Origin of the sequence: Rhodanobacter lycopersici (genome assembly GCF_040812335.1) — a bacterium.
Lineage (GTDB): Bacteria > Pseudomonadota > Gammaproteobacteria > Xanthomonadales > Rhodanobacteraceae > Rhodanobacter_A > Rhodanobacter_A lycopersici.
In genome coordinates this window covers 55,179-110,943 of record NZ_JBFOHK010000006.1, presented here as the reverse complement: position 1 = coordinate 110,943, position 55,765 = coordinate 55,179, and the positions used below count along the sequence as shown (strand labels likewise).

52 protein-coding genes (2 of these 52 only partly in view) are annotated in these 55,765 nt (G+C 68.6%); 25 read left to right on the top strand and 27 right to left on the bottom strand.

Annotated elements, in window-relative coordinates:
• The 5 genes from ABQJ54_RS18370 to ABQJ54_RS18350 form a co-directional block, all read right to left on the bottom strand.
• Window positions 1-4,827, bottom strand: partial view of an Hpt domain-containing protein gene (locus ABQJ54_RS18370; RefSeq protein ID WP_367855781.1) — the 5' portion only. 1,164 nt of this gene lie to the left of the window's left edge; only the first 4,827 of its 5,991 coding nucleotides appear in the window; it begins with the start codon at window positions 4,825-4,827; its stop codon lies beyond the left edge, outside the window.
• Between the two features lie 91 nt (window positions 4,828-4,918).
• Entirely contained in the window at window positions 4,919-6,949 is a 2,031-nt protein-coding gene (locus ABQJ54_RS18365) for a methyl-accepting chemotaxis protein (RefSeq protein WP_367855780.1), read from the bottom strand.
• A gap of 128 nt (window positions 6,950-7,077) precedes the next feature.
• On the bottom strand, window positions 7,078-7,623 hold the full coding sequence (locus tag ABQJ54_RS18360) for a chemotaxis protein CheW (RefSeq protein ID WP_367855779.1): 546 nt from the start codon (window positions 7,621-7,623) through the stop codon (window positions 7,078-7,080).
• Window positions 7,620-7,991, bottom strand: a complete 372-nt coding sequence (locus ABQJ54_RS18355) for a response regulator (protein WP_367855778.1) — start codon at window positions 7,989-7,991, stop codon at window positions 7,620-7,622. The genes ABQJ54_RS18360 and ABQJ54_RS18355 overlap by 4 nt, the downstream gene beginning before the upstream one ends.
• Before the next feature lie 22 nt (window positions 7,992-8,013).
• Window positions 8,014-8,424: a response regulator gene (locus tag ABQJ54_RS18350; protein ID WP_367855777.1), complete on the bottom strand. Its 411-nt coding sequence runs from the start codon at window positions 8,422-8,424 to the stop codon at window positions 8,014-8,016.
• Between the two features lie 345 nt (window positions 8,425-8,769).
• On the opposite strand from ABQJ54_RS18350, the gene gshB reads away from it, so the two are divergent.
• The 6 genes from gshB (at window position 8,770) to ABQJ54_RS18320 (ending at window position 14,472) form a co-directional block, all read left to right on the top strand.
• The gene (gene gshB, locus ABQJ54_RS18345; RefSeq protein WP_367855776.1) at window positions 8,770-9,747 is read left to right on the top strand and encodes a glutathione synthase; all 978 of its coding nucleotides are present in this window, start codon (window positions 8,770-8,772) and stop codon (window positions 9,745-9,747) included.
• Complete coding sequence (locus ABQJ54_RS18340) at window positions 9,744-10,604, top strand: energy transducer TonB (RefSeq protein ID WP_367855775.1); 861 nt, start codon at window positions 9,744-9,746, stop codon at window positions 10,602-10,604. The genes gshB and ABQJ54_RS18340 overlap by 4 nt, the downstream gene beginning before the upstream one ends.
• A gap of 25 nt (window positions 10,605-10,629) precedes the next feature.
• Entirely contained in the window at window positions 10,630-11,199 is a 570-nt protein-coding gene (locus tag ABQJ54_RS18335) for a YqgE/AlgH family protein (protein WP_367855774.1), read from the top strand.
• Window positions 11,196-11,651, top strand: a complete 456-nt coding sequence (gene ruvX, locus ABQJ54_RS18330; protein ID WP_367855773.1) for a Holliday junction resolvase RuvX — start codon at window positions 11,196-11,198, stop codon at window positions 11,649-11,651. The genes ABQJ54_RS18335 and ruvX overlap by 4 nt, the downstream gene beginning before the upstream one ends.
• Window positions 11,648-12,574: an aspartate carbamoyltransferase catalytic subunit gene (locus ABQJ54_RS18325; RefSeq protein ID WP_367855772.1), complete on the top strand. Its 927-nt coding sequence runs from the start codon at window positions 11,648-11,650 to the stop codon at window positions 12,572-12,574. The genes ruvX and ABQJ54_RS18325 overlap by 4 nt, the downstream gene beginning before the upstream one ends.
• Before the next feature lie 101 nt (window positions 12,575-12,675).
• A complete protein-coding gene (locus ABQJ54_RS18320; protein WP_367855771.1) occupies window positions 12,676-14,472 on the top strand; it encodes a hypothetical protein in 1,797 nt (598 codons plus the stop codon).
• 170 nt (window positions 14,473-14,642) lie between these two features.
• Here the strand turns inward: ABQJ54_RS18320 and ABQJ54_RS18315 are convergent, their stop codons facing one another.
• Both ABQJ54_RS18315 and ABQJ54_RS18310 read right to left on the bottom strand, forming a co-directional pair.
• The gene (locus tag ABQJ54_RS18315) at window positions 14,643-15,809 is read right to left on the bottom strand and encodes a PilT/PilU family type 4a pilus ATPase (RefSeq protein ID WP_367855770.1); all 1,167 of its coding nucleotides are present in this window, start codon (window positions 15,807-15,809) and stop codon (window positions 14,643-14,645) included.
• A 69-nt stretch (window positions 15,810-15,878) separates the two neighbouring features.
• The gene (locus ABQJ54_RS18310) at window positions 15,879-16,916 is read right to left on the bottom strand and encodes a type IV pilus twitching motility protein PilT (RefSeq protein ID WP_367855769.1); all 1,038 of its coding nucleotides are present in this window, start codon (window positions 16,914-16,916) and stop codon (window positions 15,879-15,881) included.
• Window positions 16,917-17,239: 323 nt separating this feature from the next.
• On the opposite strand from ABQJ54_RS18310, the gene proC reads away from it, so the two are divergent.
• From proC to ABQJ54_RS18295, 3 genes are all read left to right on the top strand, one after another.
• Entirely contained in the window at window positions 17,240-18,067 is an 828-nt protein-coding gene (gene proC / locus ABQJ54_RS18305; RefSeq protein WP_367855768.1) for a pyrroline-5-carboxylate reductase, read from the top strand.
• A complete protein-coding gene (locus ABQJ54_RS18300; RefSeq protein WP_367855767.1) occupies window positions 18,064-18,639 on the top strand; it encodes a YggT family protein in 576 nt (191 codons plus the stop codon). Before proC ends, ABQJ54_RS18300 begins: the two co-directional genes overlap by 4 nt.
• A 138-nt stretch (window positions 18,640-18,777) precedes the next feature.
• A complete protein-coding gene (locus tag ABQJ54_RS18295) occupies window positions 18,778-20,907 on the top strand; it encodes a M13 family metallopeptidase (protein ID WP_367855766.1) in 2,130 nt (709 codons plus the stop codon).
• Window positions 20,908-21,083: 176 nt separating this feature from the next.
• Here ABQJ54_RS18295 and ABQJ54_RS18290 read toward each other — a convergent pair whose 3' ends face one another.
• The 4 genes from ABQJ54_RS18290 to pdxH form a co-directional block, all read right to left on the bottom strand.
• Window positions 21,084-22,004: a hypothetical protein gene (locus ABQJ54_RS18290; RefSeq protein ID WP_367855765.1), complete on the bottom strand. Its 921-nt coding sequence runs from the start codon at window positions 22,002-22,004 to the stop codon at window positions 21,084-21,086.
• A gap of 44 nt (window positions 22,005-22,048) precedes the next feature.
• The gene (locus ABQJ54_RS18285; RefSeq protein ID WP_367855764.1) at window positions 22,049-22,852 is read right to left on the bottom strand and encodes an ABC transporter substrate-binding protein; all 804 of its coding nucleotides are present in this window, start codon (window positions 22,850-22,852) and stop codon (window positions 22,049-22,051) included.
• Between the two features lie 316 nt (window positions 22,853-23,168).
• Window positions 23,169-23,609: a secondary thiamine-phosphate synthase enzyme YjbQ gene (locus ABQJ54_RS18280; protein ID WP_367855763.1), complete on the bottom strand. Its 441-nt coding sequence runs from the start codon at window positions 23,607-23,609 to the stop codon at window positions 23,169-23,171.
• Window positions 23,610-23,622: 13 nt separating this feature from the next.
• Window positions 23,623-24,234 carry a pyridoxamine 5'-phosphate oxidase gene (gene pdxH / locus ABQJ54_RS18275; protein ID WP_367855881.1) on the bottom strand — a complete coding sequence of 204 codons (612 nt, stop codon included), beginning with the start codon at window positions 24,232-24,234 and terminating at the stop codon, window positions 23,623-23,625.
• Between the two features lie 112 nt (window positions 24,235-24,346).
• Between pdxH and ABQJ54_RS18270 the strand changes: the two genes are divergently transcribed.
• The gene (locus tag ABQJ54_RS18270) at window positions 24,347-25,186 is read left to right on the top strand and encodes a kinase (protein WP_367855762.1); all 840 of its coding nucleotides are present in this window, start codon (window positions 24,347-24,349) and stop codon (window positions 25,184-25,186) included.
• Between the two features lie 119 nt (window positions 25,187-25,305).
• On the opposite strand, the gene ABQJ54_RS18265 is transcribed toward ABQJ54_RS18270, so the two are convergent.
• The gene (locus ABQJ54_RS18265; RefSeq protein WP_367855761.1) at window positions 25,306-25,650 is read right to left on the bottom strand and encodes a YbjQ family protein; all 345 of its coding nucleotides are present in this window, start codon (window positions 25,648-25,650) and stop codon (window positions 25,306-25,308) included.
• 31 nt (window positions 25,651-25,681) lie between these two features.
• Window positions 25,682-26,515 (bottom strand): NAD-dependent epimerase/dehydratase family protein, encoded by an 834-nt coding sequence (locus ABQJ54_RS18260; protein WP_367855760.1) that lies wholly within the window; start codon window positions 26,513-26,515, stop codon window positions 25,682-25,684.
• 27 nt (window positions 26,516-26,542) lie between these two features.
• Here ABQJ54_RS18260 and ABQJ54_RS18255 point away from each other — a divergent pair, with 27 nt between their 5' ends.
• The 5 genes from ABQJ54_RS18255 (at window position 26,543) to ABQJ54_RS18235 (ending at window position 30,288) form a co-directional block, all read left to right on the top strand.
• Window positions 26,543-27,097: a shikimate kinase gene (locus ABQJ54_RS18255; protein WP_367855759.1), complete on the top strand. Its 555-nt coding sequence runs from the start codon at window positions 26,543-26,545 to the stop codon at window positions 27,095-27,097.
• Entirely contained in the window at window positions 27,094-28,188 is a 1,095-nt protein-coding gene (aroB, locus tag ABQJ54_RS18250; protein ID WP_367855758.1) for a 3-dehydroquinate synthase, read from the top strand. The genes ABQJ54_RS18255 and aroB overlap by 4 nt, the downstream gene beginning before the upstream one ends.
• A gap of 113 nt (window positions 28,189-28,301) precedes the next feature.
• Window positions 28,302-28,562, top strand: coding sequence for a hypothetical protein (locus tag ABQJ54_RS18245; protein ID WP_367855757.1), 261 nt, complete (start codon window positions 28,302-28,304; stop codon window positions 28,560-28,562).
• Entirely contained in the window at window positions 28,562-29,665 is a 1,104-nt protein-coding gene (hemE, locus tag ABQJ54_RS18240) for a uroporphyrinogen decarboxylase (RefSeq protein WP_367855756.1), read from the top strand. The genes ABQJ54_RS18245 and hemE overlap by 1 nt, the downstream gene beginning before the upstream one ends.
• 125 nt (window positions 29,666-29,790) lie before the next feature.
• Window positions 29,791-30,288, top strand: a complete 498-nt coding sequence (locus ABQJ54_RS18235; RefSeq protein ID WP_367855755.1) for a hypothetical protein — start codon at window positions 29,791-29,793, stop codon at window positions 30,286-30,288.
• A gap of 52 nt (window positions 30,289-30,340) precedes the next feature.
• Here ABQJ54_RS18235 and ABQJ54_RS18230 read toward each other — a convergent pair whose 3' ends face one another.
• From ABQJ54_RS18230 to ABQJ54_RS18220, 3 genes are all read right to left on the bottom strand, one after another.
• Window positions 30,341-30,709, bottom strand: coding sequence for a hypothetical protein (locus tag ABQJ54_RS18230; RefSeq protein WP_367855754.1), 369 nt, complete (start codon window positions 30,707-30,709; stop codon window positions 30,341-30,343).
• A 177-nt stretch (window positions 30,710-30,886) separates the two neighbouring features.
• Window positions 30,887-32,113 (bottom strand): acyltransferase family protein, encoded by a 1,227-nt coding sequence (locus tag ABQJ54_RS18225; protein WP_367855753.1) that lies wholly within the window; start codon window positions 32,111-32,113, stop codon window positions 30,887-30,889.
• 79 nt (window positions 32,114-32,192) lie between these two features.
• Entirely contained in the window at window positions 32,193-33,089 is an 897-nt protein-coding gene (locus tag ABQJ54_RS18220; protein ID WP_367855752.1) for a LysR family transcriptional regulator, read from the bottom strand.
• Between the two features lie 108 nt (window positions 33,090-33,197).
• Here ABQJ54_RS18220 and ABQJ54_RS18215 point away from each other — a divergent pair, with 108 nt between their 5' ends.
• Complete coding sequence (locus ABQJ54_RS18215; RefSeq protein ID WP_367855751.1) at window positions 33,198-33,659, top strand: YybH family protein; 462 nt, start codon at window positions 33,198-33,200, stop codon at window positions 33,657-33,659.
• Window positions 33,656-34,888 (top strand): MFS transporter, encoded by a 1,233-nt coding sequence (locus ABQJ54_RS18210; protein WP_367855750.1) that lies wholly within the window; start codon window positions 33,656-33,658, stop codon window positions 34,886-34,888. Before ABQJ54_RS18215 ends, ABQJ54_RS18210 begins: the two co-directional genes overlap by 4 nt.
• 6 nt (window positions 34,889-34,894) lie before the next feature.
• On the opposite strand, the gene def is transcribed toward ABQJ54_RS18210, so the two are convergent.
• Window positions 34,895-35,431, bottom strand: a complete 537-nt coding sequence (gene def, locus ABQJ54_RS18205; protein ID WP_367855749.1) for a peptide deformylase — start codon at window positions 35,429-35,431, stop codon at window positions 34,895-34,897.
• A 291-nt stretch (window positions 35,432-35,722) separates the two neighbouring features.
• Between def and ABQJ54_RS18200 the strand changes: the two genes are divergently transcribed.
• From ABQJ54_RS18200 to ABQJ54_RS18190, 3 genes are all read left to right on the top strand, one after another.
• The gene (locus tag ABQJ54_RS18200; RefSeq protein WP_367855748.1) at window positions 35,723-37,795 is read left to right on the top strand and encodes a carbon starvation CstA family protein; all 2,073 of its coding nucleotides are present in this window, start codon (window positions 35,723-35,725) and stop codon (window positions 37,793-37,795) included.
• 4 nt (window positions 37,796-37,799) lie between these two features.
• On the top strand, window positions 37,800-38,000 hold the full coding sequence (locus ABQJ54_RS18195; protein ID WP_367855747.1) for a YbdD/YjiX family protein: 201 nt from the start codon (window positions 37,800-37,802) through the stop codon (window positions 37,998-38,000).
• Window positions 38,001-38,186: 186 nt separating this feature from the next.
• Window positions 38,187-38,726, top strand: a complete 540-nt coding sequence (locus ABQJ54_RS18190) for a DUF2127 domain-containing protein (protein WP_367855746.1) — start codon at window positions 38,187-38,189, stop codon at window positions 38,724-38,726.
• A gap of 806 nt (window positions 38,727-39,532) precedes the next feature.
• Here the strand turns inward: ABQJ54_RS18190 and ABQJ54_RS18185 are convergent.
• The 6 genes from ABQJ54_RS18185 to xerD form a co-directional block, all read right to left on the bottom strand.
• A complete protein-coding gene (locus tag ABQJ54_RS18185; RefSeq protein WP_367855745.1) occupies window positions 39,533-40,435 on the bottom strand; it encodes a DMT family transporter in 903 nt (300 codons plus the stop codon).
• 190 nt (window positions 40,436-40,625) lie between these two features.
• Window positions 40,626-41,510, bottom strand: coding sequence for a glycosyltransferase family 2 protein (locus ABQJ54_RS18180; protein ID WP_367855744.1), 885 nt, complete (start codon window positions 41,508-41,510; stop codon window positions 40,626-40,628).
• 71 nt (window positions 41,511-41,581) lie between these two features.
• The gene (locus ABQJ54_RS18175; protein WP_367855743.1) at window positions 41,582-42,316 is read right to left on the bottom strand and encodes a hypothetical protein; all 735 of its coding nucleotides are present in this window, start codon (window positions 42,314-42,316) and stop codon (window positions 41,582-41,584) included.
• Between the two features lie 2 nt (window positions 42,317-42,318).
• Window positions 42,319-46,191, bottom strand: a complete 3,873-nt coding sequence (purL, locus tag ABQJ54_RS18170; protein WP_367855742.1) for a phosphoribosylformylglycinamidine synthase — start codon at window positions 46,189-46,191, stop codon at window positions 42,319-42,321.
• A gap of 130 nt (window positions 46,192-46,321) precedes the next feature.
• Window positions 46,322-47,128 (bottom strand): DsbC family protein, encoded by an 807-nt coding sequence (locus ABQJ54_RS18165; RefSeq protein ID WP_367855741.1) that lies wholly within the window; start codon window positions 47,126-47,128, stop codon window positions 46,322-46,324.
• A 78-nt stretch (window positions 47,129-47,206) separates the two neighbouring features.
• Window positions 47,207-48,121 carry a site-specific tyrosine recombinase XerD gene (gene xerD, locus ABQJ54_RS18160; protein ID WP_367855740.1) on the bottom strand — a complete coding sequence of 305 codons (915 nt, stop codon included), beginning with the start codon at window positions 48,119-48,121 and terminating at the stop codon, window positions 47,207-47,209.
• 39 nt (window positions 48,122-48,160) lie between these two features.
• Between xerD and ABQJ54_RS18155 the strand changes: the two genes are divergently transcribed.
• Entirely contained in the window at window positions 48,161-48,655 is a 495-nt protein-coding gene (locus ABQJ54_RS18155; RefSeq protein ID WP_367855739.1) for an RDD family protein, read from the top strand.
• A gap of 15 nt (window positions 48,656-48,670) precedes the next feature.
• On the opposite strand, the gene ABQJ54_RS18150 is transcribed toward ABQJ54_RS18155, so the two are convergent.
• Complete coding sequence (locus ABQJ54_RS18150; RefSeq protein WP_367855738.1) at window positions 48,671-49,690, bottom strand: cupin-like domain-containing protein; 1,020 nt, start codon at window positions 49,688-49,690, stop codon at window positions 48,671-48,673.
• Between the two features lie 287 nt (window positions 49,691-49,977).
• On the opposite strand from ABQJ54_RS18150, the gene ABQJ54_RS18145 reads away from it, so the two are divergent.
• Window positions 49,978-51,228 (top strand): polyhydroxyalkanoate depolymerase, encoded by a 1,251-nt coding sequence (locus ABQJ54_RS18145; RefSeq protein WP_367855737.1) that lies wholly within the window; start codon window positions 49,978-49,980, stop codon window positions 51,226-51,228.
• A 137-nt stretch (window positions 51,229-51,365) separates the two neighbouring features.
• The gene (locus ABQJ54_RS18140) at window positions 51,366-51,944 is read left to right on the top strand and encodes a DUF7010 family protein (RefSeq protein ID WP_367855736.1); all 579 of its coding nucleotides are present in this window, start codon (window positions 51,366-51,368) and stop codon (window positions 51,942-51,944) included.
• 5 nt (window positions 51,945-51,949) lie between these two features.
• Here the strand turns inward: ABQJ54_RS18140 and ABQJ54_RS18135 are convergent, their stop codons facing one another.
• Entirely contained in the window at window positions 51,950-52,285 is a 336-nt protein-coding gene (locus tag ABQJ54_RS18135; protein WP_367855735.1) for an MGMT family protein, read from the bottom strand.
• A gap of 79 nt (window positions 52,286-52,364) precedes the next feature.
• Between ABQJ54_RS18135 and ABQJ54_RS18130 the strand changes: the two genes are divergently transcribed.
• The gene (locus tag ABQJ54_RS18130; protein ID WP_367855734.1) at window positions 52,365-52,769 is read left to right on the top strand and encodes a hypothetical protein; all 405 of its coding nucleotides are present in this window, start codon (window positions 52,365-52,367) and stop codon (window positions 52,767-52,769) included.
• A gap of 19 nt (window positions 52,770-52,788) precedes the next feature.
• On the opposite strand, the gene ABQJ54_RS18125 is transcribed toward ABQJ54_RS18130, so the two are convergent.
• Window positions 52,789-53,913 carry an inorganic phosphate transporter gene (locus ABQJ54_RS18125; RefSeq protein ID WP_367855733.1) on the bottom strand — a complete coding sequence of 375 codons (1,125 nt, stop codon included), beginning with the start codon at window positions 53,911-53,913 and terminating at the stop codon, window positions 52,789-52,791.
• Complete coding sequence (locus tag ABQJ54_RS18120) at window positions 53,910-54,539, bottom strand: DUF47 domain-containing protein (protein WP_367855732.1); 630 nt, start codon at window positions 54,537-54,539, stop codon at window positions 53,910-53,912. The genes ABQJ54_RS18125 and ABQJ54_RS18120 overlap by 4 nt, the downstream gene beginning before the upstream one ends.
• A gap of 251 nt (window positions 54,540-54,790) precedes the next feature.
• Between ABQJ54_RS18120 and ABQJ54_RS18115 the strand changes: the two genes are divergently transcribed.
• A protein-coding gene (locus ABQJ54_RS18115) for a hemolysin family protein (RefSeq protein ID WP_367855731.1) crosses the window boundary here: on the top strand, window positions 54,791-55,765 show its 5' portion. Its footprint extends 357 nt past the window's final position; 975 of the gene's 1,332 nt are visible here — the first part of the coding sequence; its start codon is at window positions 54,791-54,793; its stop codon lies off the right edge, out of view.

Here is a 55,765-nt window from a genome sequence, read left to right as displayed (position 1 = left end):
GCTGACGCGCACCACCACCTCGGTGGCCTCGCGCGTCACGCGGATGCGCACCGCACCCTCGTCCGGCTTGCCGGCCTTGCGGCGTTCCTTCGGCGACTCGATGCCGTGCGCCACCGCGTTGCGCAGCATGTGCTCGAACGGCGCCTTGAGACGGTCGAGCAGGTTGCGGTCCATTTCGCCGTGGGCACCATCCACGTACAGCTGGGCCTGCTTGCCCTGTTCCTGCGCGGCCTGGCGCAGGGTGCGGCGCAGGTTCGGCACCATGGTGTCGAACGGCAGCATGCGCGTGCGCAGCAGGCCGTCCTGCAACTCGGTGCTGACGCGCGACTGCTGGATCAGCAGGGTCTCGGCCTGGCGGGTCAATTCGTCCAGCATGCCCTGGATCGACACCAGGTCGGACACCGACTCGGCCAGCGCACGCGAGTACTGCTGCAACTGCGAGAAGCGATCGAGCTCCAGCGGATCGAACGTGGTGGAGCTGCCCGCCTCGCGATGCTCGCGCTGGAAGCGCGCGATGATCTGCGCCTCGGTTTCGATTTCCAGCATGCGCAGCTGGCTGCGCAGGCGCTGCACGGTCTGGTCCAGCTCGACCAGGTTGAAGCGGTAACCGGACACCTGTTGTTCCAGGCGCGAGCGGTAGATCGCCACCTCGCCGGCATGGTTCACCAGGTTGTCGAGCAGTTCGGCGCGGACGCGGATCTGCTCCTGCGCCGAAGGCGCGTCGGCGCCCTGTTCCACCGGCAGCAGTTCGGGCAACGGCACGGCGGGAGCCGGCTGCGGCGCCGGCGCGGCGCGGGCGGCCAGGGTCGCATCGTCGGCAAATTCCTGCTCGCCGGCCAGCGCCAGCAAGTGGTCGATCGCGGACTGCGGATACGCCGGCACCTGCCCCTGCGACACCTGCTGCACCATGGTGTGCAACTGGTCGAAACCGGTCTCCAGCACGCCGATCAGCGGAATGGCCTGGGCGGCATCGGCCACCGGCTTTTCCAGCAGCGTCTCGATCGCGTGGGCCAGATCGCCCACGGACATCAGGCCCGCGATGCGCGCACCGCCCTTGAGCGTATGCAGGTCGCGCTGCAGCTCGGACAGATGACCGGCAGCGGCCGGCTCGGCATGCCATTGCGCCAGCACGCCGTCGGCATGATCGAGAATCTCGCGCGCCTCCTCGATGAAGATCTCGAGCAGGTCGGCATCGATCGGCAGGCCCGTATCCGTGGTCGCCGCATCGGCGACGGGCGCGGCGTGGGCGGCTTCGGCCGCGGTCTGGCGGGCGGCTTCGGCCTCACGTTCCGCAGCCTGCCTGGCTTGTTCTGCCGCCGCGGCTTCCGCGGCACGCTGTTCGGCGGCCGCCTTTTCCGCCGCTGCGCGCATCTGCGCCTCGGCGGCTTCGCGGGCGGCCCGTTCCTGCGCCAGCCGTGCCTGCTCGGCACGCTCCTGTTCCAGCCGCTCCCGTTCGACCTGTTCCTGCGCCGCCAGCTCGGCTGCGGCACGTTCGGCGGCTTCCTGTTCGGCGACCTCGCGAGCACGACGCTCGGCCTCGGCGCGCTCGGCTTCGATGCGCTCGGCTTCGGCGCGTTCGGCAGCCTCACGCTCGGCCTTGGCCGACGCCCCCGGCTCGAACGCCCCGAGCGCGGCCATCAACTCGTCCGCGTAGTCGTCGCTCGCACCATCCTCCGACAGTGCAGGCGGTACCGCATGCTCCGTGGCACCCGGGACAGCAGTTGCTTCGTGCTCGTCCTCCGTGGCTTCTTCCGGCGCCGCGTCAACGGCCTGCGCCGGTGGCTCGGCCGGCGGCTGCGCAGCTTCCACATGAGTCTCGGCACCAACATGTGCCACCTGCGGTTCCGGATAGCGGTCGCGCAATTCGGTCAGTTGCGTGGTGAGCAGGTCGACGCTGGGCAACTGCGGCACGGCCACATCGAACTGGGCCATGGTGTGGTCCACCACGTCGGCCGAGCGGTCGAGCAGGCGCACACCTTCCACCGGCAACGGTTGCCCGGTGTGGCGCACGCGCTTGAGCAGGCTCTCCAGCGGCGACAGCAGCTGGGTGAGCAGCGGGATCTCCACCATCGCGATCGCGCCATGCAGCGTGTGCACCGCGCGCAGCAGATCCTCGCCCACCGGCATTTCGCCGCTGTTGCGCTGGATTGCCGTGCGGATGGTCTGCAGGTACTGCGCGACCTCGCTGCGCAGGATCTCCAGCAGCACCGGATCGACCGACGGCAGCGGCGAGATGGCCAGTGACATCGGCGGCTCGGCCGGCTCCGGGGCGGCGACGCTGTGCGCATCGGTGATGCCGGCCGCCGGGATCGCGGCGGCCGCGGCGTCGAACCGCGGTACGCGGCGGCGCACGGTGCGACGCACGGTTTCCAGCGCAGCCGGGACGTGATCCTCGACCCGCGCGGCTGCATCGCCGGCGGCAAGCCGGCCAGCGGTCTGCATGATCGCCTCGACCGGCGCATGCGGCGCGCCTTCGCCCTTGAGCGAGGCCAGCAGCTGCGGCAGCGCGTCGATGGCATGGCGCACCAGCGCCTGCACGCCTTCGTGCGGCTCGATCGAGTGATCGAGCACGCGGTTGAGCATGTCCTCCACCCTCCAGGCGAACTCGCCGAGCGCAGGGATACCCACCAGCCGGCCGGAACCCTTGAGGGTATGGAAGGAGCGACGGATCGGGGTCAGCGCGTCGAGATGCGCGGGATCGACCAGCCAGGTGCCTTCGGCCCCTCGCAGGTTGTCGATCTCCTCCTGCATCTCTTCCAGGAAGATCTCGCGGATGTCGTCGTCGATGCCCTCGGCCTGGTGGTCGAAACGGAACGCGCCGGCCAGCGCGCCGCGCGCCGGCACCTGTTCCTCGATCTCCTCCTCGATCTCGATCCAGTCGGCTTCATCACCGGCCGGGGCGGCGGTGGCCGGCGGCGCAGTGGGCTCGGTCTGCGCGTAGCGCAGGCCGTCGACATCGTGGGTCGGCACCTCGCGCGGCGCCTCCGGCGCCACGAACAGGTGGCTGGCATCGCTGCCGGGGTACAGGCTTACCGTCTCGGACAGGGTCTCGTCGCCGCGTCCCCGTGCTTCGTGCACCGGCGCATCGGCCGACGCCGCCGGCAGCGGCCGCTCGGCAGGCGGCGGCCAGTAACCGAGCTGGCCGAGGCTGTGCTCGGCCACGTCGATGATGTGCGCCAGGCCGCCGCGATGCTCGCGCGCCGCCTCCAGGTAGTACTCCAGCGCGGCCAGCGCATCGGCCAGGTGATCCATCTGCGTGCTGCTCGGCACCCGGCGGTCGGCCAGCAGTTCGTTGTGGATGAAGCGGCCGATGCCTTCGGCCAGCTCGGCCGGGCGTTCGGCAGACAGCATGCGCGCCGCGCCGGCGACTTCGCCCATCTGGGCCGGCGCATCGGCCAGCCCGGCGTGGTCCCAGCCGGATTCGACGAAGGCGACGATGGCCTCCTTCACCTTCTCGGTGTTGCGGATCGCCTCCAGCATCACCGTGCTGAGGATGCCCTGTGCCTCGCTGCGCGGCAGGCCCGGTGCCGCCGCCCCCGTCGCCGCCTCGTGCGGTTCCTCGCCTGCGCCGAGACTCTCGATGTGGTCGTCCAGCGATGCTTCCACGTACAACAGCGCGCCAGCCACGTCGAGCAGGACGTCCTCGTCGACGGCGCGCAGCTTGTTGACGATCTCGTCCAGCATGCGCCGCTGTTCCTCGACCACCCGGCGCGGCACGGACAGCGCCAGCATGCCCAGGGTGTCGCCCACGCGTCCCAGCAGCTCGGATTGCGGCGCCAGCGAGGCCGGATCGGCACCTGGCTGGCGCTGGAACAGGTCAAGCGCTTCCTTGACGCGCAGCAAGTCGTCCTTCAGCGCACGCGCCACCGAGTCGAGCAGGGCGCGGTTGTGCCCGGCCATCGAACTGCGGGCATGTTCCAGCTCGTCGGCATCGGGCAGCAGGTTGTCCAGGTTGTAGGTGCGTCGCAGCAGCTCCATGTGCGGGCTGTGCTGGCGCGACTGCGCCACGATGTAGAGCAGGCGGTTGCACAGCTCGTCGGCCTCGCCGCCGCGCAGGCTGTCTTCGCCCTGTTCGATCAGCTGGCGGATGTGGCGATCGGCCTTGCCGATCAACTGACGCAATTCGGTGGCATGTGCGCCGAGCATGCCGCGCTCGAGCCCCTCCACCACGCCGGCGGTGACCCACCACAGGCGTCGCCCATGCACGTGGTAGCAGCGCGCGGCGATCGCCAGCAGCGCCTTGCGCATGCCAGCCAGCGCCTGCGACTGCCCGCGGAACCAGGCGAGCATGTGCTGCTGGAACTGCAGGCGCAGCTCGACCAGCTCGCCGCGGCGTGCCTCGGCCTGCGCCTCGCTCATCGCGGCGGGCGCCTGGGTGGGCAGGAATGCGTCGAGGTTGGGACGGAACAGCACCGATTCGGGCAGTGCCTCCAGGCCGCGGCTGGCACGCAGGTCGTTCAGCAGCGGCAGCAGCACCACGGGCACGTCACGATGGCCGCCGGCGATGCGCTCGAGGTAGTCGGGCAGCTGCATCAAGCCACGCATCAGCGTGGCATAGGCCTCCTCACGTTGCGCGACATGGTCCTCCAGCAGGGCGATGGCGAGCGCTTCCATCTCCGTCGCAACCATCGCCGGGCCGGGCAATTCGACCATCCGCAGCGTACCCTGCACCTGGTGCAGACCATTGGCGCAGGCGCGCATGGCGTCGTCGCGGGCCGGATTGTCGACGTAGGACTCCAGCGACTCGCGGGCGTCCGACAGCGTCTGCTCCAGCTCGGGGCGGACCCACTGCAAGGTGGTGAAATCAATGTGGTCTTGAAGTCTCATGCGCCTCTCTCAGCGGTTGCGCGACGCATCGCCACGCCACCATCGAGACTGCCCCCTGTCATGTGGATCGCCATCAGCCCGTAGGTCACCGTCAGCCCGGCAGCTTGAAGTGCGCCACCGAACGCCGCAGGTCGCTGGCCAGCTGCGCCAGGGTACCGATCGAATCGGCGGTACGGCTGGCACCCTGCGAAGTCTGCGAGGTGATCTCCCGGATCGCGTTCATCGATTGTGAAATATCCGTGGCCGCCGCCGACTGCTGGCGCGCCGCGCTGGAGATGTTCTGAATCAGCGCGGACAGATCGTGCGAGACGCGCTCGATGTCGCCCAGCGCGCTGCCGGCGTCCTCCGCCTTGCGTGCGCCGGCCACCACTTCGGCGGTGGTCTGCTCCATCGAGTTCACCGCTTCGTTGGTATCGGACTGAATCGTCTGCACCAGCGTCTCGATGCGCTTCGTCGCGCTGGTGGAGCGTTCGGCCAGTCGCTGCACTTCGTCCGCCACCACCGCGAAGCCGCGGCCCGCCTCGCCGGCCGAGGCCGCCTGGATCGCCGCGTTCAAGGCCAGGATATTGGTCTGCTCGGCGATGTCGTTGATCAGTTCCACGATGGAGCCGATCTCCTGCGAGGATTCGCCCAGCCGCTTGATGCGCTTGGAGGTTTCCTGGATCTGGTCGCGGATCGAGTCCATGCCGGAGATCGTCTCGCGCACCACCTCGGCGCCGTGCGAGGCGATCTGCACCGAGCGCTCGGCCACGTCGGCCGACTCGGCGGAATTCTTCGACACGTGGTCCATCGAACTGGCGATCTGGTTGATCGCGCTGGTCGCGGTGCTGATCTGCTGCGCCTGCTGCTCGGCCGCGTCGGCCAGGTGGCGGGCGGTGGTCTGGGTTTCCTGCGCCGACGAGGAGACCTGTTCGGAGGTCTCGTTGATCGTGGTCACCAGGGTACGCAGCTCGTCGATGGCGTAGTTCACCGAGTCAGCGATCGCGCCGGTGATCTCCTCGGTCACCGTGGTCTTCACCGTCAGGTCGCCTTCGGCCAGCGCGCCCATCTCGTCCAGCAGGCGCATGATCGCCTCCTGGTTGCGCTGGTTGAGCGAGGTGCTCTCGGCGAAGCGGCGGCGCTGGTCGCGCACCAGGCTGACCACCAGCAAGAGGGCGAAGGCCACCGCGCCGATCGCGGCCAGCAGGCCCCACCACACGTTAGGGAACAGGCGGCGCAGCGGCAGCTTGCCGACCTGCTCGGCGAGATCGTTCGCGCGCAGCAGGACCGACTGCGAATCCAGCGAGGCCTTGTTGCCGGCCTGCTTCACCGCCGCGAGGTTGCCCGAAGCGGCCACCAGCTTGGCCAGCGGGTCGCCCAACTGGTTCCAGCTGTCTTGCATGCCGGTGAGGATCTTGCGCGCGTTTGCGTCACCGATCGGCTTGACACCGCTGCCCGCGTTGCCCTCGTTCAGGCCCTGCAGCACGCTGCCGTACAGCTGGGCGTCGCGCTGCAGGCCGTCGGCGGCGGCCTGGGCGTTGTCGCCGCCCTGCAGCACTTCCTGCACGCGGCGGATGATGCGGTCGGCCGACAGCATCTGGCGCGAGGTGCCCAGCATCTGCTCGGCACTGCCGTTGCGCTGCTGCAGGATGTTGACCACCTGGTCCATGCTGGAATTGAGCAGCGGCATCTGCTGCGACACGGTGGCCGCGCGCTGGGCGGAGTCGAGCACCACCGCCTTGTTCGAGAGGATCTGGCCGATGTCGCCGTCCAGCTGCTTCCAGGCGCCGTCCAGCGCACTGGTCGCGCGGCCGACCGGCGAGGCGTTGTTGTCGGCATAGGCATGCATGCCGGTGGCCGGGTCGCCCTTGTCCAGGCGGCGCACTGCCGAGTCGATCGCGTTGCGGGTGCTTTCCAGCTCCTTGAACGAATCGGCGTTGCCGTCGGACGACTCCAGCGCGAATTTCGCGGTCTGCTGCGACAGCACCTGGATCTGCGTGGTCAGCGCGACGGCCTGGCGGTCCTCGCCGTTCTTCACGTTGAGCTGCCAGAAATCCAGTGCCGCAAAGCCGATCGCGACCAGCAACAGGACAATGAGTGCGGTATTGCCACGCTCCTTGCCGACGCCCCCTGTAGTGCTCATGTTCACCTCATCCGTCTACTTCGCCGGATCAGCCTCGTCACCGTGGACGGGAACGGACCCAAAGACCTGCCACCTTGGAGTTTCCGGCCCCTGATGGCACCGGACCTGCTGCATGCGGCCGCCGCGGATCAGGCCGCGGCCTGGCGGAAATCGGGTGCCCGCACCAACCGGCTCATGCTGAATATCGCCATCTGCTGTTCCCCCTCGCCCACCCGCTGCTCGGCGAAGCGCGCCAGCCGCGGGTCGTCCTCCTGTTCCACCGTACCCCGCTGTTCCTCGTCCATCGTGCGCTGACCGAACACCTCATCCACCAACAGGGCCACGCTACCGCCGCCCTGGCGCACCACCAGCAGGCGCGCGCGATCGGTCAGCGTTGTGCGCTCGTCGAACAGGAAGCGGCCGAAATCCACCACCGGCATCAGGTTGCCGCGCACGTTCGCCACGCCGAGCAGCCACGGCCGGGTGCCGGGTACCGTGGTGAGCGGCGGCATCGCCAGCAATTCGTTGATCTCGCCGATCTCGCTGACCAGGGTGCGCGGCCCCACGCGGTAGCCGATGCCGCGCCACAGGCCCGGCGCGTCCATCCGCTCGCGGGTATCCGAGGCATGCGCCAGTGACAGCCGCTCGTAGCGGGCCAGGGTCTCGAACGGGGTGAGGCCGGACGGTGCGTTCATGCCGCGCTCGACAACAACTGGTTGATGCAGGCGAGCAATTCGCCTTCGTTCACCGGCTTGGTGATGAAGGCGCGTGCACCCTGGCGCAGGCCCCAGACGCGGTCGGTCTCCATCGCCTTGGTGGTGATCATCACGATCGGCACCTCGGACGTGGCCGGATCGCGGGTAAGCGTGCGGGTGGCCTGGAAGCCGTTCATGCCGGGCATGATGACGTCCATGATGACCAGCGCGGGCGGCATGCTGCGCACGCGCTCGATGCCCTCCTCGGCATTGCCGACGGAGGCGACCTGATGACCCGCCCGTTCGAGCAGCGTGGTGAGCACGCGCACGTCGGTCGGCGAGTCGTCGATGATGAGGATGTCGGCCACAGGTTCCCCCGAGAATCTGCGGTCAGCGGCTGGGTACCGTACTGACATGGTGATGGATGGCGCCGAGCAGCTCGTCGCGCGTGAATGGCTTGGTGAGGTACTGCTCCGCGCCCACGACACGGCCGCGCGCCTTGTCGAACAGGCCGTCCTTGGAACTGAGCATGATCACCGGAGTGGCCCGGAACTGCGGGTTGTTCTTGATCAGCGCACAGGTCTGGTAGCCGTCCAGCCGCGGCATCATGATGTCGACGAAGATGATGGCGGGTTTCTGGTCGGCGATCTTGGCCAGCGCCTCGAAACCGTCCACCGCGGTCAATACGTCGCAACCTTCCTTCTTCAGCAGGGTCTCTGCCGTGCGACGGATAGTCTTGGAGTCATCAATCACCATGACCCGCAGGCCGGCCAGACCATTCGCGTTCGCGTTCAGATTCATTACTCCCCCCCTGTCACCCAAAGTTGGGTCCAGGACAGCCACCAAGACAGGCAACAAGCATGCCGCCGGTGCACATGACAAGACAACCCGATACCGGACTCCGCAACACCCGCTCTGCGGCGGGATGTTCAGGCTTCGTTGTTTACTGCCTGCCTGCCATCGCGTCAAGCAACATTCGCGTTACAAAGCGCCCGGTCAGCGCGCAATGTGACCTTCATCGGCAGCGTTGAACCCTGCGCGGCACACGGACGGGGGACGCGCTTGTCGCGACCGGCGGCGTCGGCGAACATCATCATTCCCGTTGTCGGCGCGCTGCGCCGCAAAACCTTGCTGTGGAGAATCACGATGCCCCTTTCGGTCGCGGTGCTGATGGACCCCATCGGCGCGATCAAGCCGGCCAAGGACACCAGCCTGGCCATGTTGCTGGAGGCTCAGCGTCGCGGCCACACCCTGCACTACATGGAGCAGGGTGACCTGGCACTGCGCGACGGCATGCCGTGGGCGCGGCTGCGGTCGCTCGCCGTGCGCGACGACATGCATGACTGGTTCAGCCTGGGCGACCCGCAGTGGCGCGACCTGCGCGAGCTGGACATCGTACTGATGCGCAAGGACCCGCCGGTCGACGCCCAGTTCATCTACGACACCATGGTGCTGGAGGCCGCCCAGCGCGCTGGCGTGACCGTGGTGAACGACCCGCAGTCACTGCGCGACTGCAACGAAAAGCTGTTCGCCCTGCAGTTCCCGCAATGCTGCGCGCCCACCCTGGTCTCGCGCGATCCCGCCGAACTGCGCCGCTTCGTGGCCGAATGCGGCGAGGCGGTGCTGAAGCCGCTGGACGGCATGGGCGGGCGCGGCATCTTCAAGGTCAAGGCCGGCGACAGCAACCTCAACTCCATGCTGGAAACCCTGCTGGCCGGCGGCCCGCACGGCGAGGGGCGGCAGTTCGCCATCGCGCAGAAGTTCATCCCGGCGATCAGCGCGGGCGACAAGCGCATCCTGCTGATCGACGGCGAACCGGTGCCCTACGCGCTGGCGCGTATCCCGCAGGGCGACGAATTCCGCGGCAACCTCGCCGCCGGCGGCCGCGGCGAAGGCGTACCGCTCAGCGAACGCGACCGCTGGATCGCGGCCCAGGTGGCGCCGGAGCTGCGCCGGCGCGGGCTGCGCTTCGTCGGCCTGGACGTGATCGGGGACTGGCTCACCGAGATCAACGTCACATCGCCGACCTGCGCACGCGAGCTGGATGCGCAGTTCGGTCTTAACATCGCGGGTCTGCTGTTCGACGCCATCGAGCAACACCCTGTTGGAAGCCGCGCTCCGTGAGTTCCGCCGCCGCACGCCCTGCCGCCGATCCGATCGGCGCGACCCTGCTGTTCTCGCTGCTGCTGCACGGCGTGCTGCTGCTGGGCATCACCTTCCATTTTGCCAAACCCACGCCCAGCCTGCCCACGCTGGACGTGACCCTGGTCAACGTGGCCAACCGCGAAGCACCGGACCAGGCCGACTTCCTGGCCCAGGCGAACAACCGCGGCGGCGGCCAGAGCAACCATGCGGCGCGGCCCTCGCAGCCGTTCTCCGGCGCCCTGCCCAAGCCCGATCCCGGCACCGCGATGCAGAACGTCGCCGCCGCCACGCCGCAGCCGCGCGAGGCCACGCCGCAGCGCATGGTCACCACCCGCGGCCAGAGCCGCTTCAGCGTGGCCAGCGACACCGCGCAGACCGAGGTGCCGCCGCAGGATGCGCCCAACGCCCAGGACCTGCGCCGCCAGCAGGAGATGGCCCAGCTCGCTGCCGAGCTGCGCGACCAGACCGAGGCCTACGCCAAGCGACCGCGCAAGAAATACATCTCGGCCAACACCCGCGAATACGTCTACGCCGCCTACATGCGCGGCTGGTCCGACCGCGTGCAGCGGGTGGGCAATCTCAACTACCCGGAAGAGGCGCGCCGGCGCGAACTGCACGGCGACCTGCTGCTCACCGTGGGCATCAACCGCGACGGCAGCATCCACAGCATCGACGTGATCCGCAGCTCGGGCCAGCCGCTGCTGGACGCCGCTGCCGAACGCATCGTGCGGCTGGCCGCACCGTTCCCGCCGCTGCCCGCCGAGGCGAAGGTGGATGAGCTCTATATCACCCGCACCTGGCAGTTCCTGCCCGGCGGCGTGCTGACCAGCAAGTAACAACCCGCGGGCTTACAATGTGCGCATGAGCCGCACCGAACCGCCCACCCTCACCGGCCACTTCCTGATCGCCATGCCGGGCCTGGCCGAGCCGCCGTTCTCGCGCGGCGTGGCCCTGCTCTGCCAGCACAACGAGGAAGGCGCGGTGGGCCTGCTGGTGAACCAGCTCTCGCAGTACCGCTTCGGCGACGTGCTGGCGCAGATGAAACTGGAATGCAACGACCTCGAGCTGGCCGACGCGCCGGTGCTGATCGGCGGTCCGGTGCAACAGGAGCGCGGCTTCGTGCTGCACCGCGAGCCCGGCCACTGGGAGTCCAGCTACCGCATCAACGCTTCATGGTCGGTGACCACCTCGCGCGACATCCTGGTGGCGATGGCCGCCGGCGAAGGCCCACGCCAGGCGACCATGGTGCTGGGCTACGCGGGGTGGGACGCCGGCCAGCTGGAGCAGGAGCTGATGGCGAACGCCTGGCTCACCGCCGAGGCCTGCGAGCGGGTCGTGTTCGACACCCCCCTGGAGGACCGCTGGAGCGCCGCTGCCGGCCTGGTCGGCGTCGATCCGCTGCAGCTGCCCGGCTACGCGGGCCACGCATGAGCTGCGCGTTTGGTTTCGACGTCGGCAGCAAGCTGATCGGCGTCGCCGTGGGCCATCGCCTCGCCGCCAGTGCCCGCGCGCTGGGTACCGTGGCGATGCGCGACGGCGCACCGGACTGGTCCGCATTGGATGCGCTGCGCGCACAGTGGTTGCCCGAGACCCTGGTGGTGGGCCTGCCGCTCACCCTCGACGGCGGCGACCAGCCCGCCACGCGCCGCGCCCGCCGCTTCGCGGAACAGCTCAAGTCGCGCTACGACACCGCCGTGACGCTGGTGGACGAACGCCACAGCTCGCAGGAGGCCGCACGCCGCTTCGCCGCCGCCCGTGCCGCCGGCCTGAAGCGCCGCCGCGATGCCGCCACCATCGATGCCGAGGCCGCCGCGGTGATCCTCGAACGCTGGCTGACTGCGGCCCCCTTTCCTTCCGACTCTTCTCCAGCACACACGCCATGAGCCCACGCCTGCGCCACCTCACCACGCTGGAACATCTGCCGCGCGCCAGCATCGAACGCCTGCTCGACCGCGCCATCGCGCTGCGCGACGCCTGCGCGCACGGCACCCGCAAGCTGGACACGCTGGCCGGGCGCACCGTGCTCAACCTGTTCTTCGAGCCGTCCACGCGCACCCGCACCTCGTTCGAGCTGGCCGCACGCCGGCTGGGCGCCGACGTGATCAACTTCGACATCGGCTTCTCCTCCACCGCCAAGGGCGAGGCGCTGTACGACACCCTGCACACGCTGGAGGCGATGCACCTGGACGCGATCGTGGTGCGCCACAAGGTTTCCGGCACGCCGGAAGAACTGGTGCGCCACGCCATGAGCGGCGTGTCGGTGGTCAATGCCGGCGACGGCAACCGCGCCCATCCCACCCAGGGCCTGCTCGACGCGCTGACCATCCGCCAGCACCGGCCGGATTTCGAGAACCTGGTGGTGACGATCTGCGGCGACATCCGCCACTCGCGCGTGGCGCGCTCGGACGTACATGCGCTCAGCGCGATGGGCGTGGGCGAGATCCGCTTCTGCGGCCCCGCCGCGCTGCTGCCGGAGGCTTCCGAGTTCCCGCAGTGCCGCTACACCGAGGATTTCGACAGCGCCATCGAGGGTGCCGACGTGGCGATCATGCTGCGCCTGCAGAAAGAACGCATGGCGGCCACCGACCTGCCCGACGAGGGCGCCTATTTCCGCCATTACGGCCTCGACGCGCGCCGCCTCGCCCGCGCCGCCAAGGGCTGCCTGGTGATGCACCCGGGCCCGCTCAACCGCGGCATCGAGATCGCCAACGAAGTGGCCGACGGCGCGCAGTCGCGCATCCTGGAACAGGTGGCCAACGGCGTGTTCGTGCGCATGGCCGTGCTGGCCGAGCTGCTGGCGCGCTGAGCGCCCCCTATCCTGGCGGCAGATGGCCGTCCATTTTGCATCGCAGCAAGCCGCAAAGCGGGCATAATGCGCGCTGCGGCATTCACCACCCGGGGAACACCATGCAATCGAGGACGCGCTTCATCGCGCTGGGGCTGGCCTGCGTCGCGCTGGCGGCCTGCTCGCACAAGGACAAGAACGCGCCGCTGGCCTTCGTGCCGGCGGATACGCCGTATGCGGTCGCCAACCTGGCCGTGCTGGATGACGACACGCGCCAGGCGCTGCTCGCCCAGGCCGACCTGCAGTTGCCGTCGCAAGTCGCCCAGATGGAGGCTTTCGCCGCGCGCGAACAGGTCAACGATCCGGATGCCGCGCGCCTGGTGCGCGCCTTCGCCGCCGAGTTCAAGGGCAAGACCATCGAAAGCTTCGCCCAGGCCAATGGCCTCGATCTCAAGGGCCGTTTCGCGCTCTACGGCGAAGGCATGGCGCCAGTGCTGCGCATCGAGCTGAGCAACCCCCAGGCTTTTGATGGCTTCGTGGGCCGGCTGGAAACCGCCTACGGCAAGAAGCTCGATACCGCCACGATCGGCACGCAGGGCTACCGCCGGCAGGTGTTCGCCGCGTCCGGTACCCAGCTGGTTCTCGCCGTGGCCGGCAAGCAGATGGTGGCGGCGATCCTTCCCGCCGATGCCGCCATGCCGCTGCTGCGCCAGGTGCTGGGCCTGGATCGCCCGGCCAAGAGCCTGCAGGACGATGGCCGCCTCACCGCGCTGGCCAGGGACAAGGGCTACGCGAAGTGGCTGGTCGGCCAGCTCGACCTCACCCGTGCGTTGCCGCTGGTAGTTTCCGGCAACGATCCGCTGATCGCGGCGATCGAGAAGGCCCACGCCAGCACCGAGTCTGCCAAGACCGGCGAACCGGTGGCGAACCTCCTGAAGGCCTCGCCCAGCTGCGCCCCCGAAGCCAGCCGCATCGCCGCGCGCGTGCCGTCGATGAGCTTCGGCTATACCCGGCTGGACGCGAAGCACCAGGACGGTCGCTTCGACCTGGCGCTGGCCGACGACATCGCCAAGGCCTTCAGCGGTCTCAAGGTGGAACTGCCCGGGCTGGGCAGCGGCGGCAATACGGCGCCGTTCGACCTCAGCATCGCGCTGCCGGTAACCGACTTGCGCAAGTTCTGGTCGGCCCAGGCCGATGCGGTGGCAGCCAAGCCGTTCACTTGCCCGATGCTGGTCGATCTCAACGACGGTTTCGCCAAGCTGGGCGAGACGGCATCGAAGGCGGCGATCCCGCCGTTCGGCAACCTGCTGGGCCTGCGCATCGCCCTGGACACGCTGAGTGCCGACAAGACCAGCAGCCTGCCCGACTTCACCGGCCGCATCGTGCTGGGCACCAGCGACCCCGCCGGCCTGCTCGCCACGGGCCAGATGATGGTGCCGGCACTGGCCACGCTGAAACCGGCCGCCACCGGCGCGCCGGTGGCGCTGCCCAAGGACATGATCGCCATGCTCGGCGAGCCGGCATGGCTGGCCACGGACGACAAGGCACTCGCACTGGGCATAGGTGCCGGCGAGGACGCCAGGCTCACCGGCACGCTGCACGACCCGAGCGGCGAACCGGGCCAGATGGCGCGCATGCACCTGAGCGGCGCGATGTATCTGGACTGGCTGAAATTCATGGAGATGAAATCCGACAGCCTCGCCGCCGCAGCCGCCGAGATGAGCAAGAGCGACGAACCCACGATCAACGGGGAGACCACGCCGGCCGACGAGGCAGCCCAGGCCGCCGCCGACGCGGCCCGCTCCAAGGCGCAGTTCGCCGCAATGGAGGCTCAGGCGCAACGCGTGGACAGCATCGACGCCGAGATGCACGTGGACGACAGCGGCATCGTGATCACCAGCCAGACCACGCTGAAATAAACCCGGTTACATGCCGAAACGAAGAGGGTGCCCGCGGGCACCCTCTTCGTTTCTACGGGTTTGTAGGAGCACACCCTGTGCGCGATGGCTCTGGCGCCGATCGACATCAGAGCCATCGCGCACAGGGTGCGCTCCTACAGCAGCATCGGACTCCTCCCGAGGGGCACAGCTCAGCGGTGCAACAGGCCACCACCGAAACTGTCGCCACCGCGGGCCTGCTCCACCTCCACGCCCTCCAGACCCTGCGACAGCGTGTGCGCGTCGCCGCCCTGCGCCAGCTTGATGCGCAGGCGCACCTCGTTCGCGCTGTCGGCATGGCGCAGCGCATCCTCGTAGCTGATCTCGCCGGCGTGGTACAGCTCGACCAGGCTCTGGTCGAAGGTCTTCATGCCGAGCAGGTTGGATTCCTTCATCACGTCCTTGAGCTTGTGGATCTCGCCCTGGCGGATGTAGTCCTGCACCAGCGGCGTGCCCAGCAGGATCTCCACCGCCACGCGGCGCGCCTTGCCATCAGGGGTGGGAATCAGCTGCTGCGCCACCACGCCCTTGAGGTTCAACGACAGGTCCATGAACAACTGCTGGCGGCGATCCTCCGCGAAGAAGTGCAGGATGCGGTCCATCGCCTGGTTCGCGTTGTTCGCGTGCAGCGTGCACAGGCACAGGTGGCCGGTCTCGGAGAAGTTGATCGCGTGCTCCATCGTCTCGCGCGTGCGCACCTCGCCGATCATGATCACGTCGGGCGCCTGGCGCAGGGTGTTCTTCAGCGCGTTGTCCCAGCTGTCGGTGTCGATGCCCAGCTCGCGCTGGGTGATGATGCAGCCTTCGTGCTTGTGCACGTACTCGATCGGGTCCTCGATGGTGATGATGTGCCCGGTCGAGTTCTGGTTGCGGTAGCCGATCATCGACGCCAGCGAGGTGGATTTGCCGGTGCCGGTGCCGCCCACGAAGATGATGATGCCGCGCTTGGTCATCGCCAGCTGCTTGATCACCGGTGGCAGGTTCAGTTCCTCGATGGTGGGGATCTTCGACTCGATCCGGCGCAGCACCATGCCCACGCAGTTGCGCTGGTAGAAGCACGATACGCGGAAACGCCCCACGCCCTGCGCGGAAATCGCGAACTGGCACTCGTGGGTCTTCTCGAACTCCTCGCGCTGCGAGGGCGTCATCACGTTGAGCACCATGTCGCGCGACTGCTGGATGGACAGCGGGCTCTGCGTGATCGGCACGATGCGCCCCTGCACCTTCATCGACGGTGCCACGCCAGCCGTGATGAACAGGTCCGAAGCCTGCTTGTGCACCATCAGCTTGAGGAAGGAGGTGAAGTCGAAGTCGCTCATGGTCCTGTCTCCTCCGGGAGACGCAAATCAATGGAACGGCCGCGAAGCCGCGGTCATGCCTGCCGGCGCTTACCGGAACAGATCCTTGTTCTTGGCGTAGCCGGACGCCTCCTGGCGCGACACCAGGCCGCGCTTGACCAGGTCCTGCAGGCACTGGTCCAGCGTCTGCATGCCGAACTGCTGGCCGGTCTGGATCGCCGAATACATCTGCGCCACCTTGTCCTCGCGGATCAGGTTGCGGATGGCCGGCACCGCCACCATGATCTCGTGCGCCGCGATGCGGCCGCCGCCGGTCTTCTTCAGCAGCGACTGCGAGATCACCGCGCGCAGCGACTCGGACAGCATCGAGCGCACCATCGGCTTTTCGCCCGCGGGGAACACGTCGATGATGCGGTCGATGGTCTTGGCCGCCGAGCTGGTATGCACGGTGGCAAACACCAGGTGGCCGGTTTCCGCGGCGGTGAGCGCGAGGCGGATGGTCTCCAGGTCGCGCAACTCGCCCACCAGGATGAAATCCGGATCCTCGCGCAGCGCCGAGCGCAGCGCCTCGTTGAAGCCGTGCGTGTCGCGGTGGACTTCGCGCTGGTTGACCAGGCACTTCTGCGAAGTGTGCACGAACTCGATCGGATCCTCGATCGTGAGCATATGCCCGTATTCGTTCTTGTTGATGTGGTCGACCATCGCCGCCAGCGTGGTCGACTTGCCCGAGCCGGTGGGGCCGGTCACCAGGATCAGGCCCTGCGGCTGCTCGATCAGTTCCTTGAAGATGCGCGGGCAGCCGAGGTCCTCCAGCGTGAGCACCTCGGAGGGAATGGTACGGAACACCGCACCGGAGCCGCGGTTCTGGGTGAACGCATTGACGCGGAAACGCGCCAGCCCGGGGATCTCGAACGAGAAGTCGGTCTCCAGGAATTCCTCGTAATCGCGCCGCTGCTTGTCCGACATGATGTCGTACACCAGTGCGTGCACCTGCTTGTGCTCCAGCGCCGGGATGTTGATGCGGCGCACGTCACCGTCCACGCGGATCATCGGCGGCAGGCCGGCGGAAAGGTGCAGGTCCGATGCCTTGTTCTTCACCGAGAAGGCAAGCAGTTCGGCGATGTCCATCAGGGGTTCCCCTCAACCGGTCGTCAGGATGCTGTGGCGATGGCTGCAGCGGAAAGGCGATGTGCGGGCACGGCACGCGACGCAACGCGCGAACGCGGCCCGGCCATCCGGCTCCCCCTTGCAGCGAGCCGATACTACTCGCGGCACGGGTCGCGCGGCCAGCTTTCGCGGCGGTTTGCGCACCCGGTCACCAAAGGATGCCCGAAGCAGTCGCTGCGCGGGCTCGGGCACGCCTTCGGCGCAGGGCGCAGCGTGTTTGAGGGCGCATGTCGGCGCCGGCTCCGGTAAGGTATGCGGCCGTCTCCATCATCCAGGGTTTTCGCATGACACGCATCGCCTTCATCGGCGGCGGCAACATGGCCCGCAGCCTGATCGGCGGCCTGCTGGCCACCGGCCTGGCGCCCGCCGACATCCGCGTGGCCGACCCGTTGGCCGAAACCCGCGAGCGGCTGGGCCGCGACTTCGGCGTGGCCACCTGGGCCGAGAACCGGCTGGCCGTGGCCGACGCCGACGTCATCGTGCTGGCGGTGAAGCCGCAGGCCATGCCCAAGGTGCATGGCGAACTGCGCATCGCGCTGCAGGGCCGGCGCCCGCTGCTGATCTCGATCGCCGCCGGTGTGCGGCTGGATCAGCTCGAACGCTGGCTGGGCGCGCTGCCGATCGTGCGCTGCATGCCGAACACCCCCGCGCTGATCGGCGCCGGTGCCACCGGCCTGTGCGCGAACGGCCGGGTCAGTCCCGCGCAACGGGCGCAGGCACAGCACATCATGGACGCCGTCGGGATCACCCGCTGGATCGCCGACGAAGCGCTGATGGACACCGTCACCGCGCTCTCCGGCTCCGGTCCGGCCTACTTCTTCGCCCTGGTCGAGGCGCTGGAGGAGGCCGCCGTGGCGCAGGGCCTGCCGCGCGAGACCGCCCGTGCGCTGGCCGCGCAGACCTGCCTCGGCGCCGGCCGCATGCTGGAGGGAAGCGGCGAGGATCCTGCCGAGCTGCGCCGACGCGTCACCTCGCCGAACGGCACCACCCAGGCCGCGCTGGAAAGCTTCGCCGCGGATGGCCTGCCGCGCATCACCGCACGCGCCATCGCCGCCGCCACCCGTCGCGGCGCCGAACTGGCCGACGCCCTGGATCAGGAATCGCACTCGTGAGCTACCTCCTCAACGCCATCGCGCTGCTGGTCGAACTGGCCTTCGACGCCGTCGCCACCTTGTTCCTGCTGCGCCTCGCCGCCGAAGCCTGCCGCGCGGATTTCCACAACCCGCTCAGCCAGTTCATCTACCGCACCACCAATCCGGTGCTGGCGCCGATCCGCCGCGTGCTGCCGAACTGGCGCCGCATCAACCTCGCCGCCCTGCTGGTGGCCTGGCTGGCGATGTTGCTGAAGCGGCTGGTGCTGTTCGCGCTGATGGGGCTGGTGCCGCACATCCTCGGCCTGGTCGTGCTGTCGCTGGCCGAGCTGCTCGACTTCGCGCTGCTGTTCTACCTGGTGCTGGTGTTCGGCTGGTCGCTGATGAGCATGTTCGCCCCCGACCAGCGCCAGCCGCTGCAGCGCCTGCTCGGCGTCATCGTCGACCCGCTGATGCGACCGCTGCGCGGGCGGCTGGTGGTGGGAATGATCGATTTCTCGCCGACCGTGGTGATCATCGGGTTGCTGTTGGCGCGGATTCTGGTGGCGCAGCCGCTGCTCGACTTCGGGATGCAGTTGGCGGTGGTGGGCTGATCCCCACAAACGAGGGGCGATGCATGTCGCCGCAGGACGTCCAGGCCGCTGGCCCACGTCGAAAGTCACGCCACCGGCCCGATCCGGCCGCCCCCCCGATCCGCTAGCATGCGCCGACATTCTTCCGGAACCCTGCGCATGAAAGCGAGCCCACACCGCCCGACCTGTTGCCTGCTGGCCGCGTCCGTCGTCATCGCCCTCGGCGGTTGCAACAGCGCGACGCCACCGCAGGCATCGAACACTGCCGCGCCCATTGCCTCCACCGCCCCGGCCCACGCCGCGACGGCAGCGACGGTTCCCGCGACCAAGGCGGATGTGGTCGCCGCGAACGTCGACAGCTCGGTGAATCCCGGCGACGATTTCTTCAGCTACGCGAACGGCGCATGGCTCAAGAAGCATCCCATCCCTGCCTCCGAAGCCACCTGGGGCATCGGCAAGCTGGTGCAGGAGGATCTGTACGGCAAGCTGCGCAAGATCAGCGAGGATGCCGCCGCGAAGAAGGATGCCGCAGCGGGCAGCGACGAGCAGAAGATCGGTGATTTCTGGAGCACGGCGACGGACACCGGCCTGGCCGAGCGCGAGGGCCTGGCGCCGCTGAAGCCGGAGCTCGACCGCATCGACGCCATCAAGGACGCGCCGGGTGCGCTCGACGAAGCTTTCGCGCTGCAACCGCTGGGCGTCGACGCGCTGTTCGACTTCGGCGTGCAGCAGGACGAGAAGCAGAGCGACGTGATGGCGGTCCACCTGAGCCAGGGCGGGCTCGGCCTGCCCGACCGCGACTACTACTTCAACACCGAGGCCGGCGTGGCCAAGGTGCGGGCGGCTTACGTCGTGCATCTGCAGCACATGTTCAAGCTGCTGGGCGAGGACGATGCCGCGGCGAGCGCCAGCGCCGACAAGGTGATGGCGTTCGAGACCGCGCTCGCCAAGGTGTCGCGCCCGCTGGCCGACCTGCGCGATCCGCAGAAGAACTACAACAAGATGTCTCCCGCCGAGCTGACCCGCAAGTACACGCCGGGCATCTTGTGGAACCGGCAGCTGCAGGCGTGGAAGCTGGATCCGTCCTACGTCATCGTCGGCCAGCCCGAGTTCTTCGGCGGCCTGCAGAAACTGCTCGCGCAGACGCCGGTGCCGGTGCTGCGCGACTACCTGCGCGTGCATCTTGTCGACGATTACGCCGCCACGCTCAGCAAGCCCTTCGACGACGAGCACTTCGACTTCTACGGCCGCGTGCTCACCGGTCAGCAGGAACAGCAGCCGCGCTGGAAGCGCGCGCTGCGCGCGGAGAACCGCGCCATCGGCATGATCCTCGGCCGCATCTACGTGCAGGACTATTTCCCCGCGAAGACCAAGCAGCGCTACAACGACCTGGTCGAGGCGGTCCGCACCGCCTACGGCGAGCGCATCAGGAAACTGGACTGGATGAGCCCCGCCACCAAGGCCAGGGCGCTGGAAAAGCTCGCCGCGGTGACCAAGAAGGTGGGCTACCCGGACAAGTGGAAGGACTACTCCGCGCTGCAGATCGGCCGCGATTCGTGGGCGCAGAACGAGATGAACGCGCGACGCTGGGCCTTCAACGACCAGGTGTCGAAGTTCGGCAAGCCGGTCGACCGCAGCGAATGGGACATGACGCCGCAGACCTACAACGCCTACTACAACCCGTCGAACAACGAGATCGTGCTGCCGGCCGCGCAGTTCATGATCCCGGGTTTCAAGGATGACGAGATCGATGACGCCGTCGTGTACGGCTACGCCGCCGCCTCGACCATCGGCCACGAGATCACCCACGGCTTCGACGACCAGGGCCGCCAGTTCGACGCCAAGGGCGACCTCGCCGACTGGTGGACGAAGGAGGACGCGCAGAAGTTCAACCAGCGCGCCAGCGTACTGGTGAAGCAGTTCGATGCCTACGAACCGCTGCCCGGCCTGCACATCAACGGCAGTGCCAGCCTCGGCGAGAACATGGCCGACCTGGGTGGCGTGCTGATCGGGCTCGATGCGTTCAAGCAGACCGGGGAATACAAGAAAGGCGGGAAGATCGCCGGCTACACGCCGCTGCAACGCTTCTTCCTCGGTTACGCGCTGGGGTGGATCTTCGAGGAACGCGACGCCATGCTGCGCCGGGCCCTGCTCAGCGACGTGCATGCCCCGGCGAAGTGGCGCGTGAACGGGCCGCTGTCGAACATCCCGGACTTCTACGAGGCGTTCGACGTCAAGCCCGGCCAGCCGATGTGGCGCGACGCGAAGGATCGCGTGCAGGTCTGGTGAGCGCCACTGCCCTCCCTTGCCCCCTTCCCGCTCGCTGGAAAGGGGCGCGGGAGGGTATGCGATCACTGCGACAGTCCTGCTTCGATCGAACCTCAACTACAACTGGTTGCGAGTACCAAAACAACTACCTACAAAGGTCATCTGGATACAGCCATCGAACGCAATGCGATCATCCGTCATACGTGATTGCTTCGATACGTAAGTGCTGCATGCAAGGCAATCACCTCCGTGCCTGAAAGCCCAGCGGAAAGATAGAGGGAGCGGTGGAGTACTGGTGGCCGGCCTTTTGACAGTATCTCGCCCAAATGTCGTACTTCACCCTGCCCAGGGTGGGCGAAGAGCATGTGCCGCTGCCCCTGGGCCCGGATCTGCTGAGGGCTGTCCGAAACAATCAACCGGCCAGTCACCGCCGGGAGAGGCAACTCATGTGCGTCGCGGAACTTGGGGCCGACCGTCGCAATGTGATCGACCTGCTCAAGCGCAGCGGGATCGATGACTGGAGTCTCGGAATTCGTTGCCAGCACCACCGCCTCGACGCCTTCTGCGGCTGCCTCAGCGCTGTCGAAGGCAGCGATGCAGGTTGAACCCGCCACCGCTTGCATCCGTTCGACAAATGCATCCCGGCGAGCCCTGTTCCTGCTGTATACGCGAACTTCTGCGAGCTGACGCCGGGCGAGAACCGCCAACAACTGCGTCTCCGCCTGCAATCCAGTTCCAATCAACGCGCATCTTGATATGGACGGCGGAGTGAGTGCAGCGAAAGCGATTCCACCGAGCGCACCTGTTCTGATCGCACCGAGCCGCGACCCGAGGCACACGCCTTCAAGTGAACAGGTCGTGGTGTCCCAAACAGCGACAATTTGATCTTCGCCAGCACGGCTGATTGAGTTGAACGATTCGTAGACCCTGAAGCCTGCCACATGCCCAAGACCGCCGGTCGTGAAAGCAATCCTGCCTGCAGGAAATCCGACAGTCTGCCTCGGTGGGGATACCGCCCTTCCTTCGAAATCAGCAATCACGTAATCGGATATGGCATCCATGAACACCATAATCGGAATGCGGTCGATATCGGCATCGCACAGAATTTCCACTTCCATTCCTCCATGCATAACTGACCTTGGATAGACCGGGTTGATGCAGATCAGCCGTAGCGCTGCGCCCACGCCACGACAATGCGATGGATCGCGTCCAGCCCGTCGAACAGTGCCGCCGGCCCCGGCTGCAAAATGATCGGCGACTTGATCTCGTGCAGCTCGCCGTCGCGCACCGCGGGTATCGCCTCCCAGCCCGGCCGCGCCGCCACCTTCTCCGGACGGAAGCGCTTGCCGCACCATGAGCCGAGGATGATGTCCGGCGCGCGCCGCACCACTTCGTCGCCGTTCGCGAGGATGCGCTGCTTCGCCAGCGGCTCGCGCGCCAGTTCGGGGAAGCAATCCTCGCCACCGGCGATCTGCACCAGCTCGGCTACCCAGCGGATGCCGGTGATGATGGGTTCGTCCCATTCCTCGAAGTACACCTTTGGCCGGCGCGGCAGCCGTGCCGCAGCAGCACGAACGCTTGCGATGTGCTGCTCGGCGCTCTGCGCGCAGGCCTCGGCCTTCTCGTGCACGCCGACCATCGCGCCCAGCCGGCGGATGTAGGCGAGGATGCCGTCCACGCTGCGGTGGTTGCTGATCCACACCTCGACGCCGGCCTTGACCAGCTCGCGTGCGATATCGGCCTGCATGTCGGAGAAACCGATCGCCAGGTCCGGCTCCAGCTTCAGGATCTCGCCGATCTTCGCGCTGGTGAACGCCGCGACCCTGGGCTTTTCCCTGCGCGCTTGCGGTGGTCGCACGGTGAAGCCGGAGATGCCCACGATGCGCTGCTGCTCGCCCAGCGCGTAGAGCACCTCGGTGGGTTCTTCGGTGAGACAGACGATGCGTCGCGGAAAGGCATCCGCCATGTTCAGAGCCTGCCCCGTGCCTCTCCGCAGCCCGCGCCGGAAGCTGTTTGCACGCAGGCCAAGGAAGAACGAGGGTACGCGGGGAGAGTCCATGGATGGACTCGGCCTTGAGGAGCGAGGAGTGGACGTCCGCCCACGACCGAGTGATGACACAGGGATGCGCGCAAACAGACCCGGCCCTGCGGGTTGCCTTGCCGTGGCCGCCATGCGGCAGCGCGCGGCTTGACTTGCCAGCCAGGCAGGCGCGGCACCACGCACCACCACCTGACGGCCACGGCAAGGCAACGCGGGCTAAGGAGAGGCACGGGGCAGGCTCTCAATGCCCGAGTACGGTCACGGTGACCTTGCGCTGATGCGGGTCGCGGCGGTGCTCCCACAGGAACAGGCCCTGCCAGGTGCCCAACTGCGGTTTGCCGCCATGCACCGGCACCACCAGGCTCACGCCGGTGAGGACGGCACGCACGTGCGCGGGCATGTCGTCGGGACCTTCGGCGTCGTGCCGGAAGATCGCGTCGCCATCGGGCACGGCGCGCGCCAGCCAGCGTTCGAGGTCTTCGCGCACCGTGGGGTCGGCGTTCTCGCTGAGCAGCAGCGAGCAGCTGGTATGCGCGGTGAACACGTGGGCGATGCCAAGCTGCACGCCGCTGGCGGCCACCACATCGGCGACCTTGTCGGTGATCTCGGTGAAGCCGCGGCCGCGCGTATGCACCGTGAAACCGTGCTGTCCGGCATGATCGGCGGGCACGGAACGGCTCATGGCACGGACTTCCTCATGGATACAGCAGGCGGTGGGTCCAGGTCTGGCCGTGCCGGCTCCAGCGCACGCGTTCGTGCAGGCGGAACTCGGCGCCGTACCAGAACTCGACCACGTCCGGCTCGACCAGGAAGCCGCCCCAGTGCGGCGGACGCGGCACTTCGCGACCTGCGAACTCGTGCTCGCAACGCGCCACGCGCTCGTCGAAGCTGTGGCGGTCCGGCAGGGTCTGCGACTGCAGCGAGGCCCAGGCGCCGATCTGGCTGCCGCGCGGGCGAGTGGCGAAGTAGGCGTCGGATTCCTCCGCCTGCAGCTTGCGCGCCACGCCCTCCACGCGCACCTGCACGCCGTGGCGCAGCTGCTTCCAGTGGAAGCACAGCGCCACCTGCGGATGCGCCGCCAGCTGGCTGCCCTTGTCGCTGTCGTAGTTGGTGTGGAAGCGCAGGCCGCGCTCGTCCACGCCCTTCAGCAGCACGATGCGCGAGGCGACGCGGCCATCGGTGTCCACCGTGGCCAGGTTCATCGCGGTCGGCTCGGGGTCGCCGGAGGCCTTCGCCTCCTCCAGCAGTTGCCGGAAAGTCTGCAGAATCTCGGGGCTCAGCATGGCTTTGAAACTTTTCCCTTGAATCGTGGCGCGCTCGCGCCATCATGGCGCAGATGAAACCGGCACATCTTACCGCAATCCCCCGCCCCACCCGCGCCCGCAGCAGGCTGCACCCGCCCGAAGCGGAAGGCCGCCGATGACTGCCGCCAAGCCGCATCTGCCAGCACCGAACGCCTCGCTGGCCGGCCACCTGCTGGACCAGTACGCCGGGCGCATCGCCCGCTCGCGCCGGCCCTACATCATCGGCCTGTCCGGCCTGCAGGGCAGCGGCAAGAGCACGCTGGCGCGCGAGATGAAGGCGCAGGCGGAAGCGCGCGGCTGGCCCACCGAGGTGCTGTCGCTGGACGACTTCTATTACTCGCGCAGCGACCGCGAGCTGATGGCCCAGCAGATCCACCCGCTGCTGCGCACCCGTGGCGTGCCGGGCACGCACGAGATCGAGCTGCTGCTCTCGGTGCTGGCCGCGCTGCCGCAGGCCTCGGAGAAACTGCCGGTGGCATGGCCGCGCTTCGACAAGGGCCGCGACACGCGCATGCCACCCTCGCGCTGGCCGCGCGTCACCCGCCCGCCGAAACTGGTGATCGTGGAAGGCTGGGCGCTGGGCATCCGGCCGCAGGCGCAGGCGGCGCTGGACGACCCGGTGAACCGGCTGGAACGCGAGGAAGACGCCGACGGCAACTGGCGCCACTGGGTCAACAAGCAGTTGCGCGGCTACCAGCCGCTGTGGCGCAAGTTCGACGCGCTGATCGTGCTGCAGGCGCCGAACTGGGACGTGGTGCGCCGCTGGCGCGGCGAAACCGAGCAGGAGCTGCTGGCCCGGCACGCACCGCTGGCGATGGACGCGGCGACGCTGGAGCGCTTCCTGCAGCACTACGAGCGGCTCAGCCGCCATGCCCTGGCCACCCTGCCCGTGCTCGCCGACAGCGTCGTGGAATACGACGACGATCGCCACATGACCGGGCTCACCCACGCATAGCCCGGATCGCCCGTAGGAGCGCACCCTGTGCGCGAATGCTTTCGCCTTGATCGAAGCGCAAAGCCAATCGCGCACAGGGTGCGCTCCTACGGGCATGGTCCAGGGAGCCTGCCGGGTTCCTAGGCCGGCTCCACCTGTACCGCCGTACCGTAGGACAGCACCTCGGTGACCCCCTCGGCCACGTCGTTGGCGTCGTAGCGCATCGCGACCACCGCGTTCGCGCCCATCGCGCCGGCGTGTTGCAGCATCAGCTCGAAGGCCTCCTCGCGCGCCTTCTCGCACAGCTCGGTGTAGATCGTGATGTTGCCGCCCACCAGGGTCTGCAGCGCAGCGCCGATGTTGCCCACCACGCTGCGCGAACGCACCGTGATACCGCGCACGATGCCCAGCGTGCGCACCACGCGGTAGCCGTGCAGTTCGTTGCCGGTGGTGACCATACCGTGCGGGATCGGGAAACTGGCCATGCGGGCTCTCCTCGGTGGAATGACGGACCGCTCAAGTATCCAGCAAGGCCGCGTAGCCGTCGCGTGCATCGGGCCACTCGGGTGCCCAGCCGCTCGCACGCAGGCGGGCATTGCCCAGCCGCTTGCTGCCCACGCCGGTGGGCGCCGGACCTTCGGCGGGCAAGGGTGCATCGACCAGCTGGGCGATGAAGTCGTACAGCTCGTCCAGCGGCAGCGGGGTGTCGTCCACGCCCAGGTACACGGGCTGCGGCGCCGGCAGGCGCAGCAGGTGCACGATCGCCGCCGCCGCGTCGTCGGCGTGGATGCGGTTGGCCCAGTGCGGCGTCTCGCGCGGCACGCGCTGCGCACCGGCACGCAGCCGCTCGACCAGTTGCAGGCGCCCCGGCCCGTACAGGCCGGCCAGGCGCAACACGGTGGACGGCACGGCCTGCGCGGCCAGCCACTGCTCGGCTTCGAGCAGCAACTCACCGTTGAACCCCGGTGGTGCCGGCGGCGTGTCTTCGTCCACCCAGTCGCCGTCGTGCTCGCCGTAGACCGCGCTGGACGACACCAGCAGCACCTGCCGCAACGCGCGGCCGTCCAGCGCCTGCAGCAGATGGCGCAAACCGTCCACGAACAAGCTGCGGTACGCCGCCTTGTCACGCGCGTCCGGTGCCGGCAGGAACACCACCCGCGTGATGCCCGGCGGCAAACTGCCCAGGCTGTGCGGTGCGGCGAGGTCGGCCCCCAGCCAGCGCAGCCCGGGGACAGCTTCCGGCGGCGGCCGCCGCCGCAGCGCCCACACCTCATCGCCCTGCACCAGGAGGCGCGCGGCCACGCGCAGGCCCAGGTCACCGCAACCAGCCAGCAAGATTCGTTCAGCCATCCAAACACCTGCTGTTAAAGTGACGGGATGAACCCGTCGCGCAACCTGTTCCTGATTGGCCCGACCGGCGCCGGCAAAACCTCGCTTGGCCGGCACCTCGCCGCGCATTATGGCCTGCGTTTCGTCGATCTCGACCGCGAGATCGAGCGGCGCACCGGCACGGACGTGAGCACGGTGTTCGAGATCGAGGGCGAAGCCGGTTTCCGCCGGCGCGAGAGTGCGCTGCTGGACGAGTTCAGTGCGTGCAACGGTGTTTTGCTCGCCACTGGCGCGGGGGCGGTTCTCGCCACGCACAATCGCGCGATGCTGGGCGAACGCGGTTACGTGCTGTGGCTGCAGGCGGATATCGGACAACAACTGCACCGGCTGGCCCACGACACCAAGCGCCCGCTGCTGGCCGGTGTGGACCGTCGGGCACGGCTGGAAGCGATGGCCGCCATCCGCGAGCCGCTGTACCGCGAGACCGCCGACCTCGCGCTGCCCGCCACCCATGGCATCGCGGCGATCAGCGCCCAGGCCATCGCGCTGATCGACCTCCACTGGCAACGACTCCCTCTCCCCACGCCCTCGCCCACCGCATGAACGCAAGCACGCCCACCACCATCGACGTCGCCCTCGGCGCACGCAGCTATCCGGTCTGGATCGGCCGCGGCCTGCTGGCCGACACCGCACGCTGGCGCGAACGCCTGCGCGGCCGCCATGTGCTGGTCATCAGCAACACCACGGTGGCTCCGCTTTACCTCGATCGCGTGGCACGCGGCCTCGACGGCCTTTCGTGGTCCAGCTTCCTCATCGAGGACGGCGAAGCGCACAAGAGCTTCGCCAACGTGGAACGCGCACTGGCCGCACTGGCCGGACTCGGCGCCACCCGCGACGCCTGCGTGATCGCGCTGGGCGGTGGCGTGGTGGGCGACCTGGCCGGCTTCAGCGCCGCCTGCTGGATGCGCGGCATCGATTTCATCCAGATGCCCACCACCCTGCTGGCAATGGTGGATTCCTCGGTGGGCGGCAAGACTGGCGTGAACCTGCCCGCCGGCAAGAATCTGGTGGGCGCCTTCCACCAGCCACGCGCGGTGGTGGCCGACATCGACACGCTGGCCACCCTGCCGGTGCGCGAATACCGCGCCGGCCTGGCCGAAGTCATCAAGGGCGCGGCGATCGGCGACGAGCCATTCTTCGCCTGGCTGGAAACCCATGCCGACGCACTGGCCGCCCGCGACGACGACGCCGTGGTCGAGGCGATCGCGCGCAAGGTGCGCTACAAGGCCGGCGTGGTGGCGCGCGACGAGACCGAACAGGGCGAACGCGCCCTGCTCAACCTCGGCCACAGCTTCGGCCATGCGCTGGAAACCGCCGGCCACTACACCACCCTGCTGCACGGCGAAGGCGTGGCGGTCGGCATGCTGCTCGCCGCTCAACTGTCCGAGCGCCTGGGCATGAGCGCGGCTGCCGACACCGCGCGCCTGCGGCGCCTGCTGGAAACCATCGGTCTGCCCACCGCCGTGCCCGCCGGCTTCGACCCGGAGCAACTGCTTGCCCTGATGCGGCTGGACAAGAAGAACAGCGCCGGCATGCTGCGGTTGATCCTGTGGCGCGGCATCGGCAAGGCCGAGATCGTGGCGGGAGTGGCCGAGGCGGAGGTGCTGGCCGTGCTGCGCGAGGCCACCGCGTAGGGGCGGCTTCAGCCGCGCGGCGCTCCACGGGTCGCGGCTGAAGCCGCTCCTACAAAGCCGTGGCACGCCCTGTAAACTGTGGCTCCCGGCTCACGCTCGACGCCACGGACGCCATGCGCCTCTACCTGCAAAACCTGCCCGGCAGCGCCGAGCCGCCACGCTACGTCCAGATCGTGCTGGAGCAGGATCTGCTCGGCGGCTGGACGCTGTACCGCGAGACGGGCCACCAGGGCGGCAAGGCCACGCTGCGCCGCGAGCAGTTCCTGGAGCGCGACGCGGCGATCAGCGCCTTCGAGAAGGCGCGCGACGCCCAGCTCAAGCGCGGCTTCCGCGTGATGTTCGCGCAGGGCCTGGAAGGCCCCTACGGACGATGATGAACGCACCGCTGAAGAACGACCGTTTCCTGCGCGCGCTGCGGCGCGAACCCGTCGACACCACGCCGATCTGGGTGATGCGCCAGGCCGGCCGCTACCTGCCCGAGTACCGCGCCACCCGCGAGCGCGCCGGCAGCTTCATGGGCCTGGCGCAGAACCCGGAGTTCGCCTGCGAGGTGACCCTGCAGCCGCTGGACCGCTTCGAGCTCGACGCGGCGATCCTGTTCTCCGACATCCTCACCATCCCCGATGCGATGGGACTGGGCCTCTCCTTCGCCCAGGGCGAAGGCCCGCAGTTCGCACGCCCGGTGCGCTCGGCTGACGACATCGCGCGGCTGGCCGTGCCCGACATGGACGGCGAGCTGCGCTACGTGATGGACGCGGTGCGCATGATCCGCCGGGAACTCGACGGCCGCGTGCCGCTGATCGGCTTCGCCGGCAGCCCGTGGACGCTGGCCTGCTACATGGTGGAAGGGAGCGGCTCGCGCGATTTCGCGCGGCTCAAGGCGATGTGCTGGAACGAACCCGCGCTGGCCCACCGGCTGCTCGACGTGCTGGCGCACAGCGTGGCCGCCTATCTTGCCGCACAGGCCGCAGCCGGCGCGCAAGCGCTGATGATCTTCGACACCTGGGGCGGCCTGCTCGGCCCCGCACCGTTCCGCGAATTCTCGCTGCGCTACATGGCGCAAATCGTCGCTGCGCTGAAAACCGACCCGCATGCACGCGAGCTGCCGGTGGTCCTGTTCTCCAAGGGCGCCAACACGCACCTCGCCGCGATGGCCGACACCGGCTGCGCCGCGCTGGGCGTGGACTGGACGGTCGACCTCGCCGACGCCCGCCGCGCCGTGGCCGGCAAGGTGGCGTTGCAGGGCAACCTCGATCCCGCGATCCTGCATGCCAGCCCCGCGGTGATCCGCCGCGAGGCGCGCGCCGTGATGGACAGCTACGGCAACCATCCCGGCCACGTGTTCAATCTCGGCCACGGCATCACGCCCGAGGTCGATCCCGGGCACGTGCGCGTGCTGGTGGACGAGGTGCATGCCTACGGACGCACGCTGCGCGAAGATCGCGCAGCGACCCAACCTCGACCAACCGGCACTTGAGCGTCTGTCACCAGGGAGGCAGGCATGGGGCATTTCGAATGGCTGATGCTGCTGGGCTTCGCGGTGCCTGGCGCGATCATCTGCCTGATCCACCACCATCTCGCCAGGCGGCCGCGCTGATGTACATGGGCCACTACGCCATCGCGCTGGGTGCGCGCCGCTGGCTGCGGCCGCTGCCCATGGCATGGCTGTTGTTCGCCTCCATCGAGCCGGACCTGCACGACGTGCTCGGCAGCCTGGTCCCGTCGCTTGGCATCGGGCCGGATACGCATACCCTGCCTGGCGCATGTGCGGCCGCCGTGGCGATCGCTGTCGTCACGGCCCTGGTTTTCCGTCGCATCGGCCTGGCATTGGGCGCCGGCCTGCTGGTGCTGTCGCATGTCGCTGCCGACTACCTCACCAGCCGCCTGCCGCTGTGGCGACACGGCCCGATGGTCGGCCTGCACCTCTACGCCACGCCATGGGCGGATTTCCTGCTCGAAGCCGGCACCATCGCCATCGGCCTCGCCCTGTACGCCAGCTCGCCCGACCTGCGCCGCCCAGCACGCCGCGGCGTGGCGGCCATCGCCGTTCTGATGCTGGCATTTCAGGCCGTGTGGAACTTCGGACTCGGCAGCGGCTGATCCGCAAGGAACCCGCGGGCCGTGCGCACCATCGCACGGCGCGCCATCCGCCTCAGCGCACGTGCACCCAGTGCACGTGGACGCCATTGGCGCGATCCTCGGCGCGAAAACCCTCGCGTCCGTCCATCACCGTGCCCCAGGTCGAGCGCATCGCGCCGGCCTGGATGCGGTCCACCCGCACGTGCTCGCCCTTGGGTATCACGAAGCGCGTCTCGAGCACCATCACGCCTTCGCGTTCGTAGACCAGGGTAGCGTGCCGGCTTGCACCGGCCCCCCAGCCGACGTGCAACTCGCAGGCCACGGGCGAGTACACGCCGCGGTTGTCCAGGCTCCACCCTTCGGTCTTGTTGAGCAGCACCTGGAGCTCCGGATGATTCCAGTCCACGCTGTTGCCGGATGGCGGTTTGCTGTAATGGCTCATGTCCACCGGAACTATCGATCAGGCACCAGGTTTATGCGGCATCCTGCTGCGCACAGGCATGCACGTGCTTTCAAGGGCCCCGCAACCGTACCGGTGCAAGGATGAAATTCGTGCAACGTCGTGGCCACGTCATCGGCAAAAGCAGCCCGTGCTTGAGGCCGCACGGCCAGGCGCCGTTCAGTCGCGCCCGGGGCTCCACGCCGCAGACGGCATCCGCCGCACCATCCGGTCCTGCTGCACGTCCGCGTGTTCACGCCACGCAGCTCCGGTCAGGCGTGCACGCAGCCATCGCTCGCATGGCGTGGACAGCAGGCGTTCCACCATCCTTCCAAGCAGCCAGCACAGCCCCAGCGCCGGCAGGTACCACAGCCAGCCGTATGCCGGATCACCGCTCCAGGCTCGATATGCGCGTACCACCGCGAACACCACGAACATGTGGGTCAGGTAGATCTCGTAGCTCAGCCTTCCCCATGCGCGCAGCCAGCCGAAACCGCGCCATGGCGGCACCCTGCCATGGGTGGAGCGCCATCGGCAGCACAGCAACAGGCACAGCGTGGACAAGGTGAGCACCAGCATGTAGCCATCGCGCAGGAAGTGCCACAGCGCACCGCCGTCCAGCAGCACCGCACCCAGCCCCGCCGCACCGAGCCAGCCCAGCATCACGGCAGTGCGCCGCGGCGGCAGGCAGACATCAGCCAGCAGTGCGCCGAGCACGCCGGTGGCGATCGCCGCCATGCCTGGCAGGTAGGCCTTCTCCAGCCAGATCTCGTTGCCGTGCAGTGCCGCGCGCGCCCATGGCAGCGACAGCGCCAGCAGCACCAGCGGCGGCACCAGCAGCGCGCGCCGGCGCAGCAACAGGCAGGCCAGCGGGAAGCCGAGGTAGAACGCCTCCTCGATCGACAGCGACCACAGCACATCCCAGTTGCCCGGCAGGTAGCCGGTCTTCCCCTCATACCAGTTGAGATGCAAGCCCAGCGCCGACAGCAGCGCGCGCGGCAGCGACTGGCCGGCGCGATGGATCACGTAATCCTGCACGCCGAGCAGGTGCAGCACGCTCAGCACCACCAGCAAGACCAGCAGGCAGGGCACGATGCGCGCGAAACGCCGCGCGTAGAACGCGCGCGCATCGATCGCCGCAAGACTGCCCCAGCGGCGCAGCGCATTGCCGGCGATCAGGAAGCCCGAGATCACGAAGAACACGTACACGGCCTCGTAGCCGTTCCAGTTCAGCCGGTTCAGCAGCCACGTCGGCAGCACGGCGGCCAGCGCACTCTTCTCCAGTGGCATGCGTATGCCGAGGTGGTTGAACACCACCAGCACGATCGCCAACCCGCGCAATGCGTCGATGCCGGGATTGCGGGAACCCGCGGCCTTCACTTCCGTCGCCAGAACCGCCTCGCGCATGCACCCTGTCCCGTCGTCGTGTAGAGCCGCGATGGTGGCGGCACGACGGCCAATGGGCAAGCTGGCCGGAGTCGCTGTCTCAGCCCGGCGGCTCGGCCGTCCAGCGCGCCGCCGCGAAATCGATGAAGGCGCGCGTGCGGGCCGGCAGCTGTTTGCCGGGCGGCCACACGACGTGCAGCGGCAGGCCGGGCAGTTGCCAGTCGTCCAGCACGGTTTCCAGCCGCCCCTGGTCGAGCAGCGGACGCACCTGCCACAACGCCGTCGCCGCGATGCCCAAGCCGGCCGCCGCGGCAGCGTTGCAGGCGGCGGCATTGTCCGCGCGGAAGCGGCCGCGCACTTCCACCGACTGGCGGCGATTGCCGCGGGCATAGTCCCAGCGCTGCTTCGCGCCATTGCCCTGGCGCAGGATGCACTCGTGCCGGCCCAGCTCGGCCGGCGTGCGCGGGCGACCATGCCGCGCGAAGTAACCCGGCGCGCCCACGGTGAGCATGCGCAGCGTGCCGAGCTGGCGTGCATGCAACCGGCTGGGCGCCAGTTCGCCCAGCCGCACGGTGGCGTCCAGCTTCTCGCGCTGCAGGTCGACATGCTGGTCGGCCACCACCAGCTCCACGGTCACGTCGGGATAGCGCTCCATGAAAGCGGCGATCAGCGGCACCAGGTAAGGCGCGCTGAACTGGGTGGAACCGCCGATGCGCAGCGCACCGTCGATGCGCGCACCGTGCTCGGCCAGTTCGGAACGGGCGAGGTCGATGTCGGCCAGCGCCGTGCGGATGCGCGCATGGAAGGCCAGCCCCGCCGCGGTGGGTTGTGCGCGGCGCGTGGTGCGCTGGATCAGCTCCACGCCCAGCTCGCGCTCCAGCGCCTGCAGCGAACGGCTCACCGCCTGCAGCGAACGGTGCAGATGGCGCGCGGCCGCGCTGAGGTTGCCCTGCTCCACGATGGCGACGAAGACGCGGTAATCGTCCAGGCTGGCCACGACATTCTCCCTATTTCCGTGATAGTCAGTCCATGTTATCGCCTATTCTCCCGGAACGTCTCCGGGCGAAGAATGGCGGCCGCTCCTTCCCCCATCCGGAGACGCCCCATGTCCGCCCTGCTTCCCGCCGCCATCGACGGCAACGAAACCGACCTTGATCCCACCTCGCCGCTGGCCGCCTTGAGCGCGTTCTATCGGGCCTTCAACGGCCGCGACATCGAGGCCATGGGACGCAACTGGCACGACGGCGGCGATGCGGCGATGAGCAATCCGCTGGGCGGCATCGCGCGCGGCTGGCCGGCGATCCGCGCGGTGTACCAGCGCATCTTCGCGGGCAAGGCGCGGGTACGCGTGGAGTTCCACGACTACACCTTGCACGAGGCCGGCGACGTGTTCTGGGCGGTGGGCCGCGAGCGCGGCGCGCTGGAACGAGAGGGCCTGCGGCTGGAACCGGCGATCCGCACCAGCCGGCTGTTCCGTCGCATCGGCGGCACCTGGCGCCAGGTCCATCACCATGGTTCGTTCGACGACGCGGCCCTGCTCGCCGCCTACCAGGAAGCGGTGCGATGAACGCGCCGCTGCCGGCGGAAGTGCGCACTGCGCAGGCGCCGGTGCTGCTGTTCGCGCTGGCCACCGGCGTGATCGTGCAGAGCCTGTACGTGGCGCAGCCGCTGGTGGGTGTGATCGCCCGTTCGCTGGGCCTGCCGGTGGCAGTGGTGAGCCTGGTAGCCACGCTGGCCCTGCTCGGCTACGCGCTCGGCCTGTTCCTGCTGGTGCCACTGTGCGATCTGGTGGAAAACCGCCGGCTGGTGCTGACCACGCTGGCGATCAATGCGCTGGCCCTGCTGGTCGCCGCACTGCCGGTATCGGCGCCAGCCTTCCTTGCCGCCAGCCTGCTGGCGGGTTTCAGCGCCACCGTGATCCAGATGTTGATACCGATGGCGGCGGCGATGACGCCGGAAGCGCAACGCGGTCGCGTGATCGGCAACATCACCAGCGGCATGATGCTGGGCATCATGCTGTCGCGTCCGCTGGCCAGCGTGATCGCCGGCTACCTGGGCTGGCACGCCAGCTACGCCGTGCTGGCGGCATCCATCGTGGTGCTGTCGTTCGCACTGGCATGCTCGATGCCCGGCCTGCCGCCGCGGCAGCGCATGGCGTATCCGGTCCTGCTGTCCTCGCTGGGTGCACTGTGGCGCGCGGAACCGCTGCTGCGCGAACGCGCGCTGTCGGTGGCGCTGTGCTTCGGCGCGTTCAGCGCGTTCTGGGGGATGGTGGCGCTGCGCCTGGCGGCGGCGCCGTTCGGGTTGCACGCGAACGGCATCGCGCTGTTCGCACTGGCCGGAGTGAGCGGCGCAATCAGCGCACCGCTGGCCGGCCGGCTGGGTGACGCCGGCAACGCCCGCGGCGCCACGCTCGCGGCGCACGCCTGCGTGGTGCTGGCGACGCTTCTGGCGTGGCTGGGCGGAGACGCAAGGCTGTTCGCGTCGCCGATGCTTGCACTGGCGACACTGGTGGTCGCGGCGGTCCTGCTCGACGCGGGCACCATCGGCGACCTGACCCTGGGCCGGCGCGAGATCAACCTGTTGCGGCCGGAGGCGCGCGGTCGCATCAACGGCCTGTATACCGGCGTGTTTTTCACGGGCGGTGCGCTCGGCTCGGCACTCGCCGGCCTGGCCTGGGCCCGCGCGGGCTGGGACGGTACCTGCCTTGCGGCACTGGGCTTCGGGTTGGCTGCGCTGGTCAGCGGCCTGCGCCGTCGCGTGCCCTCGCCGCGGATCGCCACCTGCGCATCGTGACGCCGGCTACTCGGCTGCCGGCTCCAGCCCCGGAAACAGCACCTCGGTAAAACCAAACTTGCTGAAGTCGGTGATGCGCGAGGGGTACAGCCGGCCGATCAGGTGGTCGCACTCGTGCTGTACCACGCGGGCATGGAAGCCTTCAGCAGTACGGTCGATCAGTGCGCCGTGCGGGGCTATGCCCTGATAGCGGATCAGGCTGTAGCGGTTCACTGCGCCACGCAGGCCGGGCACCGAGAGGCAACCTTCCCAGCCCTCCTCCATGTCCTGCGAGAGCGGGGTGATGACCGGGTTGAGCAGGATGGTCTGCGGCACCTCGGGGGCGTCGGGGTAGCGCTCGGAATGTTCGAAGCCGAAGATCACCAGCTGCAGGTCGATGCCGATCTGCGGCGCGGCGAGGCCCACGCCACCGGCATCGTGCATGGTGTCGAACATGTCAGCGATCAGCGCGTCGAGTTCCGTGCTGCCGATCATCGCGTCGGGCACCGGCGGTGCCACGCGCAGCAGGCGCGGGTCGCCCATCTTCAGAATCTCGCGGATCATCGCAACCTCGGCTGGAGTAATGCTGCCCGTCCACTCTAGTGGAGCGAACATGACGCTGGTGTGCCGGTGCATGAACGCGCCACGCCACGCCGGACCGGAGAGGCTCGCCGCGACAGGCAAGCAGTGCCTGATCGGCGGAAGCGAGTCCAGGCGCGCGCCGGGCGCGCCGACTCGTGAAGCCGCCGCGAAGGCGGTTTCACGGGATTCCCATTCGACCAAAGGCTAAGTCGCGCGGCATTGACCCCCACCACGCCCGGCGAGACCCTTGCATGGACTTCCCGGGAGAGACCCATGCACAGCGCAACCGTCAAACCCAGCCCGGCGGCGAAGATCCTCTGGGTCGCCATCGCCATCGTGGGCGCCTGGTGCCTCGGCGTCGTGGCCCTGCGCCGCGGCGAGCCGATCAATGCGATCTGGCTGGTCGCCGCGGCGATCGCGATATTCGTGATCGGCTACCGCTTCTACGGCAAGTTCGTCGAGCACCAGGTGCTGCAGCTGGATCCCAGCCGCGCGCCGCCTTCGGTGTTGCGCAACGACGGCCTGGACTACGTGCCCACCGACAAGTGGGTGGTGTTCGGCCACCACTTCGCCGCCATCGCCGGCGCCGGCCCGCTGGTCGGCCCGGTGCTGGCCGCGCAGATGGGTTATTTGCCCGGCACGTTGTGGATCCTGTTCGGCGTGGTGTTCGCCGGCGCGGTGCAGGACTTCATGATCCTCGGCCTGTCGCTGCGCCGCGACGGCCGTTCGCTGGGCCACATGCTGCGCGAGGAGCTGGGGCCGTTGCCCGGCATCGTGGCGATGATCGGCGTGCTGGTGCTGATGATGATCGTGCTGGCGGTGCTGGCGCTGGTGGTGGTGAAGGCGCTCACGCACAGCCCGTGGGGCACCTTCACCGTGGCCATGACGATCCCGATCGCGCTGCTGATGGGTGTCTACCTGCGCTGGCTGCGCCCGGGGCGCATCCTGGAGGTGTCGATCATCGGCCTCATCCTGCTGTTGCTGGCGATCTGGGCCGGCCGGTTTGTGGCCGAGTCGGCCGCGCTGGCGCCGATCTTCGATCTCGACGCCAAGGCGCTGGCCTGGTGGCTGATCGGCTACGGCTTCTGCGCCTCGGTGCTGCCGGTGTGGCTGCTGCTGGCACCACGCGACTATCTGTCCACCTTCCTCAAGATCGGCACCATCTTCCTGCTGGCGCTGGCGATCTTCCTCGCCGCGCCGATGCTGCAGATGCCGGCAGTGACCAAGTTCATCGACGGCAGCGGCCCGGTGTTCCAGGGCAACCTGTTCCCGTTCCTGTTCATCACCATCGCCTGCGGCGCGGTGTCCGGCTGGCACTCGATCATCGCTTCGGGTACCACGCCCAAGCTGCTGGCCAACGAAGGCCAGGCCCGCCTGGTCGGCTACGGCGGCATGCTGATGGAGGCCTTCGTGGCGATCATGGCGCTGGTGGCCGCCGCCTCGCTGCACCCGGGCGTGTACTTCGCGATGAATGCGCCGGGCGCGATCATCGGCACCACCGTGGAGCACGCGGCGCAGACGATCAGCCAGTGGGGCTTCGTGGTGACGCCGGACGAGCTGGTCCGCACGGCGAAGGACGTGGGCGAGCAGAGCATCCTCAGCCGCGCGGGCGGTGCGCCCACGCTGGCGGTGGGCATGGCCCAGCTGCTGCACAACATCCTGCCCGGCGAAGGCATGATGGCGTTCTGGTACCACTACGCGATCCTGTTCGAGGCGCTGTTCATCCTCACCACGGTGGATGCCGGCACCCGCGTGGGCCGCTTCATGATCCAGGAGATCGCCGGCCTCATCCACAAGCCGCTGCAGGCCACCGAGTCGTGGGCCGGCAACCTGCTCGCCACCGCGATCTGCGTGGCGTTGTGGGGCTACTTCCTGTACCAGGGCGCGGTGGATCCGCTGGGCGGCATCAACACGCTGTGGCCATTGTTCGGCATCGCCAACCAGATGCTGGCGGCGATCGCGCTGATGCTGGCCACGGTGGTGGTGGTGAAGCTCAAGCGCGAGCGCTACGTGTGGGTGCCGGGCATCCCCGCGATCTGGCTGATCGTGTGCACGCTGGCGGCAGGCTGGGACAAGCTCAGCGGACCGATCAGCTTCACCGCCGCCGCGGACAAGTACGCTGCCGCGCTGGCGAACGGCCAGATGCTGGCGCCGGCCAAGACCGCGGCGGCGATGCAGCAGATCATCACCAACAACCGCGTGGACATGACGATGACCGCCATCTTCATGGCGCTGGTGGTGGTGATGACGCTGTTCTGCCTGAACGCTCTCGTGAAGGCCTGGCGCACCAACCACCCCACTGCCAACGAGGAACCCTACGTGGCGCTGGCGGACGTGGCACACTGACGCCATGGATCTTCACGCACGACTGCAGACCTTGCGGAAACGGGCGGTGCAAACCGCCCGCCTATGCTGCGGCGTGCCGGACTACGAGGTCTACGTGAAACACCTGCGCGAGCACCACCCCGAACGCAAGGTGCCCAGCTACGCCGAGTTCTTCCGCGAGCGCCAGGAAGCCCGCTACAAGGGCGGCGGCGGGCGCTGCTGCTGACCCCCGGTGCCGCGACCGCGGCCATGCCGGCACCGGCCGGCATGGCCGCGCGTTTTTCGCGCCCCTGCGGCGGCCAGCGGCCGCGATGCAGGTCTCGAGATTTTCCGGGGAGCCCCCATGTCTTTGCGCACTGGTCGTTCATGTCGCGGCCGGAACATATAGTCTTACCGTTTGCCAGAACACCCCATGTCCGAGATCGAGAACATCGTTGCCGTCCAGGCCGTCGCACGCCCCGCGCCACGGGCGTCGCACCGCGCCGGCCTGCGCGTGATCGCGACATACGAGATCATCAAGACCGTGTGCCTGCTGCTGGTGGCCGCAGTCGCGTTCCACCTCGATCGCGAACAGAATTTCGAGCGACTGGTGCACTGGCTGGAGCACCTGTCGCTGTCCGACAGCAACGGTTTGCGCTGGCAGATGGTCTCGATGCTGCAGGAATTCGGCCCCAGCCGTTTCGTGGCGGTGGGCCTGGTGGCGCTGGGCTATGCCGTGCTGTTCGGCATCGAGGGCGTGGGCCTGCTGTTGGGCAAGTACTGGGCCGAGTGGTTCACCGTGATCGCCACCGCCTCGCTGATCCCGATCGAGCTCTACGAGACCCTGCACCGCTTCGGCTGGCTGAAGCTGGCGGCCCTGGTCGGCAACGTGGCGATCGTGGTGTACCTGGTGCGCGTTGCGCTGCAGACGCGCGAGACGCGGAGAGTGGCGGCGCACGCCCGGACTCACTGAGGATTGGACGCGGAGCGCTCGGCTGATCTGGTTTGCGTGCTGCTTGCGCAAGTGACAAAGCAATTCTGGTCATCTGCTGCAAGTTTCAGAGCGGTTTCGGACGCCTGCCGGCGCCCGAGTCACTTCTCTTTGCCGGCCCACGCCACCGCCAGGAGCGGTGGCGAACGGCGCAGCCGGCCCGCAGGGCGGAGGGCAGGAAGCCCAGGGTCAAGAGAAGTAACCCAGAGAAATGGCCTGGTTCAATCCGCCGGGATTACAAGCAGGCTGTTTCGAGGATATTGGAAAGACATCTCGCGACACGCCCACTGCCGCCGCCATGCCGCGCCGTATCTGTGAGCTGAGGTACAAAAGCCCGACGCCTCGTGCTGCTTTGCTTTGGCCGTTGCTTCTGCGCGCAGGAGCGCGCTGCTCTTCGGGGCCCCTATGCGGCGGTGAGGCGGGGACGAAAAGGCCGCGCAGCGGGCGAGCCCAGGGATGGGCTCGCCTTTTCGCGCGGGCAGGATGCCCGCTCGAAAAGCCCGGCCCCGCCTCACGGACTCGGAGGGCAGGATGCCCGAAGAGCGCTGCATCGGGGTGGCCTTCTCTTTTGGTTACTTTTCTCTGACTCCGGGCATCCTGCCCTACGCCCTTCGGGCCAGCTGCGCTGTTCGCCCGCGCTCCAGGCGCGGGCGTGGCCACGCAAGAGAAAAGTAACTCGGGCGCCGGCAGGCGCTCGAAACCGCTTTGGAACTCGCAAGGCAAGAAAGCCAAAAGCCCCTCTCCAGCCCTGCGGGCAGCCTCTCCCGAAAGCGGGAGAGGCGTAGGTTTCACACTTCGTGATGCACGGCCTCGGCCGGCAACGCGCCGACGAGCTTGCGCCGTGGCGCCAGTTCCACCAGGTACATCGCCCCCAGCACCAGCGCGCCGCCGGCCAGCATGCGCCAGCCGAACACGTCGCTGCCGAAGGCCACCGCGAACGCGGCGGCGAACACCGGCTCGGTGGTCATCACGATCGCGGCGCGGGTGGCCGGCAGGTGCGCCTGCGCCCAGGTCTGCATCAGCATGGCGCCGGCGCCGGCGATCAGCGCCATGTACAGCACGGCCAGCCAGGCGGCACGATCCGGCGGCGTCACCGGGCCGCCATGCGGCAGCGTGGCGACAAGGCAGACCAGCGCGATGGCGACCATCTGCACCGCCGACAGGCCGAACGCTTCGCCCGGGCGCGACCATTGCCCCAGCAGCACGATGTGCAGCGCGTAGAGTGCCGCCGAGGCCAGCGTCAGCCACACGCCTGCATCCACCGACACGCCGTTGAGGGAAAGCAGCGCGAGGCCGGCCGTGGACAGGCCTACCGCGACCCACACCACGCCGGGCATGCGCTGGCGCAGCAGCAGCGTCGCCAGGATCGGCGTGAACACCACATACATGCCGGTGGCGAAACCGCTGACGCTGGGCGCGATGAGCTGCAGTCCCCAGGTCTGCAGCAGCTGCCCGATGCCGTAGATCACGCCCAGCGCGAGGCCACGCATGATGCCCGGGCGTCCCAGCCGCCAGACGTGGCGTGGAAACAGCGCCAGCATCGCCAGCGCGGCGATGGCGAAGCGCACGGCGAGGAAATCCGCCACCGGCATGCGCGTCACCACGTCCTTGATCATGAAGAACGTCGAACCCCACACGGCGGTCATCGCCAGCAGGCCGAGAGTGGGAAGGGTCGTGGTGCGTGCGCTCATGGGGAGAAGTGAAGTGGAGAATGGAGCGAGCGAAAAGAGCAGCGCAACAAACCTTTGCACTCTCTCATGTTCTCAGTCCTGTGTAGTGGATCTCGAAAACCGCCATCTTGGCGGTTGTTCGAGTCGGCGCATCCGGGTACTGACGCACCTGGCGCGGCGGGCCATCCCTGGTCCGCAAACGCAGCCCGACTCATCGGGCTGCGTTTCGCGCCCTGCGCAGCAACTGGCCGGGAATCTGCACGAGGAAGTGCATCCAGATGCCCAGCCACACCGTGGCCGCCACCAGCGGCCGGCGCGCTTCCGGATCGAACTTGCGGAACCAGCGCCACATGCCGCGATGCTTGTGCCGGCTCACGAATACCGGGCGATGCCGGCTTGAACCACCCTTGCCATGCAGCACGCGCACGTCGCCGGCCAGCAGCACGCGCCAACCGGCATCGCGCACGCGGCGGCACAGGTCCAGATCCTCGCAGTGCAGGAAGTAGCCCTCGTCGAAACCGCCCAGCCGCTCGAACAGATGGCGCGGCAACAGCATCAGGGCGCCAGACACCGCTTCGGCCTCGACCAGGTGGTCCGGCATCGCCCCGCCGACCTCGACGCGCTCGCCGCGGCCGCCGGAGAGGCTGGCCAGGGCACGGCGCAACAGCGGATCGCGCCGGTACGAGGCCGGATCGGGCACACCCTGCGCATCGCAGACCACGGCACCAAGCAGGCCGACCTGTCGCTCGCTCGCGAACACGGCAAGCAGGCGGTCGAGGCTGGCCTGGTCCAGCAGGCAGTCGGGATTGAGCACCAGCAGGATCCTGCCCGTCGCCTGCGCCGCCGCGCGGTTCACCGCGGGGCCGAAACCGAGGTTGGCGTGGTTCTGCAGCAGGTGGAAGCGCGGCTCGTGCTCATGGGCGCGCGCCAGCGCCTGCGGCACACCGTCGGCCGAGGCGTTGTCGATCAGCAGCAGCTCCAGCGGCGTGGTGCAGGCCAGTACCTGGCGCACGCAGTCGCGCAGGCCCTGGCCGCTGTCGGCGGACACCACGATCACGCTGAGCGGCAATGGCGAGGAAGCAGAGGATGTGTTCACGTGACGAGTATGCGGCAGGGGGCGTGAGACAGGTGCGTGGAACGCGTATCGGGGGCAGCAGGGATGACGGCTCAATCTCCCTCGTCGCGCCCCAGCACGTGGATGATGGCCAGTGGCGTGTGCTCTTCGTCGCGGCTCAGCCATGGCTGACCCTCGTGCCAGCCGGCCAGCTGCCAGCCGCGCAGGCGATGCCGGCGATCATGCCGGCGATCCAGCAACAGCAGGCCACGCTGCCCCGCGAGCGGCAACGCCAGCCAGCGGCCGTCGGCGGCGAAGTCGCCGCGCGGCTCCACGCCATTGATCCGGCTGCCGTCGGCCAGCTGCAGCGCATCGTCATGCCAGCACAGCTCGCCACCCAGCGGATCGGCCAGGCCTTCTTCCAGCGGGCGCCACTGTGGTGGCTGCAGTTCGATGATCGCGGCGGTTGGCCCGATCGGAGCCAGCGCCAGTTCGGGCCATTCGTCCGCGGCCGAAGGGGACGGGTCGCGCGGCCGGCCGCGATCCAGCCAGTTCTCCAGCAGCATCAGCAGCGAGAAGCCGGCCAGCGCGGCCAGCAGGGTCAACAGCCAGGCCAGTGCATCCGCGCCGGACATGCGCAGGATCGCCAGCAGCAAGCCCGGCAGCCCCCAGCGCAGGCCGCGTCGCAGCAGCCGGGCCTGTCCCTGCAGCGGCCCGGTGCGCCACAGCAGCGCCAGTGCGCAGGCCAGCAGCAGCGGCAGGTCCAGCCACCACGGCAGGCAGGCCAGCAGCAGCAACCAGGCAAGCGCCAGCAGCCACACCGGCCACTGGCGTCCCGGCACAGGCACGCTCAGCCGCACCACACCCTGGCGTTGCGGAACATGCGCAGCCAGGGCGAGTCCTCGCCCCAGGCTTCCGGCGCCCAGCTCATCTGCACGCTGCGGAACACGCGTTCCGGGTGCGGCATCAGGATGGTCACGCGGCCGTCGGCGGCGGTGAATCCGGCGAGGCCGCCGGGCGAACCGTTCGGGTTGAGCGGGAAGTGCTCGGTGGGCTTGCCGCGGTTGTCCACGAAGCGCAGCGCCGCCTGCGCCTTGGACGGGCTGCAGGTGTTCGGGAAATGCACGCGCCCTTCGCCGTGCGCCACCGCCACCGGGATGCGCGAGCCGGTCATGCCCTTGAAGAAGAGGCTGGGCGAATCGAGCACCTCCAGCGTGGCCACGCGCGCCTCGTACTGCTCGGAGGTGTTGCGCAGGAACTTCGGCCAGTGCTGCGCGCCGGGGATGATGTCCTTGAGCTGGCTCATCATCTGGCAGCCGTTGCACACGCCCAGCGCGAACTTCGTCGGGTCTGCGAAGAACGCGGTGAACTCGGCGCGCAGGTAGTCGTTGTACAGGATCGAGGTGGCCCAGCCGCGGCCGGCGCCCAGCACGTCGCCGTAGGAGAAGCCGCCGCAGGCGGCGAAGCCGCGGAAGTCGGCGAGCTTCACCCGGCCGCTGGCGAGGTCGGACATGTGCACGTCCACTGCCTCGAAACCGGCGCGCGCGAACGCGGCGGCCATTTCCACCTGGCCGTTGACGCCCTGCTCGCGCAGGATCGCCACGCGCGGCTTGGCCCCGCCGGCGATGGCCGCGTGGATCAGCCGCGCGGCGATGTTCTCGGCCGGGTCGAACGTGAGCTTCGGGCTGAGGCCCGGATCGGCGTCGTCCAGCCGCCACGCCAGCTCGGCATCGGCGCTGGCCGGGTTGTCGCGCAGCTGCTGCATCGCGTGGCTGGTCTCGTTCCAGGCGCGGTACAGCGTGCTCCAGTTCCACTTGAACAGCGTCTCGCCGCCCGAGTAGAGCTTGATGCCCAGCTTTTCCTTGGGCCGGCCGATGCGGTAGCTCATGCCGGCGAGGTCGTGTTTCACCAGCAGTGCCTCGAAGGCCTCGCGGTTCGCCGCCGCCACCTGCAGCACGGCGCCCAGCTCCTCGTTGAACAGGGAGCGCAGCGCGGCGTCGGCCCAGCCGTCGAGCTGGATCTCCAGGCCGCAATGGCCGGCGAAGGCCATTTCCAGCAGGGTGACGATGACGCCGCCGTCGGAACGGTCGTGGTAGGCCAGCAGCAGGCCGCTGCGGTTCGCCTCCTGCACCAGCTCGAACAGCGCCTTGAGGCGCCTGGTGTCGTCCAGGTCCGGCGGCACGCCGCCGCCGCGGTTGAATACCTGGGTCAGCGCGGAAGCGCCGAGGCGGTCGCGACCGGCGCCGAGGTCGAGCAGCCACAGGTCGGTGTCGCCGCGATCGAGCTTCAGCTGCGGCGTGAGCGTGCGGCGCACGTCGTCCACGCGGGCGAAGCCGGTGATCACCAGCGACACCGGCGCCACCGTGCGCTGCGGGGTGTCGCCGTCCTTCCACACGGTCTGCATGGACAGCGAGTCCTTGCCGACCGGGATGGAGATGTCGAGTTGCGGGCACAGTTCCATGCCCACGGCCTTCACTGCGTCGAACAGCGCGGCGTCCTCGCCGGGATGGTTCACCGCGGCCATCCAGTTCGCCGACAGGCGGATCTCACCCAGCGAAGCGATGGGTGCGGCGGCAAGGTTGGTGATCGCCTCGCCCACTGCCAGCCGCGCGGCATCGGCGCTGGAAAGCAGCGCCACCGGGGCGCGCTCGGCCATCGCCATCGCCTCGCCGCGGTAGCCGTCGAAGTCGGCCATGGTCACCGCGCAGTCGGCCACCGGCACCTGCCACGGGCCGACCATCGGGTCGCGATGGTTGAGGCCGCCCACGGTGCGGTCGCCGATGTGGATCAGGAAGCTCTTGCTGCCCACGGTGGGCAGGCGCAACACGCGCAGCAGCGCCTCGTCCATGCCGATGCCGGTGAGGTCGGGCACCAGGTCCACGCGCGGCTTGAGGCGCTTCGCGTCGCGATGCATGCGCGGCGGCTTGCCGAACAGCACGTCCATGGGAAGGTCGATCACCACGAGGTCGCGGCGCGGGTCGGTGACGCGCAGCACGCGTGCCTCGGTGGCGGTGCCGACCACGGCGTACGGGCAGCGTTCGCGCGCGCAGTACGCCTCGAACTCGGGCAGGTTTTCCTGCGCGATGGCGAGCACGTAGCGTTCCTGCGACTCGTTGCTCCACACCTGCATCGGCGACAGCGATGGATCGTCGCAGGGCACCTTGGCAAGGTCGATCTCGCCGCCCACGTCGGCGTCGTTGAGGATTTCCGGGATCGCGTTGGAGAGACCGCCCGCGCCTACGTCGTGGATGCTGACGATGGGGTTGGCCTCGCCGCGCGCCCAGCAGGCGTCGATCACCTGCTGGCAGCGGCGCTCCATCTCGGCGTTGTCGCGCTGCACCGAGGCGAAATCCAGTTCCGCGCTCGACGCGCCGGATGCCACCGAGGACGCCGCGCCACCGCCCAGGCCGATCAGCATCGCCGGGCCGCCCAGCACGATCACCGCGTGGCCGGGCTGCACCGCGCGCTTCTGCACGTGGTCATGGCGGATGTTGGCGAGGCCGCCGGCCAGCATGATCGGCTTGTCGTAGCCGCGGCGCAGGCCGGTTTCGCCGGTCTCGTGCTCGTAGCTGCGGAAATAGCCGCCGAGGCACGGGCGGCCGAATTCGTTGTTGAACGCGGCGGCGCCGAGCGGGCCGTCGCGCATGATCTCGAACGCGCTGGCCATGCGCGGCGGCAGCGGGCGCTCCACCTCCCACGGCTGCGGATGACCGGGAATGCGCAGGTCGGAGACGGAGAAGCCGGTGAGCCCGGCCTTCGGCTTGGCGCCACGGCCGGTGGCCCCCTCGTCGCGGATCTCGCCGCCGGCGCCGGTGGCCGCGCCGGGCCAGGGCGCGATCGCGGTGGGATGGTTGTGCGTCTCCACCTTGATCGCGTAGTCGATCTGTTCCTCGTGCGCACGCCACACACCGCCTTGATCGGCGAAGAAGCGCTTGCCCGCACTGCCCTCGATCACCGCGGCGTTGTCCTTGTAGGCGGACAGCGTGTGCGCGGGCGAGTGCTGGTGGGTGTTCTTGATCATCGCGAACAGGCTCTTGTCCTGTTCCACGCCGTCCACCGTCCAGCTGGCGTTGAACACCTTGTGGCGGCAGTGCTCGGAGTTCGCCTGGGCGAACATGAAGAGCTCGGCGTCGGTGGGATCGCGGCCCAGCTCGGCGTAGCGCTCGGCGAGGTAGTCGATCTCGTCGTCGGCCAGCGCCAGACCCAGTTCTGCGTTGGCTTTGGCGAGCGCGGCACGGGCGTCGCTGCCCAGCGCGATATACACCAGGTCGCCTGGCTGGCCGGCGAGGAACAGGCCTTGCGCCTCATCCAGCGAATCCAGCACCGACTGCGTCATCGCATCGTGCAGCAATGCCAGCACCGCCGCGTGTCCGGGCGTGCCGGCCGCGGGCATGCCGGCGAGCTGCCAGGCCGTGCCGCGCTCCACCCGGCGCAGATCGAAGCCGGCGCCATGCAGGATGTCGGTGGCCTTGCTCGACCACGGCGAGATCGTGCCCAGCCGCGGCACCACCCACAGCGTGGCCGGCGCCGGCGCGGCGTCCTTCGCCTCCAGCACTTCCAGCAGGCGCTGGCGCAGCGTGCCTTCCGGCGCGGCGGCGGCATCGAGGAAATACACGAACCAGGCGGCCTGCACGCGGATACCGCGATGCAAGGCGTCAAGGCGGGCGTTGAGGCGTTCGAGGCGGAAGGCCGAAAGGGCGTTCTGCCCGTCGAGTGCGATCATGCGGGGAACGGCGCCAAGCAATGGGAACGGCCATTCTAGCCGATGCATCCGGCCGATGCTGCAGCACGGCATAGCCGCGGACGCGCCTTGGAGCGTGCCATGACCGCAGGCTCTTGCGAACGCGCCCCGCTCAGCCTTCCTTCTGCAACTCCTGCAACAGCTGCGCCGGGGTGAGGTAGCCACCCACCTGGCGGCCGCTGGGAGTGAAGATCGCCGGGGTGCCGTTGACGCCCAGCTTCAGGCCCAGCTCGTATTCGTAGCGCACCGGGTTGGAACAGCTGGCCTGCTTGGGCGCATGGTCTTCCTTTGCGGCGGTGAAGGCGGCCTTGCGGTCGGCGGCACACCATACCGAAACCATTTCCTTGTAGATCGGCGTGGGCTGGCCGCGCAGGTCGGTCACGCCCTCGCGCGGCCACGCCAGGTAGTCCACCGCGATGCCTTCCCTGTTGAACTCGGCCATATGTTCGTGCAGCACCTTGCAATACGGACAGGACACGTCGGTGAACACGGTGACCCGGTACTTGGGGTTTGGCGGGGCATACTCGATGCGCGCGCTTGCCGGCACCTTGGCCAGCTCGGCCTTGCGGTACGCCGCCCAGGCGACGTCGTTCAGGCTCTTCTTCGCACCCATGTCGACCAGGTCGCCATTCAGCAGGTACTTGCCGTCGGTGCTCACGTAGACCAGCTGGCCCGAGGCGATCACCTGGTAGAAGCCCGGCATCGGCGCACGGTTCACCACGTCCACTTCCACGCCCGGCGCCAGCTTCGTCAGCGACTGCTGCACCAGTTTCAGCGCGGCGGCATCGACGCCGTTGCCGAGCACCACGGCGGATGCCGGCGCATCGGCTGCCGGGGCCGCCGCGGTGGCGTTGTCGGCCGCACAGGCGGTCAGGGCGAATCCGCTGACGCACACGGCCAGCAACAGCTGTTTCAACATCATGCACCTCGGTGGCCTGGGGAATCGGCCTCGTGCCGATTTTCGCACAGCCGGCCGGATCGGTTATGAATCCGGCCCTCAACCACGCGGATGGTGCTGTGTATGCAGGCGCTTCAGGCCTTCCTTCGCGACCAGGGTGTAGATCTGGGTGGTACTGAGCGCGCTGTGGCCCAGCAGCATCTGCAATGCGCGCAGGTCGGCGCCGTGGTTGAGCAGATGGGTGGCGAAGGAGTGGCGCAGCACGTGCGGCGAGATGCGCCTGGCCTGGATGCCGACCTTCAGCGCATGACGCTTCACCAGGGTCCAGAACATCTGCCGCGTCATGCCCTCGCCGCGCTTGCTGAGGAACAGCGCCGCAGGCTGGCGGCCTTTCGCCAGCACGGGGCGTGCAACGGCGAGATAGCTCTCGATGTAACCCAGCGCCAGTTCGCCGACCGGCACCAGCCGATCCTTGCCGCCCTTGCCGGTGACGCGCAGCACACCCTGGCGCAGATTGAGCGCGGCGAGCGGCAGTTCCACCAGCTCGGACACGCGCAGGCCCGAGGCGTACATCAGCTCCAGCATCGCGCGGTCGCGCAGGCCCAGCGTGCTGTCGGTGTCCGGCGCGTTCAGCAGCGCCTCGATCTCGCGTTCGGCCAGCGCCTTGGGCAGGCTGCGCGGCATGCGCGGCCGCTCGATCAGCAGGGTGGGATCCTCGAAACCCGCCTGCTCGCGGGCGAGATGCGCGTAGTAGCGCCGGAACGCCGACTGCCGCCGCGCCATCGAGCGCACCGCGGCGCGCTGCGTGCCGTGGTATCCGGAAATGTCTTCGCGCCGCGCGTCGCGCAGCGAACGGCCGCGTCCGGCCAGCCAGCGCGCCAGTGCCTCGAGGTCGCGGCGGTAGGCCTCCAGCGTGCGATCGGCGAGGCCGTCCTCGGACCACACGCGCTCCAGGAACGCGTCGATGCTCGCGGCATCCGCTTCGGCGATACTGAGGGAACCTTCCTTCTTCATGCGCACGATGCTGGGCATCGCGCGCCGCGAGCGCAAGCGATGAATGTCACCACTCACCTGCCCTGTCCGCTGTGGCGCCGCCTGACCGCGCTGGTGTACGACCTGCTGATCGTGGTGGCGATCGTGATGGTGGTGGGCCTGCTGTGCCAGCTCGCCACCGGCGGCCGCCTGATCGAGACCGGCGCCCACACGGTGATCCCGCTCTGGTACCAGGTGCTGCAAGGCGCGGTGGTAGCCGCCTACTTCGTCGCCTCGTGGCGACGCGGTGGGCAGACGCTGGGCATGCGGCCGTGGCGCATCCGGGTGAGCCGCGACGACGGCGGCACGATCAGCCTGCAGCAGGCCGGGATCCGCGTGCTGGTTGCCGCCGCGCCACTGCTGCTGCTCGCGCTGGAACCCACGATCGGCCTGCGCGCCACGCTGTGGACGGTGTTCGGCGCATGGGCGCTGTGGTTCGCCGTGGCACTGCTCGACCCGCGCCGCCGTGCCCTGCACGACCTCGCCGCGGATACCGAGCTGCGCCGGATCGATTGAGCGGATCGACTGCGCTCAGCGCGCCTTCCAGCCGGCGACGGCCCAGGTGGCGGAATCGCCGGCTTCGGTGTAGCTGGCCGGCGCCAATCGCGTGATGCGCCCCGCCGGCCCCGCACCGGAGCGCGGCCACCGTTCGAGCATCGACAGCACGCCGCCGAGCGCCGTCAGGTACACCCGCTTGGCATGACGCTTGGCTTCCGGCAGGCCACTGCTGCGGGAACACAGCTCGTCGACGTAGCCGCCCCAGTTCGAGCGATCGAGCACGTTCTGGCAGATCGAGATCGACGGCGACAGCGCCCGTGCACCATGCCACCAGCGCGAGGGCACGAACACCATGTCGCCCGGATGCAGCACGGTGTAGTACTGGGTGGCCTGCGCATAGAGCGGGAACCGTTGCATGTCGACGCGCTGCACGTCCGGAATCGTCGACTGGTTCGGCATGCCCGGCTTCGGATACATGAAAGCGGCATCCTCCGGCGGATACAGGATGAACTCCTTGTCGCCGTAGATTTCGGTGATCGTCGCGTGCGCGTTCTCCAGGTCGTAGTGCAGGAACGGAAAGCGGCCGCCGACGCCGCCGATCAGCAGCTTGAGATAGCCGTCCGGCCGACGCCACTGCCGCGGCATCAGCGGACTGGCCAGGCGTCGCGGGAACGCATAGGGGTTCAGCGGTTCAAGGTCCGGCAGCAGCTCCGGCAGGTGCGGGCCGATGAACAGCCGGTACATGTAGGGGCCGGGCGCATCCTCGCGCGAGGCCAGCACCGCGTCGATGAAGTCGGCGAACGCCATCTGCTCGCTGGGGCTGACCTGGATGCGTTTCGCGCCGAAGCGTTCGCGGAAATACTCCGGCGTCCACCGCTGCCGCGCCGGGCAGGTCTGCAGTGTGTTCTCCACCACCACCGGGCGATTGCGCGCGATGTAGTCGCGCACGAAGTCCGGATACGGCAGGTCCGCGGCAGTCCGTCGCTCCAGCACGACCCGGCGCTGCGCCCGGATTTCCGGACGTGTCTGCGTATCGATGTCCACCGCGCCCATGTCGATTCGCCCCCTGTGCGAAGCAGCCGCGAGCCACCTGCCGGTGCGCTACGCAACAAAATCCCGACGCCGGAGCGCGACGCTACGCGCGCCGCCGGACGGCGTCAACGCGGTCATGCGCGGGATGCCGTACCAGGCAGGCATCGTCAGGGCGCGACTGGCGGCCGATGCCGCGCGGCGCAACTCAACTCCTTGATCGTCTTGGCGATCCCGCCTGCGGCATTGCAACACAAGAAACCGCGAACGGCGCTAAGATGGCGTGTTTTTCGCCAACGCCGGTCGTCCCAATGCTCTATCAGATCCACGAGTGGCAACGTGCCTTCCTCGGTCCGCTCAGCCATTTCGCCGACGCCGGCGCGCAGATGCTCAACGATGCGAACAACCCGTTCGCCGCGTGGCCCGGCACGCAACGGCTGGCCGCCGGTTACGAGCTGATCCACCGCCTCGGCAAGGATTACGAAAAGCCCGCCTTCGGCATCCACCAGGTCGAGGCGCACGGCTACGAGATCGCGGTGATCGAACGCGTGGCGCTGGACACGCCGTTCTGCCAGCTGAAGCGCTTCAAGCGCTTCAGCGACGACCAGGCCACCATCGAGACGATGAAGACCGACCCGGTGGTGCTGGTGGTGGCGCCGCTGTCCGGCCATCACGCCACCCTGTTGCGCGACACCGTGCGCACGCTGCTGCGCGACCACAAGGTGTACATCACCGACTGGGTGGACGCGCGCATGGTGCCGGCCGAGGCCGGCCCGTTCGGGTTGGACGACTACGTGGCGCTGATCGAGCGCTTCATCCGGCACATCGGCGCAGAGTCGCTGCACGTGGTCTCGGTATGCCAACCCACCGTGCCGGTGCTGGCGGCGGTGTCGCTGATGGCCGCGCGCGGCGAAACCACACCGCGCAGCCTCACCATGATGGGCGGCCCGATCGACCCGCGGCGCAGCCCCACCAGCGTCAACAACCTCGCCACCACCCAGCCGCTGTCCTGGTTCAAGGGCAACGTGATCCACACCGTGCCGCCGAACTACCCGGGCCGCGGCCGCGAGGTGTATCCCGGCTTCCTGCAGCACGCCGGCTTCATCGCGATGAATCCCGGCCGCCATCTGCAGTCGCACTGGGACTTCTACCAGAACCTGCTGCGCGGCGACCTGGACGATGCCGAGTCGCACCGCAAGTTCTACGACGAGTACAACGCCGTGCTGGACATGCCGGCGGAGTTCTACCTCGACACCATCGCCAGCGTGTTCCAGCAGTTCCAGTTGCCACGCGGGCTGTGGGATGTGCGTGGCGAGCGGGTGAATCCCGCCGCGATCACGCGCAGTGCCCTGCTCACCGTCGAGGGCGAGCTGGACGACATCTCCGGCCTCGGCCAGACCCAGGCCGCACACGACCTGTGCAGCAACATCCCGGCGAAGTGCCGCGCACACCGCGTGATCGAAGGCGCCGGCCACTACGGCATCTTCAGCGGCCGGCGCTGGCGCGAGATCGTCTACCCGCAGGTGCGCGACTTCATCCGCAAGGCCGACAGGGCGGCCTGAGCAGGCAGTCCGCCCCGCTCTCAGTCACGACACGTGGGTGACAGCCGTCACTGACGGTGCCGCGTCCTGTGCCCACAAAATCCTCGCACCCGGCCCGCGGCACATCCGCTCGCGTCGGGCCAGCCGAGGATCGCACCATGTCGATGCTGTTTGAAAACGTGAACGAGGCGAACGTGGCGCGCCTGCGCAGCCGGCTCGTCGGCGCCAGCATCATGGCGGTCGGCGGTACGGCGTGGATCGTGGTGGCGCTGATCTACTGGCAGAACACGCCGGCATGGGCGCTCCCCACGGCGATTGTCGTTGGCGTTGCCCTGCTCGGCGTGTGCATCGCTCGCTTCCTTGCGACGCGCCGCATCCGCAGCGTTCGCAGCCCAACGGCAGCCGCCGCCGACAAACGCTCCCACCGGCGGTTCCTCGTCGTTTTTGCCGCGGAGATCGTGGGGATCATCGTGAGCGCGAACGTGCTGGCCTACCTCGGATATCCACTGTGGATCCCTGTGGCCGTCGCGCTGATCGTCGGCGCGCACTTCCTGCCGCTGGCCCGTGTGTTCGCCGCGCCGATCTATTACGGCACCGGCACCGTCAGCGTGCTGGGCGTGCTGGGCTGCCTGCTGATACACGACGTGGCGGTGCGTCTCTTGGGCGTGGGACTGACGATGGCTGTCGTGTTGTGGATCACGTCATCCCTGGTGCTGTGGCGCACGCGCCAAGGCTGATCTCGTCAGAAGCCGCCCCACAGCACGCGGTCGAGGTTCGCGTCCAGCCCGAACGCGGACAGCGCGACGCGGCCATTTTTCACTTCCACGCCTTCGGCACGCAGCCGTCGCACCTGTTCGCGGAAGCCACGGCTGCCTTTCGGCAGGGCGATCTCGCCCGAGGCACGCAGCACACGGAACCAGGGCAGTTCCATGCCATCCGGCACCTCGCCCAGCAGCCTGCCGACCAGTCTCGCCCGCCCCGGCAGGCCGGCTCGGGCGGCGATGGCGCCGTAGCTGGCCACGCGGCCGGGCGGGATCGCGGCGATGGCGGCGTAGACGCGGGCGTGGCTGTCTTGCATGGCGATAACAGGGCCTTGACCAAGGCTTGCGGCGGACGTGTCAGAGTAGCAGGGCCATTGGCCAGCCGCGGGGCGCCCCATGCACCATTTCGAAGCCGTGCGTTCCCACCTGGGCAGCCTGCACGGGCTGCGCCAGAACGATCCCTACCTGATCAGCTTCGACCTGACCCTGCCGCACGGTCGCCACCAGGGCATCTACCTGGCCGAGCTGGAAGCGGAGTCCGGCCGCCGCTACCTGCGCATCTCCACCCCGGTCGGCCCGCTGGCGGGCACCGACCCGCAACGCTGCCTGCGCTTCAACTGGGCGCAGCGCTGCGGCTTTCTCGCCGTGGCCGACCTGGATGGCGCGCCCTACCTGCACCTGTGCGAGAACCGCCCGTACGAGCTGCTCGACGAGAGCGAGCTGCATCGCGTGATCATCGAGCTGGGCAGCCTCGGCGACCAGCTCGAACAGCTGGTCGCCAGTAGCAGCGACGCGTTCTAGTTCCAGGAAGTGCCAGGCCTCAAATCCAGAGGCGGGCCGCCTCGACGAAGCACCACGCGATCAGCGCGGTGATCGGCAGGGTGAGGATCCACGCCCATACCATGCGCTCCACCACCGACCACCTGATGGCGTTGGAACGCTTGGCCGAACCCACGCCCATGATCGCCGAGGACACCACGTGGGTGGTGGACACCGGCAGACCGAACGCGGAGGCGGCCAGGATCACGATGGCCGAGCTGCCTTCGGCGGCGAAGCCGTTGATCGGGTGCAGCTTCACCATCTTGTGGCCCAGCGTCTTGATGATGCGCCAGCCGCCGCCGGCGGTGCCGCCGGCCATGGTCAGCGCGCACACCACCGCCACCCACGCCGGCACCGCGAAGCCGCCGGCGGTGGATTCGTGGATGCGCAGGAAATGCAGCCACACCGGCAGATGGTCGAACTGCCCCGCCGCGGTGGCGCTGGCCAGCGCCAGCGCGATGATGCCCATGCTCTTCTGTGCGTCGTTCATGCCATGCGCCAGACCCATCGCGCTGGCCGAGGCGATCTGCGCCTTGCCGAAGAAGCCGTTGACGAAGGGCGTGCGGCCGAGCAGATGCAACCAGCCGCTGCGGCGCGAGAACCACGCCAGCAGTGCGTACAGCCCGCCCATCAGCAGGAAGCCGATCACCAGGCCCGCGAACGGCGACAGCACCATCGGCACCACCACCTTGGGTATCACGCCCTTGCCCAGCCACCAGTGCGCGCCGCCCTGCGCCCAGATCACCGCGTTGAAGTGACCGCCCGTCTCGGCGATCGCCGCACCCACCAGCGCGCCCACCAGGGCATGGCTGGAGCTGGACGGCAGGCCCAGCCACCAGGTGATGAGGTTCCACACGATCGCCGCCAGCAATGCACAGATCAGCAGTTGCGGCCCGGCCTCGACCACGCCGGTGTTGACGATGCCGGCGGCGATGGTGGCCGCCACCGCAGTACCCCACAGCGCGCCGATCAGGTTGGTCACCGCGGCCAGCAGCACCGCCTGGCCGGGCGTGAGCACCTTGGTCGCCACCACCGTGGCGATCGAGTTGGCGGTGTCGTGAAATCCGTTGATGTAGGTGAAGGCGAGCGCGATCGCCACCACCACCACGACCAGTCCGAGGCTCATGAGTTCTTCAGCACGATCGAGTAGACGATGTTGCCGACGTCGCGGCACTTGTCGATCGCCTTCTCGATCAGCTCGAACAGATCCTTTGCCAGCATCGCCTTCATCGCGTCGTTGCCATCGACGTAGAGCGTGCGGTACGGCGCCAGCAGCATGCGGTCGCCTTCGGATTCCAGCGCCTGCAGGCGGTCCTGCAGTTTCTTCACCGGGTCGATGCGCAGGCCGCGGCGCAGCTCGCCGATCATCTCGGCCACCACCGTGGTGGAGCGCTCCAGCACCAGCGCGCGCTGGCCGAAGTCCACGCCCTGCAGGCGCGCAGCCACGATGTCGTAGCGCTCGGCGAACTTCTCCACCGACTTGGGGATCTTGTACAGCGCCGAGTTCAGCGCCTCGATGTCTTCGCGATCCAGCGCGGTGACGAAGGTGTTCACCAGCTCCTCGCTGATCTGCGCGGCCAACGCCTTCTCGCGCGCACGGGTGGCGGCGAACGCGGCCATCACCGGCGCGTGGTCGGCCTGGGTGACCAGTGCGTGCAACGCCTTGGCGCTCTCGTGCGCCGCCTCGGCGCTCTGCTCCAGCAGGCCGTAGAACTTGTCGCCTTTGCCGAAGATCGTCTGCAGTGAAAACATGCGGGCCAGCCTGAGGGTCGAATGGCGGCGATGTTACAGGACAGTTACCCCGCATCGCAGCATGAAGATGGCCGCAGCCCCGCGAAGCGGCGGTCGGCCCAGCCAACCGCGTACCCGGCTGGAATGCCGCTCCGCCAGTACGACCAGATGTTGCGCACGATGCCGCCGCCTCGTCCGGACCGGGCCATGGAGCGTCACGCGGCGCTGCCGCTACACTCCGGTTCCATGCACCCCTCCCCGCTGTCCCCGCGATGCTGACCGAAATCGCGCTCGTCATCGTGCTCGCCCTGTGCAACGGCTTCTTCGCGCTGTCCGAAATGGCCCTGGTCGCCTCGCGCAAGAGCCGCCTGAAGCAGATGGCGCGCAGCAGCCGGCGCGCCGCCGTGGCGCTGCGACATGCGGAGAAGCCGGAATATTTCCTCTCCACCATCCAGGTCGGCATCACCCTGCTGATGCTGGTCACCGGTGCGGTGGCCGGCGACGCGCTGGGCGCGCACATCGCGATGCTGCTGCACGGCGGCCGGGCCGCATGGCTGGAACCCTACGCGCGGGTGGTCGGCGTGGTGCTGGGCTTCGTGCTGATCTCCTTCATCCAGATCGTGGTGGGCGAACTGGTGCCCAAGCGCCTCGCACTGTCCGCGCCGGAGAAGCTCTCCAGCATCGTGGCGATCCCGATGCTGGTGCTGTCGCGCGCCACTGCACCGTTCGTGTGGTTGCTCAATGCCGCCAGCAACCTGCTGCTGCGCCTGCTGGGCGTGCGCAGCCACGGCCACGCCGCCGCCACCGAGGAAGAGATCCGTCTGTTGGTGGCCGAAAGCGCCGAACAGGGCGTGCTGGATGCGGACGAACACGCCATGGTCAACCGCGTGCTGCGCCTGGGCGACCGCAGCGTGGACAGCGTGATGACGCCGCGCGTGCGCATCGCCTGGCTGGACATGGCCGCGCCGCGCGAAGAGAACGTGGAAGTGCTGCGGCAGACGCCGTACTCGCGCTACCCGGTCTACCGCGGCGACGAAAGCGAGGTGGTGGGCGTGGTCGAAGTGAAGCGCCTGCTGCAGTCCTTCGCCGAAGGCCGCCCGCAATTGTTCGATCACCTTGCCAAGCCGCTGTACGTGCCCGCCACCGCGCGCGCGCTCGACCTGCTGGAGGAGTTCCGCGACGCGGAAACCCCGCTGGCCCTGGTGGTGGACGAGTACGGTGACATCGAGGGCCTGATCACGGTCAAC

Excerpts from the sequence above, each read along its gene's own strand:
- hemE (WP_367855756.1), top strand. The coding sequence starts at position 28,562 with ATGAACGCACCGCTGAAGAACGACCGTTTCCTGCGCGCGCTGCGGCGC.
- ABQJ54_RS18165 (WP_367855741.1), bottom strand. The coding sequence starts at position 47,128 with ATGTTGAAACAGCTGTTGCTGGCCGTGTGCGTCAGCGGATTCGCCCTG.
- ABQJ54_RS18145 (WP_367855737.1), top strand. The coding sequence starts at position 49,978 with ATGCTCTATCAGATCCACGAGTGGCAACGTGCCTTCCTCGGTCCGCTC.
- ABQJ54_RS18135 (WP_367855735.1), bottom strand. The coding sequence starts at position 52,285 with ATGCAAGACAGCCACGCCCGCGTCTACGCCGCCATCGCCGCGATCCCG.
- ABQJ54_RS18230 (WP_367855754.1), bottom strand. The coding sequence starts at position 30,709 with ATGAGCCATTACAGCAAACCGCCATCCGGCAACAGCGTGGACTGGAAT.
- ABQJ54_RS18360 (WP_367855779.1), bottom strand. The coding sequence starts at position 7,623 with ATGAACGCACCGTCCGGCCTCACCCCGTTCGAGACCCTGGCCCGCTAC.
- ABQJ54_RS18265 (WP_367855761.1), bottom strand. The coding sequence starts at position 25,650 with ATGGCCAGTTTCCCGATCCCGCACGGTATGGTCACCACCGGCAACGAA.
- ABQJ54_RS18280 (WP_367855763.1), bottom strand. The coding sequence starts at position 23,609 with ATGAGCCGTTCCGTGCCCGCCGATCATGCCGGACAGCACGGTTTCACG.
- ABQJ54_RS18295 (WP_367855766.1), top strand. The coding sequence starts at position 18,778 with ATGAAAGCGAGCCCACACCGCCCGACCTGTTGCCTGCTGGCCGCGTCC.
- purL (WP_367855742.1), bottom strand. The coding sequence starts at position 46,191 with ATGATCGCACTCGACGGGCAGAACGCCCTTTCGGCCTTCCGCCTCGAA.
- ABQJ54_RS18130 (WP_367855734.1), top strand. The coding sequence starts at position 52,365 with ATGCACCATTTCGAAGCCGTGCGTTCCCACCTGGGCAGCCTGCACGGG.
- ABQJ54_RS18215 (WP_367855751.1), top strand. The coding sequence starts at position 33,198 with ATGTCCGCCCTGCTTCCCGCCGCCATCGACGGCAACGAAACCGACCTT.
- ABQJ54_RS18155 (WP_367855739.1), top strand. The coding sequence starts at position 48,161 with ATGAATGTCACCACTCACCTGCCCTGTCCGCTGTGGCGCCGCCTGACC.
- ABQJ54_RS18260 (WP_367855760.1), bottom strand. The coding sequence starts at position 26,515 with ATGGCTGAACGAATCTTGCTGGCTGGTTGCGGTGACCTGGGCCTGCGC.
- ABQJ54_RS18270 (WP_367855762.1), top strand. The coding sequence starts at position 24,347 with ATGACTGCCGCCAAGCCGCATCTGCCAGCACCGAACGCCTCGCTGGCC.
- ABQJ54_RS18200 (WP_367855748.1), top strand. The coding sequence starts at position 35,723 with ATGCACAGCGCAACCGTCAAACCCAGCCCGGCGGCGAAGATCCTCTGG.
- ABQJ54_RS18125 (WP_367855733.1), bottom strand. The coding sequence starts at position 53,913 with ATGAGCCTCGGACTGGTCGTGGTGGTGGTGGCGATCGCGCTCGCCTTC.
- ABQJ54_RS18320 (WP_367855771.1), top strand. The coding sequence starts at position 12,676 with ATGCAATCGAGGACGCGCTTCATCGCGCTGGGGCTGGCCTGCGTCGCG.
- ABQJ54_RS18335 (WP_367855774.1), top strand. The coding sequence starts at position 10,630 with ATGAGCCGCACCGAACCGCCCACCCTCACCGGCCACTTCCTGATCGCC.
- ABQJ54_RS18290 (WP_367855765.1), bottom strand. The coding sequence starts at position 22,004 with ATGGAAGTGGAAATTCTGTGCGATGCCGATATCGACCGCATTCCGATT.
- ABQJ54_RS18225 (WP_367855753.1), bottom strand. The coding sequence starts at position 32,113 with ATGCGCGAGGCGGTTCTGGCGACGGAAGTGAAGGCCGCGGGTTCCCGC.
- ABQJ54_RS18310 (WP_367855769.1), bottom strand. The coding sequence starts at position 16,916 with ATGGACATCGCCGAACTGCTTGCCTTCTCGGTGAAGAACAAGGCATCG.
- ABQJ54_RS18185 (WP_367855745.1), bottom strand. The coding sequence starts at position 40,435 with ATGAGCGCACGCACCACGACCCTTCCCACTCTCGGCCTGCTGGCGATG.
- ABQJ54_RS18195 (WP_367855747.1), top strand. The coding sequence starts at position 37,800 with ATGGATCTTCACGCACGACTGCAGACCTTGCGGAAACGGGCGGTGCAA.
- ABQJ54_RS18235 (WP_367855755.1), top strand. The coding sequence starts at position 29,791 with ATGGGCCACTACGCCATCGCGCTGGGTGCGCGCCGCTGGCTGCGGCCG.
- ABQJ54_RS18255 (WP_367855759.1), top strand. The coding sequence starts at position 26,543 with ATGAACCCGTCGCGCAACCTGTTCCTGATTGGCCCGACCGGCGCCGGC.
- gshB (WP_367855776.1), top strand. The coding sequence starts at position 8,770 with ATGCCCCTTTCGGTCGCGGTGCTGATGGACCCCATCGGCGCGATCAAG.
- ABQJ54_RS18210 (WP_367855750.1), top strand. The coding sequence starts at position 33,656 with ATGAACGCGCCGCTGCCGGCGGAAGTGCGCACTGCGCAGGCGCCGGTG.
- ABQJ54_RS18140 (WP_367855736.1), top strand. The coding sequence starts at position 51,366 with ATGTCGATGCTGTTTGAAAACGTGAACGAGGCGAACGTGGCGCGCCTG.
- ABQJ54_RS18350 (WP_367855777.1), bottom strand. The coding sequence starts at position 8,424 with ATGAATCTGAACGCGAACGCGAATGGTCTGGCCGGCCTGCGGGTCATG.
- xerD (WP_367855740.1), bottom strand. The coding sequence starts at position 48,121 with ATGAAGAAGGAAGGTTCCCTCAGTATCGCCGAAGCGGATGCCGCGAGC.
- ABQJ54_RS18365 (WP_367855780.1), bottom strand. The coding sequence starts at position 6,949 with ATGAGCACTACAGGGGGCGTCGGCAAGGAGCGTGGCAATACCGCACTC.
- ABQJ54_RS18315 (WP_367855770.1), bottom strand. The coding sequence starts at position 15,809 with ATGAGCGACTTCGACTTCACCTCCTTCCTCAAGCTGATGGTGCACAAG.
- ABQJ54_RS18150 (WP_367855738.1), bottom strand. The coding sequence starts at position 49,690 with ATGGGCGCGGTGGACATCGATACGCAGACACGTCCGGAAATCCGGGCG.
- ABQJ54_RS18325 (WP_367855772.1), top strand. The coding sequence starts at position 11,648 with ATGAGCCCACGCCTGCGCCACCTCACCACGCTGGAACATCTGCCGCGC.
- ABQJ54_RS18190 (WP_367855746.1), top strand. The coding sequence starts at position 38,187 with ATGTCCGAGATCGAGAACATCGTTGCCGTCCAGGCCGTCGCACGCCCC.
- aroB (WP_367855758.1), top strand. The coding sequence starts at position 27,094 with ATGAACGCAAGCACGCCCACCACCATCGACGTCGCCCTCGGCGCACGC.
- ruvX (WP_367855773.1), top strand. The coding sequence starts at position 11,196 with ATGAGCTGCGCGTTTGGTTTCGACGTCGGCAGCAAGCTGATCGGCGTC.
- proC (WP_367855768.1), top strand. The coding sequence starts at position 17,240 with ATGACACGCATCGCCTTCATCGGCGGCGGCAACATGGCCCGCAGCCTG.
- ABQJ54_RS18120 (WP_367855732.1), bottom strand. The coding sequence starts at position 54,539 with ATGTTTTCACTGCAGACGATCTTCGGCAAAGGCGACAAGTTCTACGGC.
- def (WP_367855749.1), bottom strand. The coding sequence starts at position 35,431 with ATGATCCGCGAGATTCTGAAGATGGGCGACCCGCGCCTGCTGCGCGTG.
- ABQJ54_RS18285 (WP_367855764.1), bottom strand. The coding sequence starts at position 22,852 with ATGGCGGATGCCTTTCCGCGACGCATCGTCTGTCTCACCGAAGAACCC.
- ABQJ54_RS18245 (WP_367855757.1), top strand. The coding sequence starts at position 28,302 with ATGCGCCTCTACCTGCAAAACCTGCCCGGCAGCGCCGAGCCGCCACGC.